This is a genomic window from Marinomonas sp. UCMA 3892 (assembly GCF_012726345.1).
Taxonomy (GTDB): domain Bacteria; phylum Pseudomonadota; class Gammaproteobacteria; order Pseudomonadales; family Marinomonadaceae; genus Marinomonas.
The window spans coordinates 170,937-228,607 of sequence record NZ_PTXN01000008.1; the positions used below are offsets into that span (position 1 = coordinate 170,937).

The 57,671-nt window shown below is 43.2% G+C and carries 54 protein-coding genes and 1 other RNA gene (2 of these 55 cut by a window edge); 17 read left to right on the forward strand and 38 right to left on the reverse strand.

Annotated elements, in window-relative coordinates; genetic code table 11:
* The 3 genes in view from B6N13_RS12945 to B6N13_RS12955 are tightly spaced (at most 1 nt apart) and all read left to right on the forward strand, a layout consistent with a single transcriptional unit that may run on beyond the window.
* Positions 1-44, forward strand: partial view of a TRAP transporter small permease gene (locus B6N13_RS12945; RefSeq protein ID WP_169459567.1) — the end only. It extends 442 nt beyond the left edge of the window; only the last 44 of its 486 coding nucleotides appear in the window; its start codon lies off the left edge, out of view; its stop codon occupies positions 42-44.
* Positions 38-1,315, forward strand: a complete 1,278-nt coding sequence (locus tag B6N13_RS12950; RefSeq protein ID WP_012070150.1) for a TRAP transporter large permease — start codon at positions 38-40, stop codon at positions 1,313-1,315. The genes B6N13_RS12945 and B6N13_RS12950 overlap by 7 nt, the downstream gene beginning before the upstream one ends.
* Position 1,316: 1 nt before the next feature.
* Complete coding sequence (locus B6N13_RS12955; RefSeq protein ID WP_012070149.1) at positions 1,317-2,072, forward strand: M15 family metallopeptidase; 756 nt, start codon at positions 1,317-1,319, stop codon at positions 2,070-2,072.
* Positions 2,073-2,220: 148 nt separating this feature from the next.
* Here the strand turns inward: B6N13_RS12955 and B6N13_RS12960 are convergent, their stop codons facing one another.
* The 3 genes from B6N13_RS12960 to B6N13_RS12970 all read right to left on the reverse strand — a co-directional run bounded on the left by B6N13_RS12960 (position 2,221) and on the right by B6N13_RS12970 (position 4,339).
* Entirely contained in the window at positions 2,221-2,700 is a 480-nt protein-coding gene (locus tag B6N13_RS12960) for an acyl-CoA thioesterase (RefSeq protein WP_012070148.1), read from the reverse strand.
* Between the two features lie 243 nt (positions 2,701-2,943).
* Positions 2,944-3,294, reverse strand: coding sequence for a hypothetical protein (locus B6N13_RS12965; RefSeq protein WP_169459568.1), 351 nt, complete (start codon positions 3,292-3,294; stop codon positions 2,944-2,946).
* 145 nt (positions 3,295-3,439) lie between these two features.
* Positions 3,440-4,339 carry a LysR family transcriptional regulator gene (locus B6N13_RS12970; RefSeq protein WP_072839798.1) on the reverse strand — a complete coding sequence of 300 codons (900 nt, stop codon included), beginning with the start codon at positions 4,337-4,339 and terminating at the stop codon, positions 3,440-3,442.
* 109 nt (positions 4,340-4,448) lie between these two features.
* On the opposite strand from B6N13_RS12970, the gene fahA reads away from it, so the two are divergent.
* From fahA to B6N13_RS13000, 6 genes are all read left to right on the forward strand, one after another.
* Complete coding sequence (gene fahA, locus B6N13_RS12975; protein ID WP_169459569.1) at positions 4,449-5,708, forward strand: fumarylacetoacetase; 1,260 nt, start codon at positions 4,449-4,451, stop codon at positions 5,706-5,708.
* Between the two features lie 10 nt (positions 5,709-5,718).
* Entirely contained in the window at positions 5,719-6,363 is a 645-nt protein-coding gene (gene maiA, locus B6N13_RS12980) for a maleylacetoacetate isomerase (RefSeq protein ID WP_198432173.1), read from the forward strand.
* A 17-nt stretch (positions 6,364-6,380) separates the two neighbouring features.
* The gene (locus B6N13_RS12985; RefSeq protein WP_169459570.1) at positions 6,381-6,941 is read left to right on the forward strand and encodes a VOC family protein; all 561 of its coding nucleotides are present in this window, start codon (positions 6,381-6,383) and stop codon (positions 6,939-6,941) included.
* Between the two features lie 170 nt (positions 6,942-7,111).
* Entirely contained in the window at positions 7,112-8,158 is a 1,047-nt protein-coding gene (locus B6N13_RS12990) for a TRAP transporter substrate-binding protein (protein WP_072839801.1), read from the forward strand.
* Positions 8,158-8,685, forward strand: coding sequence for a TRAP transporter small permease subunit (locus tag B6N13_RS12995; RefSeq protein ID WP_169459571.1), 528 nt, complete (start codon positions 8,158-8,160; stop codon positions 8,683-8,685). Before B6N13_RS12990 ends, B6N13_RS12995 begins: the two co-directional genes overlap by 1 nt.
* Positions 8,682-10,010: a TRAP transporter large permease gene (locus B6N13_RS13000; RefSeq protein WP_169459572.1), complete on the forward strand. Its 1,329-nt coding sequence runs from the start codon at positions 8,682-8,684 to the stop codon at positions 10,008-10,010. Before B6N13_RS12995 ends, B6N13_RS13000 begins: the two co-directional genes overlap by 4 nt.
* Positions 10,011-10,392: 382 nt before the next feature.
* Here B6N13_RS13000 and B6N13_RS13005 read toward each other — a convergent pair whose 3' ends face one another.
* The 3 genes from B6N13_RS13005 to B6N13_RS13015 all read right to left on the reverse strand — a co-directional run bounded on the left by B6N13_RS13005 (position 10,393) and on the right by B6N13_RS13015 (position 12,789).
* Positions 10,393-10,584 carry a hypothetical protein gene (locus B6N13_RS13005; RefSeq protein ID WP_169459573.1) on the reverse strand — a complete coding sequence of 64 codons (192 nt, stop codon included), beginning with the start codon at positions 10,582-10,584 and terminating at the stop codon, positions 10,393-10,395.
* Positions 10,585-10,756: 172 nt separating this feature from the next.
* Positions 10,757-11,974, reverse strand: a complete 1,218-nt coding sequence (locus B6N13_RS13010; protein WP_169459574.1) for a metallochaperone AztD — start codon at positions 11,972-11,974, stop codon at positions 10,757-10,759.
* Positions 11,975-12,171: 197 nt separating this feature from the next.
* On the reverse strand, positions 12,172-12,789 hold the full coding sequence (locus tag B6N13_RS13015; RefSeq protein WP_169459575.1) for a LysE family translocator: 618 nt from the start codon (positions 12,787-12,789) through the stop codon (positions 12,172-12,174).
* Between the two features lie 104 nt (positions 12,790-12,893).
* Between B6N13_RS13015 and B6N13_RS13020 the strand changes: the two genes are divergently transcribed.
* Positions 12,894-13,670 carry an AraC family transcriptional regulator gene (locus tag B6N13_RS13020; protein WP_169459576.1) on the forward strand — a complete coding sequence of 259 codons (777 nt, stop codon included), beginning with the start codon at positions 12,894-12,896 and terminating at the stop codon, positions 13,668-13,670.
* Between the two features lie 97 nt (positions 13,671-13,767).
* On the opposite strand, the gene B6N13_RS13025 is transcribed toward B6N13_RS13020, so the two are convergent.
* From B6N13_RS13025 to B6N13_RS13045, 5 genes are all read right to left on the reverse strand, one after another.
* Positions 13,768-16,143 (reverse strand): AAA family ATPase, encoded by a 2,376-nt coding sequence (locus B6N13_RS13025; RefSeq protein WP_169459577.1) that lies wholly within the window; start codon positions 16,141-16,143, stop codon positions 13,768-13,770.
* Positions 16,124-17,305 carry an AAA family ATPase gene (locus B6N13_RS13030; protein WP_169459578.1) on the reverse strand — a complete coding sequence of 394 codons (1,182 nt, stop codon included), beginning with the start codon at positions 17,303-17,305 and terminating at the stop codon, positions 16,124-16,126. The genes B6N13_RS13025 and B6N13_RS13030 overlap by 20 nt, the downstream gene beginning before the upstream one ends.
* Positions 17,306-17,469: 164 nt before the next feature.
* Positions 17,470-18,105 carry an ATP-binding cassette domain-containing protein gene (locus B6N13_RS13035; RefSeq protein ID WP_169459579.1) on the reverse strand — a complete coding sequence of 212 codons (636 nt, stop codon included), beginning with the start codon at positions 18,103-18,105 and terminating at the stop codon, positions 17,470-17,472.
* Positions 18,093-19,829, reverse strand: coding sequence for an ABC transporter permease (locus tag B6N13_RS13040; RefSeq protein WP_169459580.1), 1,737 nt, complete (start codon positions 19,827-19,829; stop codon positions 18,093-18,095). The genes B6N13_RS13035 and B6N13_RS13040 overlap by 13 nt, the downstream gene beginning before the upstream one ends.
* Positions 19,830-20,117: 288 nt before the next feature.
* Entirely contained in the window at positions 20,118-21,347 is a 1,230-nt protein-coding gene (locus B6N13_RS13045; protein WP_169459581.1) for an ABC transporter substrate-binding protein, read from the reverse strand.
* A 176-nt stretch (positions 21,348-21,523) separates the two neighbouring features.
* On the opposite strand from B6N13_RS13045, the gene B6N13_RS13050 reads away from it, so the two are divergent.
* The 3 genes from B6N13_RS13050 to B6N13_RS13060 all read left to right on the forward strand — a co-directional run bounded on the left by B6N13_RS13050 (position 21,524) and on the right by B6N13_RS13060 (position 26,012).
* The gene (locus B6N13_RS13050; RefSeq protein ID WP_048814325.1) at positions 21,524-22,666 is read left to right on the forward strand and encodes a succinylglutamate desuccinylase/aspartoacylase family protein; all 1,143 of its coding nucleotides are present in this window, start codon (positions 21,524-21,526) and stop codon (positions 22,664-22,666) included.
* Between the two features lie 72 nt (positions 22,667-22,738).
* Complete coding sequence (locus B6N13_RS13055; protein WP_248280327.1) at positions 22,739-25,045, forward strand: ATP-dependent helicase; 2,307 nt, start codon at positions 22,739-22,741, stop codon at positions 25,043-25,045.
* 10 nt (positions 25,046-25,055) lie between these two features.
* A complete protein-coding gene (locus tag B6N13_RS13060; protein ID WP_169459582.1) occupies positions 25,056-26,012 on the forward strand; it encodes a 2-oxoglutarate and iron-dependent oxygenase domain-containing protein in 957 nt (318 codons plus the stop codon).
* 113 nt (positions 26,013-26,125) lie between these two features.
* Here B6N13_RS13060 and B6N13_RS13065 read toward each other — a convergent pair whose 3' ends face one another.
* The 5 genes from B6N13_RS13065 to B6N13_RS13085 all read right to left on the reverse strand — a co-directional run bounded on the left by B6N13_RS13065 (position 26,126) and on the right by B6N13_RS13085 (position 31,186).
* Positions 26,126-26,884: an SDR family NAD(P)-dependent oxidoreductase gene (locus B6N13_RS13065; protein ID WP_169459583.1), complete on the reverse strand. Its 759-nt coding sequence runs from the start codon at positions 26,882-26,884 to the stop codon at positions 26,126-26,128.
* Positions 26,885-27,047: 163 nt separating this feature from the next.
* Positions 27,048-27,833 (reverse strand): class II glutamine amidotransferase, encoded by a 786-nt coding sequence (locus B6N13_RS13070; protein ID WP_072839818.1) that lies wholly within the window; start codon positions 27,831-27,833, stop codon positions 27,048-27,050.
* A gap of 73 nt (positions 27,834-27,906) precedes the next feature.
* Entirely contained in the window at positions 27,907-29,574 is a 1,668-nt protein-coding gene (locus B6N13_RS13075; protein ID WP_169459584.1) for a methyl-accepting chemotaxis protein, read from the reverse strand.
* 320 nt (positions 29,575-29,894) lie between these two features.
* Positions 29,895-30,308, reverse strand: coding sequence for a phosphoribosyl-AMP cyclohydrolase (gene hisI, locus B6N13_RS13080; RefSeq protein ID WP_100637173.1), 414 nt, complete (start codon positions 30,306-30,308; stop codon positions 29,895-29,897).
* Complete coding sequence (locus tag B6N13_RS13085; protein ID WP_169459585.1) at positions 30,305-31,186, reverse strand: 6-carboxytetrahydropterin synthase; 882 nt, start codon at positions 31,184-31,186, stop codon at positions 30,305-30,307. Before B6N13_RS13085 ends, hisI begins: the two co-directional genes overlap by 4 nt.
* Positions 31,187-31,407: 221 nt before the next feature.
* On the opposite strand from B6N13_RS13085, the gene ffs reads away from it, so the two are divergent.
* Both ffs and B6N13_RS13095 read left to right on the forward strand, forming a co-directional pair.
* An RNA gene (gene ffs, locus B6N13_RS13090) (signal recognition particle sRNA small type) lies at positions 31,408-31,504 on the forward strand.
* Positions 31,505-31,640: 136 nt separating this feature from the next.
* A complete protein-coding gene (locus B6N13_RS13095) occupies positions 31,641-31,922 on the forward strand; it encodes a TnsA endonuclease N-terminal domain-containing protein (protein WP_169459586.1) in 282 nt (93 codons plus the stop codon).
* A gap of 98 nt (positions 31,923-32,020) precedes the next feature.
* On the opposite strand, the gene B6N13_RS13100 is transcribed toward B6N13_RS13095, so the two are convergent.
* The 14 genes from B6N13_RS13100 to B6N13_RS13165 all read right to left on the reverse strand — a co-directional run bounded on the left by B6N13_RS13100 (position 32,021) and on the right by B6N13_RS13165 (position 50,067).
* Entirely contained in the window at positions 32,021-32,509 is a 489-nt protein-coding gene (locus B6N13_RS13100) for a ParB N-terminal domain-containing protein (RefSeq protein WP_100188433.1), read from the reverse strand.
* A gap of 2 nt (positions 32,510-32,511) precedes the next feature.
* A complete protein-coding gene (locus B6N13_RS13105; protein ID WP_100188432.1) occupies positions 32,512-33,732 on the reverse strand; it encodes a type III PLP-dependent enzyme in 1,221 nt (406 codons plus the stop codon).
* On the reverse strand, positions 33,729-34,496 hold the full coding sequence (locus B6N13_RS13110) for an aldolase/citrate lyase family protein (RefSeq protein ID WP_100188431.1): 768 nt from the start codon (positions 34,494-34,496) through the stop codon (positions 33,729-33,731). Before B6N13_RS13110 ends, B6N13_RS13105 begins: the two co-directional genes overlap by 4 nt.
* A gap of 1 nt (position 34,497) precedes the next feature.
* Positions 34,498-38,016: an IucA/IucC family protein gene (locus B6N13_RS13115; RefSeq protein ID WP_169459587.1), complete on the reverse strand. Its 3,519-nt coding sequence runs from the start codon at positions 38,014-38,016 to the stop codon at positions 34,498-34,500.
* Positions 38,013-39,221, reverse strand: a complete 1,209-nt coding sequence (locus B6N13_RS13120; RefSeq protein ID WP_100188429.1) for an MFS transporter — start codon at positions 39,219-39,221, stop codon at positions 38,013-38,015. The genes B6N13_RS13115 and B6N13_RS13120 overlap by 4 nt, the downstream gene beginning before the upstream one ends.
* Positions 39,211-40,824, reverse strand: coding sequence for an IucA/IucC family protein (locus B6N13_RS13125; RefSeq protein WP_169459588.1), 1,614 nt, complete (start codon positions 40,822-40,824; stop codon positions 39,211-39,213). The genes B6N13_RS13120 and B6N13_RS13125 overlap by 11 nt, the downstream gene beginning before the upstream one ends.
* 116 nt (positions 40,825-40,940) lie before the next feature.
* Positions 40,941-41,954, reverse strand: coding sequence for a 2,3-diaminopropionate biosynthesis protein SbnB (gene sbnB / locus B6N13_RS13130; RefSeq protein ID WP_100188427.1), 1,014 nt, complete (start codon positions 41,952-41,954; stop codon positions 40,941-40,943).
* A gap of 14 nt (positions 41,955-41,968) precedes the next feature.
* Positions 41,969-42,964 (reverse strand): 2,3-diaminopropionate biosynthesis protein SbnA, encoded by a 996-nt coding sequence (gene sbnA, locus B6N13_RS13135; RefSeq protein WP_100188426.1) that lies wholly within the window; start codon positions 42,962-42,964, stop codon positions 41,969-41,971.
* 205 nt (positions 42,965-43,169) lie between these two features.
* A complete protein-coding gene (locus tag B6N13_RS13140; RefSeq protein ID WP_169459589.1) occupies positions 43,170-43,997 on the reverse strand; it encodes an ABC transporter ATP-binding protein in 828 nt (275 codons plus the stop codon).
* 7 nt (positions 43,998-44,004) lie between these two features.
* Positions 44,005-44,973, reverse strand: a complete 969-nt coding sequence (locus tag B6N13_RS13145; RefSeq protein WP_169459590.1) for an iron ABC transporter permease — start codon at positions 44,971-44,973, stop codon at positions 44,005-44,007.
* Positions 44,970-45,974, reverse strand: a complete 1,005-nt coding sequence (locus tag B6N13_RS13150; RefSeq protein WP_157789928.1) for an iron ABC transporter permease — start codon at positions 45,972-45,974, stop codon at positions 44,970-44,972. Before B6N13_RS13150 ends, B6N13_RS13145 begins: the two co-directional genes overlap by 4 nt.
* Entirely contained in the window at positions 45,955-46,866 is a 912-nt protein-coding gene (locus B6N13_RS13155) for an iron-siderophore ABC transporter substrate-binding protein (RefSeq protein ID WP_100188422.1), read from the reverse strand. Before B6N13_RS13155 ends, B6N13_RS13150 begins: the two co-directional genes overlap by 20 nt.
* The gene (locus B6N13_RS13160; protein ID WP_169459592.1) at positions 46,860-49,001 is read right to left on the reverse strand and encodes a TonB-dependent receptor; all 2,142 of its coding nucleotides are present in this window, start codon (positions 48,999-49,001) and stop codon (positions 46,860-46,862) included. The genes B6N13_RS13155 and B6N13_RS13160 overlap by 7 nt, the downstream gene beginning before the upstream one ends.
* Positions 49,002-49,698: 697 nt before the next feature.
* Positions 49,699-50,067 (reverse strand): methionine-R-sulfoxide reductase, encoded by a 369-nt coding sequence (locus tag B6N13_RS13165; protein WP_072839848.1) that lies wholly within the window; start codon positions 50,065-50,067, stop codon positions 49,699-49,701.
* A gap of 204 nt (positions 50,068-50,271) precedes the next feature.
* Here B6N13_RS13165 and B6N13_RS13170 point away from each other — a divergent pair, with 204 nt between their 5' ends.
* Positions 50,272-50,772, forward strand: a complete 501-nt coding sequence (locus B6N13_RS13170; protein WP_169459593.1) for a helix-turn-helix domain-containing protein — start codon at positions 50,272-50,274, stop codon at positions 50,770-50,772.
* Positions 50,772-51,614: an IS3 family transposase gene (locus B6N13_RS13175; protein ID WP_348981548.1), complete on the forward strand. Its 843-nt coding sequence runs from the start codon at positions 50,772-50,774 to the stop codon at positions 51,612-51,614. The genes B6N13_RS13170 and B6N13_RS13175 overlap by 1 nt, the downstream gene beginning before the upstream one ends.
* A gap of 102 nt (positions 51,615-51,716) precedes the next feature.
* Here the strand turns inward: B6N13_RS13175 and yjgA are convergent, their stop codons facing one another.
* The 8 genes from yjgA to lptC form a co-directional block, all read right to left on the reverse strand.
* The gene (gene yjgA / locus B6N13_RS13180; RefSeq protein WP_072839849.1) at positions 51,717-52,256 is read right to left on the reverse strand and encodes a ribosome biogenesis factor YjgA; all 540 of its coding nucleotides are present in this window, start codon (positions 52,254-52,256) and stop codon (positions 51,717-51,719) included.
* Positions 52,257-52,262: 6 nt separating this feature from the next.
* Entirely contained in the window at positions 52,263-53,615 is a 1,353-nt protein-coding gene (gene mgtE / locus B6N13_RS13185) for a magnesium transporter (protein WP_072839850.1), read from the reverse strand.
* A gap of 7 nt (positions 53,616-53,622) precedes the next feature.
* A complete protein-coding gene (locus B6N13_RS13190) occupies positions 53,623-53,892 on the reverse strand; it encodes an HPr family phosphocarrier protein (protein WP_012070121.1) in 270 nt (89 codons plus the stop codon).
* Between the two features lie 9 nt (positions 53,893-53,901).
* Positions 53,902-54,351 carry a PTS IIA-like nitrogen regulatory protein PtsN gene (gene ptsN, locus B6N13_RS13195; protein WP_012070120.1) on the reverse strand — a complete coding sequence of 150 codons (450 nt, stop codon included), beginning with the start codon at positions 54,349-54,351 and terminating at the stop codon, positions 53,902-53,904.
* Positions 54,352-54,368: 17 nt separating this feature from the next.
* Positions 54,369-55,844 (reverse strand): RNA polymerase factor sigma-54, encoded by a 1,476-nt coding sequence (locus B6N13_RS13200; RefSeq protein WP_072839851.1) that lies wholly within the window; start codon positions 55,842-55,844, stop codon positions 54,369-54,371.
* Between the two features lie 78 nt (positions 55,845-55,922).
* The gene (gene lptB, locus B6N13_RS13205; RefSeq protein ID WP_012070118.1) at positions 55,923-56,648 is read right to left on the reverse strand and encodes an LPS export ABC transporter ATP-binding protein; all 726 of its coding nucleotides are present in this window, start codon (positions 56,646-56,648) and stop codon (positions 55,923-55,925) included.
* A complete protein-coding gene (lptA, locus tag B6N13_RS13210; protein WP_072839852.1) occupies positions 56,649-57,176 on the reverse strand; it encodes a lipopolysaccharide transport periplasmic protein LptA in 528 nt (175 codons plus the stop codon). It abuts the gene before it with no gap.
* Positions 57,160-57,671, reverse strand: the 3' portion of a protein-coding gene (lptC, locus tag B6N13_RS13215; RefSeq protein WP_169459594.1) for an LPS export ABC transporter periplasmic protein LptC. The gene runs 67 nt beyond the window's last position; the window shows 512 of its 579 coding nt (coding positions 68-579); its start codon lies beyond the right edge, outside the window; its stop codon occupies positions 57,160-57,162. The genes lptA and lptC overlap by 17 nt, the downstream gene beginning before the upstream one ends.

The window sequence follows — 57,671 nt, forward strand, 5'->3', positions numbered from 1 at the left end:
AAGGACCATTCCCGCAGAATCAAGAGAGGAATGAAGTATGTTGATTGCTATCGTTGTTACCTTTTTAGTGAACATATTATTAGGCGTGCCATTATTCATTTGTCTTTTATTGGCATCATTAATCGGCTTTTATTTTGTCGATTTTTCGTTAGCTTATCGCATGGTTCCACAACAGTTTTTTGGCGGTATTAATTCCTTTGCTTTAATGGCTATTCCGCTCTTTATTTTTGCCGGTAACCTGATGAACTCCTCAGGATTGACGTCACAGTTGATTCGTTTAGCGAACTCATTGGTCGGACATCTACGTGGTGGCTTGGGTTACGTTAATGTGGTCTCTAGCGTGTTTTTTGCCGGTGTGAATGGTTCAGCCGTGGCAGATACCTCTGCTCTTGGGTCGTTGCTGGTTCCCGCGATGAAAAAAGAAGGCTATTCAACTAGCTATGCAGCAGGTTTAACCGCAGCCAGTTCTTTGATTGGACCTATTATTCCACCCAGTATTTTCATGATTCTTTATGCGTCTTTGACTAATACATCAGTGGGTGATTTGTTTCTTGCAGGCGTCATTCCAGGTCTATTGCTTGGCGGTGCATTTATCGTTATGAATTATCTGTATGCCAGAAAAGCGGGTTTACAAAGTCAAACAGAAAGATCCAGCTTTAAAGGCGTTTTACAGGCTTTTTGGTATTCGGCTCCAGCCTTAATTGCGCCTTTTATCATTGTCTCTAGTATTGTTTTTGGTTTTGTTACGCCTACAGAGTCAGGTGCTTTAATTGTTGCTTACGCTTTGTTGCTGGGTTTGTTGAATCGTAGCTTATCCTTTACCAAGCTTCGTGAAGCTCTGGTTGATACTGCTATTCTGACTGGCACCATCTTTGTCATTATCGCAGCGTCGTCTGTGGTTAGTTGGTTATTGGCTTACGCTCAATTACCTTCACAGCTCGCTGTATATCTGGAGCCTTTTAAAAATAATCCGACGGTTGTGCTTTTGATTCTTAGCCTGATTACTTTTTTTATCGGTATGTTGATGGAAGAAGTATCTGCGCTGATGTTACTTACGCCGGTATTTTTTCCAGTGGCGATTGCCTCAGGTGTTGATCCTGTGCATCTTGGTGTGGTTATCACCATAAATATCACTATTGCATTGATAACACCGCCAATGGGAGCATGTGTTTTTGTGGCTGCTGCGGTGAGTAAAATTGAGATTACTGAGATGTTTAAAAGTATTTGGCCGTTTGTGATGGTGGCCGTTTTTGCTCAGATCTTTGTTATTTGCTTTCCAAGCTTAACCTTACTACTACCGAGTATTTTTAATTGATATGAGCAGTTACAGACTACAAAATCAGATTCCTCCGTCAAATGATTTTTCTTGGGATAATTACAGGCAAATTAGCATTGAAGATAACGGGGAAGTATTGATACCGTTGAGTACATCGAACCGGTTAGTGACTTATCCTTTTTACGCAAAAATGGGTATCGCCAATGCCATTCCCGAGTGTTTTGTGCGGGAAAGTGTGTTTGATAAATTACACCAAGTAACTAGGCTTATGCCTTCTGGCATCAGATTAGTGGTGCTAGATGGTTGGCGTCCTTTTTCGGTACAACAATATTTGTTTGATACTTTAATTAACATCTTGAAAAAGTCGTTTCCGAATCATGCTGAAAGTTATTTGCATGAAAAGGCAAAAAGTCTGGTTTCACCACCAAGTACCGATGTTAAAGCTCCCAGTCCACATCTTACTGGCGGATCGGTTGATGTGACCTTATGTGACGATATGGGGCGTTTTTTAGATATGGGTACTCACTTCGACGAAGCTAGTCAGTATTCATGGACCGACGCGCTTGAAGCGCCTAGTTGGAATAATAAAACGCCACAGGAAAATCGCCGAATTCTTTATAACGCAATGATCGAAGTAGGTTTTACTAACTTGCCTAGCGAGTGGTGGCACTATGATTTTGGAAATCAGCTGTGGGCGTATCGCACTGAAAGTAAGAAGGCGATCTATGGTGTTACTCGACCAAGAGACATCCTTAAGCAATGGGAAAGTGAAATCATAGACAATGGTTTTATATAGTTTTCTGTTGGCTATTCGGATACAGACTAAAAACTAAGTTGCCCTAGATAATATGGTTTATCTAGGGCAATCATTTTCATTAAACAGCTTCTGATCAATCTCCACTCTCACTAGGCGTGTCTGCTATCCAATACGATGTTTCTTATTGTTAGTTTAGTTGTTTTTTAGCCTCGAGCCTGGCCGTTACTGTCTTAATGACTTCATCAGGTGGAATGGTTCCAGTTTTACTAATGATACAGCCTTGGGATGTGCCTTCCGCCATGACTCTATCGCCCACCCAAAAAGTATGCACCATGAAGAATCGCTTATCATCCCATCCTGTAATTTCCATAGTGACCTGATATTTTTGGAATGGTTTTAGAGAGCGTTTGTATTTCATTGTGTGCTCGGCAATGACGGGAAACCAACCTTCTTTTTGCATGGTTCTCGCCAAGCCAGTACGAATAAACATATCGACTCTAGATAAGTCACAAATGGTCAAATAGCGACCATTATTCATATGCAAATTGATGTCTAAATCGTTAGGAAGCACACGTAATGTTAGGGTGTTTTTAGGATGCACAATTGGCAATCTTGGTTTGAATTTTGAGGCGATCAATAGCATGATCATGCGAAAAATTAAGCTCATCCTGAGTTCCTTTTTTGTATTTATTAGCAAACCGACTGGGTAAGTCTTTACCGTATGCTAATGGCTTTTTTTCTTAACACCAGTACAAAAAGAGCCAATAACAGTAACAAATTAGTTTTCTATCATGGGTGGTAGTACAGAGGTAAACCAAGAGAGGCAACACATTCAAGCGCCTTCACGCGAACATTGTCTTTTTTAATTAATTGAATGACTCTATTCATTTTTGTATTTCATCTTTCGGGTTTATCGAACCGCTGATTCATTAATATACCAAGTGTCATTTTTTCGGTGGATACCAATGACGATAAGAGCTTCGCGTTTCTCGTAAATACCTTTCCACACAAAGCGAAAGCAACCGTCATGATCGTCTTCACGATAGCCTTGTAAAGCGCCAAAATACTCGTAACCCACGTTTCGACCATTTCTGGCTTGCATGTGTTTGATGTCATGCTCAAAACGCTCTGGATAGAAATCGACAAGATCTTTTTCTTCGTAATGCTTAACAAACAACTCATAGTTACCCGTGTCATCTGCTTTCAGCATTTCCTTAAGGAATTGTTCCGCGATGGCTCTTTCATTTTTGAGTTCAGGCATAGTTGTTTGCTTATGAATTTGTCGTGAAGTTTTAACGAGTCTAACTGTTGTCGGGTCTATTTACGAAACTTGGCCAAATGACAGCTTGCTATACTTGTCTCCGAGTTGGCTAGATATTACATCTAGTGCTTTAAATAACTTATTTTTAAACTTTGTTAAACTGCATATTTTTTAAAAATACATCAATGAATTTTTGTACCGCGGGTAGTTTTTCCCGGTTTTTACAGCTGTATAGATAAAAATTTCGGTAAATAATAGGATCGCAAATAGGTATTATAACTAGTCCATTTTGTTTCACTGATTCGATTGCATAAGGCAGACAGATCGTAACTCCTAAACCATTTGCAACCATGCTCAAGGCCGTTGACATGAAGTTAACCAGGTATTTCGGACTAATTATATACTCAGAAGACTCACGTAATAAATTGTCAATGATAAGCTCTGTAAAGGATCCTCGTAGAGTTATTAGCTCTAGGTTGGCAAGGTCTTTCCATCTGATATTGGCCTCTTTCGCAATCGGATGATTTGGGGGGAGTGCCAAATGAAAAGGGTGTGAGAATATTAGCTGTTTGTTAAGGCTAGATAGTAATTTTCTTTCTGGTCCAATACCAATATCCGCCTCACCTAGGTTGACAATTTCTTGTACGTTTTCTACCCCACAATCAATTAGACTGACTTCAACCTGAGGAAACATTTTACTATATAGAGCGATTATCCTAGGTAGTTCAGCCGATGCTAGTTGCTGAACAACAGCGATTCTTACTTTGCCATAGTCAAGTTTTTTTAGGCCCATCACTTCATTTGTCAAAGCGTCCATTTCATCTAGCATACGGATAACTGCAGGAAGAATGTTTCTACCGGCTTCGGACGTTTCTAATTTTCTGGTCGATCGATCAAACAAGCCTAATTCTAAGTTGAGCTCTAATTCCTTGATGATACTACTAAGTGCTGATTGAGTGATGTGCAGATTTTCTGCCGCTTTAGTAAAGCTTCCCTCTTGGTGAACCGCCAGAAATGCTCGTAATTGCCTTAGTGTAACATTCATTAGATTATCCTATATATTTATCAATATAATCTGTTTGTCTAATAAATATATACCTTATAGTATTTTTTACATAAAGATAAATATCTTCAAAATAAAAATAGAAGGGCTTATGGACATCAAAAAGACATTTTTACCTGTTGACGAGCGTAGCGATTTCTCAATTCACAATCTACCTTACGGAGTTTTTAGTAGTGGCAAGTTGAGCCCTCGGATAGGTGTCGCTATAGGTCACCAAATTATAGATTTGAGTCAGCTTGAAGAAGCAGGCCTCCTTCCTACTTCAGATAATTCTGTTTTTAATTGTGACACGCTTAACCCTTTTATTTCTCTTGGAAAAGAAATCTGGCATGAAACACGGGCTCGCCTTCAAGACCTTTTGGATTTCAATAATCCAGAATTACGTGACAATAATGAACTGTGCGACAAAGCAATCATTAACCAAGCCGATGTACAAATGCATTTGCCTATTCATGTTTCTTCTTATACTGACTTTTATTCATCTCGTGAGCATGCCTTTAACGTGGGCTGTATGTTTAGAGATCCTAAACATGCCTTAATGCCTAATTGGAGTGAGCTGCCTGTTGGTTATAACGGTCGTGCTAGTTCTGTCGTAGTTAGTGGTACAGATATAGTTCGTCCAAGCGGACAGGTCAAAGTTCCTGATTCAGAACGCCCCATTTTTTCTAGCTCTCGAAAATTAGACTTTGAGTTAGAAACTGCTTTTATAATTGGGCGTCCAAACGCTATGGGTAAGCCTGTTTCTATTGAAAGCGCTCATGAGCATATATTTGGTATGGTACTCCTCAATGATTGGTCCGCACGTGATATCCAGCAATGGGAATACGTTCCACTCGGCCCGTTTAATTCTAAAACATTTGCTTCTTCTATTTCGCCTTGGGTAGTGACGCTTGAGGCTTTAGAGCCATTTCGTTGTTCCGGACCTAAGCAAGAACCTCTTCCGTTGCCTTATTTACGCGAGAAGCGTGATAACAATTTTGATATTAACCTTGAAGTATCTTTCGATGTTGCAGGTCATGAAACGGTTATTAGTAAAACAAACTTTAAATACATGTATTGGACAATGCCTCAGCAACTTGCACACCACACCATCAGTGGCTGCAATATGCAAGTTGGTGACTTGTTAGGCTCTGGCACCATTTCAGGGAAAGATAAAGGGAGTCGTGGCAGTTTGCTTGAGCTGACTTGGAATATGACAGAGTCCCTTACCTTAAATAATGGTGAATCACGATACTTTATTGAAGATGGGGATGGCATCGTCATACGAGGATATGCTCAAAAAGATGAGGTGCGTGTAGGGTTTGGTGAAGTACGTGGAAAAATTCTTCCTGCTAACGAGTTTAATTATTAAGGCGAATATCATGATTAAACTTTATAGCTATTTTAGAAGTTCAGCTGCATATAGGGTGCGTATCGCTTTAAACCTTAAAGCGCTGTCATATGAGTACATCCCCGTTCATCTGTTAAATAATGGAGGGGAGCAACATACCGCTGATTATGAATCTATAAACCCAATAAAGCTGGTACCTACTCTAGTTGATGGAGAACAAACTATTACTCAATCACTGGCCATAATTGAGTATCTTGAAGAAGCCTACCCTAATACAACATCGCTTATGCCTGACGATGTCAATTTGCGAGCTAATATTCGTGCTTTTAGCCAAATCATTGCATGTGATATTCATCCTGTAAATAATTTAAGAGTTATTCAATACTTAAATAATAAATTAGATGTCGATGAGACACATCGTAATGATTGGTATAAGCATTGGATTACAGTTGGTTTTGATGCATTGGAAAAGGTTTTAGCCAAACAACCTGGAAAATTCTGTTTTGGTGATGCTCCAACCATGGCGGATTGCTGTCTAGTTCCTCAAATTTATAATGCCAGACGTTTTGAGATTAGCCTTGATAATTACCCAAATATTCTTTCGGTTTATTCATCTTGTAAAGAACACCCAGCATTTATTCAGGCCGAACCAGAAAAACAACCCGATATGGCTTAATATTAGAGGAAACTATTATGACATTTAAAATAGAGCAAATTCACCATGTTGCATATCGTTGCAATGATGCAAAAGAAACGGTGGAGTGGTACACGAAAAATCTTAATATGGATTTCATTTTAGCCTTTGCTGAGAACCAAGTACCTTCAACCAAAGAGCCAGACCCTTATATGCATATTTTTTTGGATGCTGGTAACGACAATGTACTAGCATTTTTTGAACTTCCCACCCAGCCTAAAATGGGGCGCGATGAAAATACTCCAACATGGGTTCAGCATATCGCTCTTCGCGTCCATGATCGCGACACGCTTTTAGCTGCAAAAAAACAACTTGAAGAAAATGATGTTGATGTACTAGGTATTACAAATCATGGTGTATTTCATTCGATTTATTTCTTTGATCCAAATGGACATCGAATTGAACTGACATACGACGATATAACAGCTAAAGCTAAAATAGCTCAAATTACAGAAGAAATAAAATACGAAATGCTTGATGAGTGGACGAAAACCAAACGTGCTCCCAAGCATACGGCTTTTCTTCATTCAGAAGAGTTCGAGGCTAAAAAAGACAATTAAATTATTCTCATTAATTTTTCAATTAGTACGAAAAGTTAAACGTTATAAAAAGAGGTATTAAGGAACATTAGCGGCATTATCCAAGTATAAATTAGAAAAAATATTTCCTGCTATTGCTTAGTAGTAGAAATAATAAAAACAAAAATTAAAACTTAATTGAGGAAATAGATATGTTTAAAACTATGCGCTCTATATTATTAGCCGGTACTGTGGTAGCAGGAATTAATACACCTGTTTCAGCACAGACAGTACTAAATGTAAGCACTTGGTTACCCCCTACGCATGTACAAAATTCTGTAGTGTGGCCAACTTGGGGGAAGTGGGTTGAAGAAGCCACAGAAGGGCGAGTTACAGTTAATATTGAGAACAGCTCTAATAACCCAGCCCAACTATTTGAAGTTGTTGAAGACAGTGTTGCTGATGCGTCTTTTAGTTTTAATGGTTTTGTTCCTGGTCGCTTTGAGTTAGAGCAAATTGTCGAGCTTCCTGGGCTTGGAGCTAATGCAGAAGCGGCTTCTTTGGCTTACTGGCGCACTTATAAAAAATACCTACAAGCGGCAAATGAATTTGATGGACTTGAGGTTATTGGCTTATTTACTCATGGACCTGGCGTTATGCATACTCGCTTTCCTGTAAATAGCTTAGATGACCTAAAAGGCAAAAAAATCCGTATTGGAGGGGGAGTTCAAGCAGAAATTGGTAAACGACTTGGTGTAATTCCTGTCGCGGCGCCTGGAAATAAAGTCTACGAGCTTTTGCAAACAGGGGTAGTTGATGGTGCATTTATGCCTATGGTTGAACAACAAGGTATGCGTTTAGTTGAAGTTGCTCCTTATGTAACTGTGCTACCTACAGGTATGTACATGGGAGCGTTTTCTATGTTTATTAGTCCTGATTTTATGGACTCCATAGGTAAAAAGGATGCCGAAGCAATTCGCAGTGTATCAGGCGAACGCTTATCTTTAATGGCAGGAGCTGCTTGGGATAAAGCTGATATTGATGCGAAAAAGTTTTCTGAGGAAAATGGAGGTCAAGTTAACTTACTAAGTTATGGCAATCAAATGTCATTAGATTATCTAAAAATTACGGATGGTATTGATCAAAGTTGGTTAGATGCAGTAAAAGGCAAGAAAGTTGATGCGCAAGCTGCATTAGATTTCCTACGAATAGAAGCTCAAATGTACACAGCTAAACAAAAAGATACTGGAGCTAATTAATGTCTTTTATCCCATGGTTGAATGCAAACTATGAGGAGAGAGGGCCAATGAAATGGTTGGCCTTCTTCTTTGAGCTAATAGCGGCAGCCACTCTATTTGCTCTTATGATCCTCACATGTGTTGATGTTGTTGGTCGTTATTTTCTTAATCATCCTTTAATCGGAGCTACAGAATTAACTGAGATTGGCTTAGCTATTGTTATTTTCTCAGTGATGCCTGTTGTGACATGGCGTGGTTCGCATATTGTGGTCGATTTAATTGATGCATTTATAAAAAATACTTATTTACGGGTGTTGGCATTAGTTTCATCTATCGTTATTTCATCTTCATTATACTTTATATCTTTTAGAATATGGGATGTTGGATCCCGTATGTTAAGACGTAATATTACTACTGAGTTTTTACATATTGAAACTGGACTTGTTGTTCAATATATTGCGGTATTAAGTTTTTTTACTGGAATAAGTGCTCTCCTTTATTTTTTATTATCAGTCTTTACACAACCAAATTCAGGAGAAGAGAAATGACTTTGATCCTAACAAGTTTTGCAGTTCTTTTAATAATGATAATGTTATTAAGGATTCCAATTGCATTTGCAATGGGCGTAGTTGGTTTCTTTGGCTTTGCAATTTTGAGCGGTCTAACTTGGGGGGATATAGGAAATTTTAGGTGGAGTATCCCACTTTCAATGGCTTCCAATCGTATTGTTGATACAGCGCAAGATTATGGTCTTTCAATAATCCCCCTATTTATTCTAATGGGGAATTTGATAACAAGATCTGGCCTTTCAAAACAACTATACGCTGCTTCATATGCATTTCTTTGTCATAAAAAAGGTGGTTTAGCGATGGCGACTATCGCAGCCTGTGGTGGTTTTTCTGCAGTTAGCGGTTCTAGTCTTGCTACTGCGGCAACCATGGCAAAAGTAGCGATGCCACCAATGCGAAAATATGGCTATAGTGATGCTTTAGCAACAGCTTCTATTGCCTCTGGTGGCACATTAGGTATTTTAATACCGCCAAGTGTAATGTTGATTGTGTATGGGTTGTTAACTCAAACGAGTATTCGAGAATTATTTGCAGCTGGGCTTATACCAGGCATATTAGGAATTTTTCTATATCTTGGGGCCGTTAAATATGTTGTTTGGCGTGATCCAAGTGCAGGCCCTTCTGCTGAAGCAATGAGCTGGGCTGAAAGGCTGCATGCCCTAAAGGGAGTGCGGGATATCTTGGGGCTGTTTATTCTGGTGATGGGTGGTATCTATTTAGGTATATTTACGCCGACAGAAGCCGCAGGTATTGGTGCTGGAGGAGCATTGGTTATTGCATTATTACGTCGAAGCTTGAGTTTATCGTCCCTGTTCAAAACACTAGCGGATAGCGCTCGAACATCAGCGACATTATTCGTGATTATTATCGGTGCATTAATATTTTCTGATTTTATTAACCGTGCCGGGTTGCCTGGTATGATGGTAGATTTTGTTGTGTCACTAGATGTTGCTCCCATTTTGGTGATCTTCGTTATTCTAATGATTTACATCATTCTAGGTATGGTCTTAGAGAGTTTTTCCATGCTCCTCCTTACCATTCCTGTATTTTTTCCCATAGTTTCCGAGCTAGGTTATAGTTTAGTTTGGTTTGGTATTGTTGCTGTTATTGTCGTTGAGATTAGCTTAATAACGCCGCCTGTCGGAATGAATGTCTTTGTGTTAAGTAGTATTATTAGGGATGTCAAAACAGGGACTATTTTTAGAGGTGTATTACCTTTTTGGACTGCGGATATAATTCGCTTACTTCTCGTTGTTTTTATCGTTCAAATCTCAACGTGGTTGCCAGATATGATTTATAAATAATATGCATTTTTATCTTTTTTAAAAAATGTGTTTGGGTTTTCCTATAAAGCCAGTAAGTAAGGATTTATACTGGCTTTATATGGTGTAGATTGATTTTAATCAGATGTCTGGGGGGTAGGCTCTAGATTAGATAATTTAAGAAAAAAGTAGATCTTTGAATGTATTCCAAAGTGTCAGACGCGATTGAAATATGAATAGGAAGAGTTATTTTGAGGTAAACTTTACCTCCAATATTATGGGAATGTGCACATGTCGCTAAAAATACTCAGCCACTTATGGAAGTCACCGATACTTTAAAACTTAAATGTTTATCGCCAAATCTAAGTTACTTTCAGATTCAACAAAAACTAACTTTGTCTGCCACTTATAGGCTACCGATTAACTAGCCAAAATTCTTACGATTTCTAGCTTGCATGTGTTTGATGTCTTGTTCAAAACGTTCTGGAGAGAAGTCGACTAGATCGTCTTCTTCGTAATGTTTAACAAACAACTCATAGTTGCCTGTGTCATCGGCTTTCAGCATTTCCTTAAGGAATTGTTCCGCGATGGCTCTTTCATTTTTGAGTTCAGGCATAGTGGTTTGCTTGTTTGCTTGTTTGCTTGGTTATTGGTGGTCTGAACGAATGGAAATTCTAACTGCCTTAAAGTCTGCAATATTGTTGGTCAATTTAAAACAACAAAACCACTTTACATTGCATAAAGTGGTTTTGAATTAGAATCTGCGAAATCTAAAGGCTAAGGTTGAGTTAGTGGCTAATACCACTACCGCCAGCAACGGCAATATTATAAGGAATACCTTCAATGTTAATGGTCTTCGACTCAGAGAAGTCCTTTGCATTAATGAGGCGTATCAGGCCAGCATTTGGGTCAGTGATAACAATATTATCACCAGCCATGGCTAAGCGAGGTCTTGGATCATTCCAGTGCCCGTCCATACTGTATGGCGCTGTTACACGAGTGCTTTTTTCGATTTCACCACTCAATAAGTTAATACGGTGGATTTGACCATTTTCAGTTAGAACGTAGGCATTCTGAAGCCTAACTGGATCTAAAATGAAGTCCACACGGCGGAAGGGCAACTCCACAAGCTGAATGTAAGGTGTTTCTGTAGGATCTATGATGGCTAAGCTTTTTTTGCCATAGTTGCCAAGGAATATCTGAAAGGATTTAGAGCCTAATAAGGTGCCTGTTGTTTCCCCTTTTGGAAAGTCTGCAGGGTAAGGAAGCATTTTGTATTCTGTACCGTTTTTACCAGCTTTTGCGGCTAAGACTCCTTCTTTGCAACCGACAGTCAGATAAGCACCAGAAAAAGCTTCTCCATGTAATCCTGTGCAAGTTTGCAAATCACCTGCTGGTGTTCCGTCTGTCTTAATTGCTTGTAAACCAATTCGTGGCGGAGCATGACCTTCTTCAGCTTCGTTCGATGCGATACTAGAAAGCCAGTTATCTCCCCAAGGTGTCACAAAGCCATGATGTGCATGATTTTGTTGTACTCGTGTTACTTCAATATGTCCCTCCGTTAGTTCATGGCCATCTAAAACATCAGCGTACCCACCTTTATCAAAGTTGATGGACACTAGATCATCGTGCTCAACTAGATGGAATGGACGAGGGCCCTGAAGCACTTTTTTTAGAGCGACAGGATCATTTATTTCTATATCTGTATGGGCACCGTGATCATGGAAGTGAAAGCCGGATTGAATAAAGTTCACCTGATCATTATCAGACTGAACCGCAACGATTAGGCCATTGTTGGAAACAGAGTAAAGCTTGCTTTGCCCTGCAGTATTAAAGGTCCAACGCTTATCTGGATTATCTAAGTCAAAAGCAGTGACTTGTGGTGTAGCGTGATCACCAATAAATACACGATAACGAGTCATGCTGTCATCGTGTTTTTCACTTGCAATCGCAATAGTACTAATGCTCAGTGCGAGAAGGCTAACACTGCTAAGGCGTTTGATCATTCAGTTTTCTCCTTGGAAATTATAATTTTTACTCAATGCAGACCTGTTACTTGCACCTGCCTTGTCCATCTAAGTTAAAAAGAATAGTAATGTTATAATATAACAATATTTTGTGCAATTAATGTATAACCGATAGATTGGTAAAATTGATTACTTGAAAAGAGGAGAATGATGCAGCTTCAATAAAGTTTATTTCTTTAATCCTTATCAATATTCTTAAGACCAAGAAGGATAGCGGCAGCAATCAAAAGAGAGCCCGAGATTTTATTAAAATAGTGCCCAATACGGGATTGAAACTTTTTTGCGAAAGATGCCGCAGATTTGCCGTAAAAGCACAAGAACAAGCCATCAACAACAAGATAAGTGATGCTCAAGACGATAAATTGCGGCAACAAAGGCTGGGAAGTAGAAATAAACTGAGGGAACAGCGCAGCAAAGAAAATAATCGCCTTAGGGTTGGATGCTGAGGTGATAAAACCTTGCCAATATAAAGATCGAATGGAACGAGGTGAGGTGTTTTTTAAACTGGATTGATTCGAGAAAAATAGCCTCAAACCAGAGTAAACAAGATACGCGACACCAGCCCATTTAATCACTTCGAAAATCTGTTGCGAAGACTGAAGACTTGCGGCTAAACCAATGGAGGCCGCCGTCATTTGTAAAAAGTTAGCGGAAAGATCACCACAAGCGGTGGCAATGGATTTTTTAAACCCACTGCCAATACTGTTAGACAGCATCAGAATATGGCTTGCTCCCGGTGGAAACATGAACGCCAACACTGTCCCAAAATACACTGACCATACTTCAATACTCATAAACCTTACCTGCTGATAACTTACTGGGTGAAGGCATATGCTATTTCAAATTTCGATGGCTTAATTTATTCTATATGACATAAAACATTGATAAGTTGCCAACCATGAATGCAAACGAACTCATTCAACATTTTTCTGATCGTCAGGTTGTTTCGAAAATAATTAATCTGCCCGCGAATGGTGTAGAGGAATTACACACGCATTCATGGCACCAAGTGTTATTTCCTATTTCTGGTTTGCTGCAATCCACTATTGAGGGTAAGAGTATTATCGTTCCACATAATGGCATGCTCTTCATACCAGCCAATGCTATTCATAAGTCAGTATCTGTAACAAAAACGCAATTTTTAGCGGTGTATTTAAACCCAAAAAGCACTGTCGATTATGGAAATAATGCAAAGTCCTGTTTGGTAACAGCATTTTTAAAAGAGCTGATTGTATTGTTGGTTGAGCAAGGAGTAGAGGATTATTCAGAGCAAATGATGACGAACTTGCTGAACGTATTGCGAGATCAAATTGCCATTGCGGAGAGTTATGAAATTCCCTTATTGATCCCAAATGACAGAAGGTTGATGGCGATCTTCGTAGAATTGAATCAACAGCCAGACTTGGCCTTAACCCTTGCTGAGTGGGCGGTAAAAGTCGGCGCATCGCCGCGAACGCTGTCGAGACTATGCGCAAAAGAATTTAATCAATCGTTCGCCATGTGGCGACAAAACATCAGATTGGTTTTATCACTACAGTTACTTGAAAAGAACCTATCTATTCAGAACATCGCCTTGGAGTTAGGTTATCAATCTGACTCCGCCTACATCCATGCCTTTAAAGGGTTGTTTGCCCAAACGCCCAGCCAATATCGTAAGCAGAACTTATCGGTTTAAATTGTTCTTTTGTTTTAAGTTAATTACGAAAAAGCCAGTCATTAGACATGACTGGCTTTTTTAGGAATAGGACTTGATAGATTATTGATATAGTGGGTTATTGGTACTTTACAGCCAACTCATCAATCCTTGCTAACATTTCTGTGACCGTTTCTTCTAGCTCTGAGCCCATGCGCAAATACTCATTTGGATATTCGTCTTTCATTAGAAACATTAACACATAGTAAAGAGGTTTAAATTGCTCTGTTAAGTTATATTCTTTGAACCATTTATTTAATAAGTGAGTTTGTTTTTTGGCTAAAAACAACATTAGTAGATCAATGATAGCTTGAGAGTTTTCTTCTAAATCTTGAAGCCACGTATCACTAATAAATATTTTTTCCATAGCCGTAATAGCAATGTTAAATTCATTATTCCATAAAGCAATAGATGCTAGGGTGTATGAATTAAAAATGCCTTCTTTGTGACTAGCTCCTTGTTGTGCATAACTGAGGGCTTGGATTTTTTTATCTATTAATTTACGTGAAAAATACAACCATGCCAATTGTGTATAAGCATCAGTTTTCTCATGTTTGATAGCTTCAAAGAAAAACTGTTCTGCTTTATTTATGTTCTCAAATTTCTTTGCGTACAGGTTACCTAAGAAGATGTATCCATAGTAGTATTCGTACTCTACTGCTTTAATATATGACTGTTTTGCTTTGGGGAAGTTGTTAAGGTGTTTCTCATATATATTACCTAAGAGTATATAAGCACTGTGATTGCCATGTTCTATAGCTTTAATATATGCTTGCTCAGCTTTATGATAATTTTTCATGCCATCTTCGTATAAGACTCCTAATTGTAAGTAAAAAAGCATATCGTTTAATTTATGCTCTATAGCTTTAAGGTAATTTTTTTCAGCCAATTGAAAATTATTTAGTTCAAAGTGATATAAGTTGGCCATTATATGATAGCTGGGAAAAAAACCTTTCTCGGCTGCTATTTTTAAAAATTTAATTGAGAGTTCAAACTCATTATTATTTATATATGTTAATGCCTCTTTAGCGTATTCATTGCCTTCTATTTCTGGTAGCAAGCTTAGATAGCTGGTGTCACTTTGTTGTTTAAAGAAATCATGAGCATGCTGATATATCTGTTCTTTTTCATTCACAGAGATGTTTTTGCAGCCAAGTAGAGCAGATGTATAGGCCAAGGTGCCGGGCAGGTAGGCGTCGTTACTTAATCCAGAAGAATACTGTGTAACTCGATGAGTTAAGTCTTCTTGAGTGCACCACATTTCAATAAATCGGGTTAGCCAAAGCAGTTTGTTTTTATCTCGACGACGGCCATAGCGCATGAGATACCAAATATTAAAGAATCGTTCTTGGATGCGGTAAAGATGGTTTTTATTGTCGGTGTGGATTTTCTCTACTATCCATTGCTTTTGTAGTTGGGATAATTGAGCCGATATGGTTTTGCTGTCTATACGGGTTTTTTGGGCGATTTCTTTTACCGAGATGGCATCCCAGTGTTTGGCAATGGCGTGCACGATGGGTTTTTGTTGTTTACTTAGGTCGTCCATTCGATGTTTGTAAATGGGAGAGGCCATGTCGAGGGTGTCATCTAAATAGCCAAAAGTGGTGCCGTGTGGGCCTTCGGCCAAAATATCAAATAATAGCGCCATGGTTCTTGGCACACCGCCAGTGAGTCGACGGATGGATTCAATTTTTTCCGGCTGTTGTTCTATGGCGAGTTTTATTTGTTGAGCGGCATCTTCTCCGGCTGCTTCCCCCAGTGCTAAGAGCAGGTCCAGGGTTTCATCTTTCGTTAGCTTGCCTAAAGTGATGACGTTAAAGAACTGATAGAAAGGGTGTTTGTGATCATAGAAATTTTCTAGAGAAACCGCAGAGCCGCCAATGATTCTCAGGTTAGCGTTTTGACTTAATACTTCTCTGAGTATTGCTAAATCGACCTTAGAGAAGTGATCAAACAATTCGGCGATATTATCGATAAAGATAATGATTTTTTGCTGATGTTTATTTAGAGCATTATTAAGCAGTTTAAATGCTTCTTTTGCGTCTTCTCCATCTTCTGGCTCTATGTCTTCTATCGCTTCTGCTAAACCTTTAAAGTTTGTACCGTATAAAGGGTGCTCTTCTAAATCTTCTGCGATACGCAACCAAAAGCTAAACAAAGAACTAATGCCATACTCTTCTTCTTTTAGTTGTATCGGGATTAACCAAGCTGATAACGCATCACTTTCTTCAACTTCGATACTCAATCGAGTGAGTAGAGTGGTTTTCCCCGCACCTCTTACACCTTGAATAATGTAATGTTGCTCTGGAGATGTCATATCAGACTGCGAAATTTCTTTCCATAAGCGTTTGAACTCCTTCAACCTGATGGCAAAGGTTTTCTTTAATACCGCTGTTGACGTATTTTGCGGATTGTACTTTTTGGGTATTTCGTTTTTATATGGCACGGTTGGCATATCGATTCCACCAGTCTTTTAATAGGGGCGAGGTAAAACGGTAAGTATTTGGCTCTGATTCAAAAATGTAGCCATCATGCTCTAAGCAATTGATGACATAACCATGGTTTGTATCTTGATATTTTTCTTGTTGGCTAATATTAAAATAATCGTTGTATGAGGCTTGCTCAGTCTGAGCTAACAGGTGTAAAAATTCTTTTGCTAATGCTTTTTCTGACTTTTCAAGGCGATTGAGTCGTTCAACCCAATGATTAAAATTGGAGCGATAAGCTTGGTCAAATAAGGTGGTATAAGCGGTGTCAACGTCTCTGAATGTTGGGGTGAGGTTTTCAATTTCTAAGCAGTGGTCTTCAAGCCTTTCCCATAGAATTTCAATGTAGTAAGGCATCAACCATTGCACTTTTTCAAGCATGTACATAGCTACGTCCGGCGTAATGTTTAATTCGCTGCCATTTTTGTCATTTAGAAAATCAATAAACGCCAATCCATTAGGTTGGTTTAAAGTAGAGAGACTTAATTTTTCTTGATCGTTAATGAGGTTTGACACGCCGAGTCGATTGGCTAATGAATCTAAGCCAATGGAGCCAGTAAAGATAAACTGCACCATTTCGTTCAATGATGTGTCTTGGCACAAGGTGCGGGTGTTTTTCATGAAGTTTTTGACCGCGGTTAAACCACCATCTTCATGAATAGCTTCAATCACATCTGGATATTCATCAAAAACAATGACCAGCTTTTTATCCAATTGAAGTTTACGAATCACTGTTGCTAAGTCTTGATGGGTGATATGTCGAGTTTTGTCGGTTAACTTGATGCCTGAACCAGCGATACTGATGTTATCAATCTTACTTAATATAGAGCTAAGCCACTCTTTGCTTTTTTGACTATTTTTTTCTAGGTTTTTTATAAAATCCGTATCATACAATTGATCAAATATTTGCTTATAGAAAGCTTGTTCCGTGGTGCAGGACTGAACCATGGTGTATAAAAAAATGTAGTTTTCTTTAGGATTTTGCTCTAGATGCCTGAGCATTGACGTTTTGCCTGATCGCCTAGGGGCAAGCAGAATAATGTGGGCGCCTCTATCCAAGTATCGCCATACTTTTTGTTGATCTTTGTGACGTTCGAAATACTTCTTCCCGAATACAACCTGACCTGACATATAACCTCCGTGTTCTTTTAACAATGAATATTTTGTCAATATAGTTGGCAATAAAAATATTGTCAAATGTTTTGGCTATAAATTTATAGTCAAAATGGAGGTGGCGATGGTATTAAGAGAAGGTAACCATGTTTAAAGGTGTAGCGTTAGTTGAAGTAAAGTGCTTATTTCACTATTCCCAACTCCAAACATTCTCCTTCCATGGCTTTTGCATCCTCAGGATCGTGTGTGACAAGCAGCGCGGGTATGTTCGCTTGGCGTATCTCGTTTAGTACAAAAGCTCTTACGTCACGTCTTAGGGCTGGGTCGAGTTCACTGAAGGGTTCGTCAAGCAGTAGGTAGTCGGGTTTGGAAAGCAAGGTGCGGAGCAGGGCAACACGAGCCTGCTGACCGCCGGAAAGTTCTTTCGGTAGGGCGTTGGCTTTGTCGGGAATGCCGAGTTTTTCCAAGGCGTGTTGTGCCATGGTGATGCGTTCTGCTTTGTTGATGTCGGCAGGGATAGCAAAGAGTAGATTTTCTATGATGCTCATGTGTGGGAACAGCAAGGGCATTTGTTGTAATAAGCCGACTTTTCGATCTTGAGTGGCTTTTGTGTGCAAAGCTTCGTCGTTTAAAAAGGCTTCGCCAGTGGTAGTTAAATTCGGTGATAAAGATCCGCTTAAAAAATGTAGTAAGCTGGATTTGCCAATGCCGCTTGGCCCCATGATGGACAAAATCTGACCATCGGCGATTTCGAAGCTCAAATCTTTGATAAGTGTCTTATCGCCCAAAGACAAAGAAAACGCATTTACACTGAGCACGATTTATTCCTTCTGCTAAACAAATTTTTTAATACCAATCGCCACCGAGTCCAGTGTGGTGGGATAAATTGTGCGAGCCAAAATACCATGATGGGAAAGAAGGCTTGCAACATTGCCATGCTGCCGACTTGCTTTCTATCGCCCGATGCCGCTTGCGCTACCGCTTCGGTGGTTAACGTGCTGTAACGGCCTTCACCCGCAATGAGCGTAGGTAAATATTGGGCGATACTGACGGAAAAACCAATGGCAAAGGCGGTGAATATCGCCGGTTTAAGCATGGCGATTTTAACCAAAACATAATTGCGCCAAGGTTGATGATTGAGTCGATTGGCTTGCAGTAAGTATTCCTCTTCATACGCTAAATAGGGGCCTTTTAGCGTTAAGTAAACATAAGGCAAAACGTACATCAGATGCAGAGCAATAATGGCGCATAGATCGCCATTGAGGTTCAGATAAATCAGCAGCACATGCAAACCAAACAAAAAGCCAATTTGCGGTAACAGAATCGGCACGTAAATCAGCCAATCGAATAAATGCGGCTTGCTGATGTCGGTTGATCTTGCCATATCGTGTCGTTTTGTTTCCAACATCACCAGACTAATCGTGCAAGCCATGAGCGTGGTAATCAGCGCAATGGTCAGTGTGTTCGAGGTGAGTTCTATCAGCAGCGGCGTGGCGCGGTCGATATTGTCCCACGTCCATTGGCTTGGTAACGCATCAGGGAAACGCCAACGTCTGGCAAGCGACCAAATCGGTAGCAAAGCCAGAGCCACAAAGGCATTCAGTAAGGCGAGTAAACCTAAAACAACACCCAATCGAAGTAGGCTGTCGGTTAATCCAAAACGCTTACCATTGCTGCGTTCGGCTCGGGTTAGCTTGCTAAACAACAAATGCGCCAGCTCCCAGCCTGCTAAGACAACAACAATTACCAACATAAGAGAAATTGCGCCAGCGCTTGCCATTAAGCGCATGGATAAATCGGGATCATTGAACCAGCGCAATAAAGTCACCGCCAGTGTTGACGGTGTGTTGGGGCCAATCACCAAAGCCAAATCCACCACAGTTAAACTAAAGGCAACGACGATAAAAATGGGCAAACGAATAATCGGATACAGCTGAGGAATTAACACCTTGCGCCACAAGGTAAAACGGCTGTAACCGAGGGCTTGGCCGACTTGCAAGCTTTCTCGCGCCTTGATGCTTTTCATGGTGGCGAGCATAACAAACAACAGATAGGGCATTTCTTTTATCACAAGGGCGAGAATCAGTGAAACGCCATAAGGATCTTGTACGGTAATCCAATTGGGTGGTCGATCAAATCCCGTTAGCCAAGGACTGAACAAGCGTACTAACCAACCGGACGGACTCAATAAAAACAACAAGCCGATGGCCATCGCCGCGTGGGGAATCGCCAGAATCGGCGATAACGCCGCTTCGACTTTACGGAAAAACGGACGCTGATAACCCCAAGCCAACAGAGATAGCGCCAACCAAAGTGCCAGCAAAGGCGCGCCAATACCGGTTATTAAGGTGAGTTTTAAACTGGCGTAAAATTCCCCTTGGGAAAATAAATTACGCCAAGGTGCCAAGGAAATATGGTATTCGCCAAGCGGCGGGAAATACTGAAAAGCAGGAAGCAAGGTGCCGACCAAGCCAATGGCAATAGGAAAGATTAGCAACAGGGTGATAATCCCTGTGATCCATTTAGCGTGTTTTAACGGCATCTTGCTTCTTATTCAGATAATTATAGAGATTCGTATAAAATTTGTGTCGTCTACATAAGGTTATTTTTAACGACCATAAGAGATTGATTCCCGCCTTCGAGGTTGTCGCTAAAGGTAGTGAGCGAGTTTTGTAGAACTGTATTAAGTCCTAAAACCCCCCTAGCCCTCCCCTTCAAAGACACAAGGGGAGGGAATTAAACCAGCCTGCTCCTCCCCCTGCTAAGGGGGAGGCTGGGAGGGGGTTTTGCGATAGTCTCCTTCGCGAGAATGACAGTGTACCCTCAAACCTTATTGCGCGTAACGCTTACGCCACTCACTTTCCAACGCTCCCACCCAGCTGCTGTGTGGTTCTGGTAACGTTTGACCCAGCTCTTCAATGCTCAATGTGGCGATACCACGTGGTAAGGCGTCGAACTTGGCTTGCTCAGCAGCGGGTAGTTTTGCGTAAGATAAAACACTTAAATCGCCCCAAATAGTTGGCGTTTGTTTTTTGATTTGAGCTTCTGGCGACAGCATGAAGTTCGCGACGACTTGTGCACCCGCTTTCGCGCCACTGTTATATGGAATTGCTAGAAAGTGTGTATTTCCAATGGTTCCGCCAGTGAAGACGTAAGAACGAACAGTATCGGGTAAGTTGCCTTTATCGATTTGTACTGATGCAGAGGAAATATCAAAGTTCAGGGCAATGTCGATCTCTTGGTCATCAAGCAAACGCACCATTTCTTCAGAACTGGATGGGAACGTTTGGCCGTTGCGCCATGCGACTTGGTGCAGTTGATCGAGATACGCCCATAATGGCGCAGTGATTTTTTCGAAATCCACACTGTCAGCTGGCTGAGAAAGTGCTTTGCGGTAAGGCGTTAATTCGTATAAGGCTTGTTTCAAAAAGGTCGAACCAAGGAACTGCGGTGGCTCAGGGTAGGTGACTCGTCCCGGATGCGCTTTGGCATAAGTGAGTAAATCGGCAATGGATTTAGGTGGATTACTCAAAGTTGCTGTGTCATGCATAAAGATGACTTGTGCCATGCCCCAAGGGGACTCCATGCCATCGACAGGCGTGCCGAAATCTTGGGTTAAACTCTGGCGAGCATTCTCGTCCACGTAAGTCATGTAGTTTGGTAGTGATTGGCTGAAAGGGCCGAATAGTAGATTGTTGTCTTTCATGGCACGAAAGTTTTCGCCATTTAGCCAAATAAGATCGATTGAACCATTGCTGTTTTTACCTGCGGCTTTTTCGGCCAATACTCGGTTTACCGCGTCGGACGTGTCGGTCAGTTTCACTTGTTTAAGCGTCACATCGTATTCTGCTTTAATGCGATCTGCCGCCCACTGAATATAATCGTTAATGTTGTCGGCTCCGCCCCAAGCGTTGAAATACACGGTTTGGCCTTTGGCTTGTTGGAGCGTGTCTTGCCAGCTTTGCTGACTTGCGTTGGTTTGAGTTGAAGTGGCTAGTGTAGGCAAGCTTGATAAGGCTAGGGTGGCAGCGATGGAAGCCGCGACAAACGATTTTCTCATTCCTTTCTCCTGATGTTCTTTAGTTGTTTTAATCTTTACGAGTTCTTAGACGTAAATAGATCGTTGTTTCTTACAGCTTTTATTTAAGGAATTGGTTTTTATTAAAAATGGGTTTTAGCGTACCATGTTGCAGGCTCAATTTGGGCGAATGTTTCACGGCTTTTTTGCGAGGTGTTATGTCTTATCAAATCTACTCTCATGTATTACCGAGCGCGACACCGGGCACCCAGCGTATTTTAAAAGCGCATCATTTCGGCGAAGCGGGCGCGCGTCCTAAAGTCTATTTTCAGGCGGGATTGCATGCCGATGAATGGCCAGGTTTTTTGGTGCTTAACACCTTGCTAAGACAGCTAAAAAAAGCCGACGATGCAGGTTTGATTCAAGGTGAAATTGTCATTGTGCCTGTGGCGAACCCGATTGGTTTGGCGCAGAACTTTCATGGTTATATTCCGGGGCGTTTTGCGTTCTCTGATGGCGGCGGTAATTTTAATCGCAACTGGCCACAGTTGGGCGCGAAAGTTGAAAAACGTATCAAGGGTGATGTGACCGGCGACATTGAAAGTAATATTGATTTAGTTCGCCAAGCCATTCACGAAGAATTGGCCTTGTTACCTGAAACCACGGAACTGCAAGGCATGAAGAAAACCTTGTTGGCTTTGTCTATGGATGCGGATGAAATTATCGATCTGCATTGTTCTGGCGAAGCTAGTATGCACGCCTACGTGGCGCAAGAATTTGAAGGCCACTTTAAGCCATTATTGGCGCTATTGGGCGCGAAAGTTGGCTTGTCTGAATTAGAAACTGGCGCTGCTTCGTTTGATGAAACCAATGTCAGCGTGTGGCGTGATTTAAAAGCCCATTATGCCCATTTGATTCCTTGGGGAAGCCGCTCTTTAACGGTAGAATTACGCGGCGAAAATGACATCTCCAATGAGTTTGCCGAGCAAGATGCACAAGCTTTATTTGATTATCTTGTGCTGCGAGAAGTGATTGCTGGTAAGTCACCAGCGATTGATGACAGCGACGTTGAATATTATCCACTGGATGCCATGGATTTAGTAAAAGCGCCGTGTGCTGGCATTGTTTGTTACCACAAAGCCATTGGTGAAGAAGTGGAAGCGGGCGAGGTGATTGGCGAAGTGGTAAACCTGATGGACGATGATGTGGAAACCTCTAGTTATCCTCTGGTGGCGCGAACCAATGGCGTATTTTTCGCCCGCGTACAGCGTCGTTTGGTGGTATGTGGTGAATCCATCGCCAAGATCGCCGGCAGAGAACACCTCGCGTTTCGTGAGATCGGCAAGCTGTTTGAAGACTAGAAAAATTGACCACTTAAAAGTCGGCAATTAGTAATTGAAGATCCAATCGTATAAATACTAGGCAAAATTATTTTGACACAAGTACAGCCCAATACTGAGGTGACCACCTCGTTAACCGATGAGCAAATGCTTGTTGTAAATCATGATCTCATGTCGCCTGCGAAAGTTATCGCCGTGGCGGGTGCGGGCAAAACCACTACCTTAATTTCTCGTATCGAGCATTTATTGGCTCAGGGTGTGGACCCTTCCCACATTGGCGTGTTTATGTTCAATAAAAGCGCGCAGGAAGAATTCTCTGAGCGTTTGAGCAAGCGACTCATGACCGTTGGGCATTTCCGTTCCCCCAGTGTGATGACTTTTCATGCCTTTGGGATGAAGTTTTGTCGCCGCTTAGAGCAGCAAGGTTGGTTGTCTGCCGCTAAGTTAATTACCGATGATTTTAGCCTCGTGAAGATGTTACGCGAGGCTTTACAGCGTCTGGTTCGTAGTGGTGAGAAAATCGCTATTTTGGATGAGAAAGATTGGCTGGAAGACGTGCTGTTATTTGTCGATCAGGTCAAAGCGTCTGACCAGCCAGCACAGATCGTTTTTGAAGCCTTGGGCTGGTCTAACGAACGCAAATTTTTCCCCGCGTTATACGGTGAATTAGAAAAGCTTCGCAAACGTAATAACATTCGTTTTTTTGCCGATTTACTCAGCGATCCTTATGAATTAATCAGTGAATTAGACGAAGCTGAACGCGTGAGAGTGCGTGGCTTAGTGCCTGATTTCCGTTATTTGTTAATTGACGAATTTCAGGATATTAACCCCTGCCAATACGAGCTGCTAAAGCTGCTTTATCCTGCTCCTTGCCAATGGATGATTGTGGGTGATGTACAGCAGTGTATTTATGAATGGCGCGGTGCCAGTCCAGACATCATGGCGACGCAATTTGACCAAGACTTTGCCAATGTGGCGACTTACCCATTGAGCACCAGTTTTCGCTTCGGCCACGCGGTCGGTTTAATGGCGTCGAGCGTGATCAGCGAAAACGACCCTGATGCCTTGGTGATTGGCGCTGGCGAACGCACCAGAGTGTCTTTTGCACGAGCACCGAAGACAGGCAAAGCCTTGCTGGGCGAATTGAAAGCTTGGGTGGAAGAGGGCCGCGCGCTAAGCGATACCGCAGTGTTGGTGCGTTTGTACAGCGACATGGTGCCAGTGCAGCTAGCCTTGATGCACAAAGGTGTGCCGTATCAATTGCACGGTGATTCGCCGCTATTAGAAAATCGTCAGATTCGCATGCTGATGGCGTATTTGGCGGTGATTGCTGGTGGTTTGGAAACTAGCAGTACGTTTTTCCATCCCGACGATATCGAATACTTGCTGATGATTCCGAGCCTTGGTGCTTCGATGGCTCAGCGTAAAACCTTGATCCAACAAGCCAAACAATCGCCGCATTTGTTGCCTCAGATTATTGAGTCTGTTGCGGATGCGACGGATGGCTGGCGCGCGAAAAAACTCTATGAGCGTGCTGACTGGTTGCGCAGCTTAAGTATTTATCGCACCGATCCGGCGCAAGGCTTGGCGCATACTTTGGAGAAGTTAGGCATTTATCGCTACTTCGAAAGCACCAGCAGTAAAGATATTCAGACCCAAGAGAAAATAGCTACTTGTGATGCCTTTATGGCCTATGTACGTGGTGTTGGCGGTGATGCAAAATCGATTTTAGAACAACTCGCCACCTTGAATGAAAAACAAACTGACGATGTTCACGGAGTGCATCTGATGACGATTCACAAGTCGAAAGGCTTAGAGTTCGATCAGGTGTTATTGTCTGGCTTACAAGAAGGGCGCTTTCCTTATTATGATGAGGATCTAAGCGCCATTGATAAGCAAGCTGCCAGTGATTTGGCATCCGAACGCCGTTTGTTTTATGTGGCGATTACCCGCGCGAAACAGAAACTCGTGCTCTTGGAAACGCCGAGTGCAGACGAGCATAAACGCATGAAGCAGGGTGATATTCCCCGCGCAGCACTGAAAAGCTTGTCTTTGTCGCGTTTTGTCTTTGAAGCGCAGCCTTATGCAGTGAGTCGTATTTGCGAAGCCTGGTATGTCGAAAATGTTGGCACGCCAATTGATACGGAAAAAGGTTCGGTCTTTCAGCGTTATTTGAACGCGGTCGATCCTTCTCCGTCGCTGACCTTTCGTCATCGGGTTGAAGGTAAAAGTCTCTTACAGCCCGGCGACAAAGTACGCCACGATCAGTTCGGTCAGGGTGTTGTCGTGCGACAAGAACGAGACGAAAAACAAATGATTTTTGTGGATTTTGGCGAAGTGGGTCTAAAACGCTTTAATCCCAAGCACACACAACTTATAAAACTGTCTTCCCGAGCCTAAGGAACGCGTAATGTCCATTCCATTGATTGATTTATCTAAACTGATTCACGAGAGCGAGTCTGTCCGCCAAACTGAAATAAACGCCCTAGACAAGGCGTGCCGAGAGATTGGATTCTTCTACCTAACCAACACAGGTATTCCGAAAGAATTGATGGCAGCACTGATGCGTGAAGCTAAACGATTCTTTAATCAGCCGCAAGATGTGAAAAATGCCATTGATATTAAAGACAGTATCAATCACCGTGGTTACGGCAATATTGGTGAAGAACAGTTGGACGAAATTGGCCATGCGGATTGGAAAGAAACCTTCGATATGGCATTGGATTTTCCTAAGGACCATCCGTTGGCGCTTAAGTATCCGACGGCTTATGGCCCTAACCAGAATCCAAGCGATCCGACTACGCTGGAAGTGTTGCAAGAATACTATGTGCAAGCTTTTCAAGTAGCACAAAAACTTCTAACTGCCATGGCGCAAGCGCTGTCTTTGGAAGACGATTTCTTTATTCGCGGCTTTAAAGATCACGTTACCGTGTTGCGTATGATTCATTATCCGCCACGTCCAGCTAACGACCATGATAATGGCGCGGGTGCGCACACGGATTACGGCTGTGTCACCTTGTTGTTGCAAGATCAGATTGGTGGTTTGCAAGTGAAAAATCGCAAAGGCGAATGGGTCGATGCAACGCCAATCGATGACGCGTTAGTGGTAAATATTGGTGACTTGATGCAGCGTTGGACCAACGACGAATATGTTTCTACTGCACACCGTGTGCGTGCTTCGTTGCCAGACGTGCATCGCTATTCTTTCCCATTCTTTGTGGAGCCAGATTACGAAACCAATGTTGAGTGCGTGCCGAGTTGTGCTACAGCTGACAAACCTGCGAAATACGATGCTATTTTAAGCGGCGACTGGATTCAGTCGCGATTTGATGCGACTTACGCGTATCGAGAAAAAGAGAGCGCATAAAAGAAGGGTGCATAAATAGTATCGCAACAAAAAACCTCATATTGATCCAAGGTGAGGTTTTTTATTGCTAAGTAAAAAGCTTTATCGCTAAGTAAAAATCTATCTAGGTCGATTTACTGAGCGAGGTAACCACCGTCTACAGGATAATACGATGCAGTAACAAAAGACGCCGCATCACTGGCTAACCAAGCCACAAGGTGAGCGACTTCTTCTGGTTTGCCAAGGCGCTTCAGTGCGTGTTTTTGAGCAAGCATATCTAGTGTCTCGGCATCTAAATGTTCATCGACCAAAGGCGTATGAATAAAGCCAGGGCCTACGGCATTTACACGAATATTGTCCTCTGCATGCTCGACTGCAGCGGCTTTGGACATACCTACAACGCCGTGTTTTGCGCTGACGTAAGCGGGGGAGCTCGGGAATGCAACTTGGCCAAGGATGGATGCCATGTTGATAATGCTACCAGAACCATTTTTACGCATGGCAGCAATGGCTTCGCGTTGGCAATAAAAAACACCGTTGAAGTTAACATCAATCACTTTTAACCAATCTTCTGTGGTGTAATCGCCAGATTTGCAAGCGGGGCCGCCAATGCCTGCGTTGTTGACCGCTATGTCTAGACTGCCAAGTTGCTTCACGGTTTCAGCCATAGCGGCTTTGACCGATTCTGGATCGCTTACATCGACTTTAATGGTGATGCATTTCACATTGTATTTACTGATAGATTGTTTAGCTTTTTCTAATGCTTCTTCATGAAGATCCCAAATGGCGACATCGGCACCTGAATAGGCCAGTAGCTCTACACAGGCTAAACCAATCCCTGATGCGCCGCCTGTTACCATGGCCTTTTTGTTGTCTAATTGGTAGTTGATCATGTTAGCTCCTTTTAATTGAATCAATGCAATTGAATAACTCACCCCTGAAGGGTAACAGTCAAACGGTTAAGTTGCATGATGTAGGTCAAAGGAAGTGGGAAGATAAAGTAGCAATAATATAAAAGATAAATTATTTATCAAAAAAGAAGGGCGAAAATGACCGCTAGGCGGTCATTTTTAATAATTCAGACAAAGGTTGGATTTGGTAATTTTGACCTTTGATTCTGGCAATGTGCCCTGCTGGCACTTGAGTCCAGCTGTCGCTGCAATGGTCGAGAGGTTCTGAGCCAATCACAATGTGCTTGGCGAATTGCTTGCAGTATAGGCTTGGTGCCAGTTCATCACTGGAAAAGCGAATCGCGGTGATTTCTTCTCCGTCTGAAAAAACCGCCGTGAAGCGCAATGGATCTTTGATGTTCTTCTGTTTCATCATGTCGAGAATTTGCGATAAAGTTATCTCAATCGCGTATTCTGGATTCGTTTCTAAACCATTGGCGATCATCAATAGGAAAATAACTTCTGAATCAGTTGCGCCATGACGGTGGCTATAAAGATGCTCTGGAATCAAGCGATCTAACTGCCAGCGTAAAGACTCATAACCGCCAATTTGTCCGTTGTGCATGAATAACCAATTCTTGTAACTGAATGGGTGGCAGTTCGAACGGTTGGTTTCTGTGCCCGTAGAGGAGCGAACATGGGCGAAGAATAGCCCACTTTTAATGTGTCTCGCTAAACTCTTTAAATTGCTGTCACTCCAAGCTGGCAAGACTTCATGATAAAGCCCTGGTTCTTCGCGTTCATCGTACCAGCCAAGACCAAAACCATCGGCATTCACGGTGACTTCGGATTTTCTGGCGCTTAAGCTTTGATGAATTAAAGAATGCTCTTGTTTAAAAAGCAATGACTCAAGGTAAACAGGATCGCCTTGGTACGCCATCCAACGACACATGATTTTCTCCTAGGAATGAAAATAAAGGGAAGTAACTTCGTTACTTCCCTAGAGATCTTAATTTGCTGTAGTTCTATACTTTGAAGTAGCTGATTTTTGCCGACAATTGTGTGGCTAATGAAGCCAGCTGTCCAGCTGAGTTACTAATAGAATGTATAGATTTAGTGGTGCGTGATGCAATCTCGGTAATATTTTCGACATTGCGGCTTACTTCGGCCGTTACTGATGCTTGCTCTTCTGCTGTCGCTGAAATTCTATCGTTCATATCGCGAATTTTAGACACGGATTGATTAATATGTCGAAGCGAATCTTCCTCGTGTTTAACTTGATTTACGGCATCAGTGGAGCGCTGATGGCTCGATGTCATGGCTTTTACTGCAGAGCTTGTACCACTTTGCAATAGGGCAATCATTTTCTCAATTTCTTGTGTGGCATTTTGCGTGTTTTGTGCAAGATGACGCACTTCATCCGCTACCACCGCAAAGCCACGACCTTGTTCACCCGCCCGTGCGGCTTCAATCGCCGCATTTAGGGCGAGGAGATTGGTTTGTTCGGCAATGCCAAGGATAGTATTTAGAATGCCGCTGATTTCCTTGGTGTTAGATTCTAACTCATTAATAGTAGCTGCTGAGCTAGCAATTTCTTCGGCCAATTGTTGAATGCTGTTTATGGTAGACACAACAATCGCGGCGCCTTCGTTGGCTGCTGTTTCAGCATTATGCGCCGCTTGGCTTGCATCTGTTGTGGATTCAGAAACATGCACTGCCGTGGCTTGAATTTCTTGTATCGCTTGAGATATGAAGTTGGTTTCTTGTTGTTGGCGATCGACCATTTCAGAGGATTCGTCGGTAATACGGTTAAGGTCATTAGCTGCATTGGTCAACATGGAGCTGGACTCAGCCACATCATGCAAAATGCTACTAAGCTGAATGACTAGTTTGTCCATTGCTGTTTCCAGCATGCCGATTTCGTCTTTGCGTGTGCTGGCAATTTTAGATTGAACCAAATCACCTGAGGCAATTTCTTCTGCGCGTCGAACAGCTTTAATAAGCGGTCTACAAATGCCGTTAACAATGATGATACTGACAGTGATACCAATCACAATGAGTACTGCAGCAAATAAACCACTGGCATAAATGGTTTGATCAAGTTTGCTGTTTTGGTTGTCTGCAACGGCGCTACTGTATTCATTAATGGAGGTTATAATTTCCTCCATTTGTTTGTTCACCGTAATCAAGCTTTCGTCAGCAGCACGTCGAGATTTATTCGCTTTCATGGTGTTGAGCTTGACCCACCAGCTGTAGGTTTCTGTGCTGGCTTCTAAGAAGATAGCTTGTTGCTCTTCTAGTGCTTTAATCTGTTCTAGTAAGCCGTCTAATCCATCGTGTACTGGCATGGTTGCAAGAATGCTTTTTACATTTTCGATACTGGTTACCAACTCACCAGTGTAAGTTTTGAATTTTTCTGCTGATTCTGCAATTTGCTCAGTGCCATACCCACCAATTGTTTTAGCAATAGATACTTGGAAGTAACCGCGTTCAAATTCAACAGATTGTTGTAGTAAAAGCTGACGACTTTTTTCTAAGTTCTTAACTAGTTGGAGGCTTTGCGTGGAAAGACTTTGTAATTCTGAAGACACGGATTTACTGGTAAGTGCAGAACTAACGCTCATACCAACAATAACCAGCGAAAAGAGTGCAATAAGTGAAAGTATTTTAGTGCGTACGGACAGATTTAACATAGTTAACCCAATGAATTAAGAGTGTTGGTCGATATCTCTTATCCAGCAATACTTATGCCAATCAAGTTTCATTCCCTCGCACGAAGGGCGTTGACTTGTTATCCTTCCTGAACTTGTACTTTATTTGATCTAAAGTTTGGCAAAATATTTGCTAGCTTCGAGAGTGAATAAAAAATTTGCTTTTTTACCGTTCAGATTCAATTGCATAATTCTTGTGGAATGTGCAAAAAAAACTGACAAGACCTAAGGTAACTCGAAAGGGAGAGAGAAGCATAGTGGTTTTTTGCCAAAATGCTCCATTTTTGTGCGTTTTTTGTAACTTACTTGGTTGTAGATGGTGCAGAGCTGATAACAACGTCGTTTCCGTCAACCGTAAAAAAGAAGCAGTCGCGTCGATTGGTATGGCAAGCAGGGCCTTGTTGATTCACTTTGACCAGAATCGCGTCGCCATCACAGTCGAATGACATAGATACCAATGTTTGGCGGTGACCAGAACTTTCGCCTTTACGCCAGTAGGTTTGGCGTGAGCGAGACCAATAACATACTTGACCTGTTTCTAGGGTTTCACGAATGGATTTTTCATTCATGTACGCCAACATTAATACTTCACCAGTATCATGTTGTTGCGCGATGGCCGCGACTAAGCCATGCTCGTCTGTTTTCAGATTCGCTAATACTGTGTCTAGCGATAGCTTTTCGCCTTTGGCGAGGTTTTCGTATTCTTTTAAGCTCATATTCTTGCCTTTATTTTTTCTGAGATTGCGCCTTTACCAATGCCTTCAAAGCCGTGTGCTTCAATGTGCACACCTAGATTCTCTTCTGCTAATACATCAGCAATGTGGGCAGAAAGGGACTCAACCGTGGTATCGCAATCCAGCATGTAGACTTGATTGCTGTCGATTTTTAGCTCAAACAAACCTTGCTGGCTGGTGTAGCTAAAGCAGTGATAATTTACACCGTTTTCAGTCACTTGGCTTATCAAGTCTTCTTGGGTACCTAAATAGATGTCTTCCCAACGCTTTGCCCAATCGTGTTCCAATGCGGCATTTCGTGCGCCATCTGTGTAAATCTCAACCGTAGAGCGATGACCATGAGCAATTCGTTGGCAATTACCTGCATGCTTCTTTAAGCCATGGCTGTATTGGTATTGCGCGCCAGTAATTTGCTCTGGTGAAAAACGCACGCTAACGGCTTCTAATTCCGCTGGCAGCAGATTAAGAATTTGCGACTCAACCCATTTAGCAACCGCTTCTGGCGTGACTTCTGTCATTGGCAATACGCAAATGGCTTGGGTCGGCGCGTCGCACTGAAATACACGTTTGTCGTCAGCTGTGGCTTTACTGTGATCAAAGTGAAAAGACACGCGATCATCAGCTAATGGAGTCATAGTTGATCCGCTGTGCTCAGCAGGAATCGCCAGCATGTGATCGATATTTTCATCCAGCCATTTCTTGATTTGTTTTTTAACGATACTGAAATCACAAATCATGCTTTCATCGTTTAACTTGCCTGTCAGCACAATGTCTGTCTGCCAGCTTTCACCCAACAAACCACGTGTGGCATCAAAGTAGGAAAAATCCACGTGGGTCAGGTTTTTTACAAATAGCTTCAACTCGCTACTCCTATGATTCTTAATGGCGCGTATCTTACCGTAAATAGAAGCAGCGTTATAGCTTGATACTAAGAAGCAATAGAGTAGATATGGAGTAGAAAAGGGGGATGATTAGCGGCAATTTATAAGTATTTGAAAATACATAAGAAAGGCGGTTGATATTTCGATTTGGCTGCGTATAATTGCGCCCCAAGGTCAACAGGCCTCCTTTATGGTGTCTCTGCTGGTCCCCTCGCAACGATAAACCGTTAATCTGGTCAGGTCCGGAAGGAAGCAGCCACAGCGGTGGACTTGTGTGCCGAGGTGCGGCTGGTAGAGATGCCACCTTAATCTCCCCCAATATTGATTGAATCATAAGTTGACAAATTTGCAGTTTGCTGTGACAAATTTGCACTTTACCTTGACATAGCCTATTTTTAAGTTGTTATTTTGTTACAACTTACAGGATTGAGCTATGTATAATCGTAACCTTCGTAAGCCAAGCCCCAATAAAAATATCTTTAAGTTTGCTAGCAAAAAAAATCATCACATTATTTTGTGTGAAAGTGCATTAGAATTTGACGCATGCTTTCATTTAGAGTTTTCCCCATTAATAGTTACGTTTGAATCTCAGCCTATCGGCATAGAGTATCAAGCAGATAATAAAGTTCGCCGTTATACACCGGACTTCAAGATCGTGAAGGATACAGGTGAGGTTGAATACATTGAGATAAAACCTATGAATAAGAGTCATTAATAAATTTCATAAATAAGTAAAGTGCTGGGAGCTACTTGAAAAAATACCTTAATCCAAGCGCTCCCTAGTAAATTTTGAAACTTGCCAGGGTTTAGTTTTCACTTCAGAAGTTCAAGAGAAATATTACATGTAGGCAATGGGCTTTTGAAAATATGCTTGGTGCTTTTTGGGGGGAAAAATTTTCTATTTTTTGCGAAATCCTTAATTACTTTAGGTGTGACCAGCATTGATGAATGGGTACTGATCAACTCAACTTCACTGTAATCTAGCAAGATGCAAGGAATACGTTTTAGGTTTAGTCTTTGAGCTGCTGCTCTTCGGTGATGGCCGTCCATAATCGCAAAACTGTCTCTATCTATCGTTACTGGTACCCGCCATAGCTTTTCCATTTCTATTTTATTGGCCAGCCAGTCTACACGATAATCATAAACTTCCTCGTTAGGTAGTATTAGATTTAAATCAACAAAAGTAACAGGTTTTGCACCCAGCATGGTCGACGTTCGCTCGGAAATGTCTGATAAAAAACTCTTATCCAGCATTGTTAATGTGTCGTGGAAAATGTCTGAGAATTGTTTTGCGTGCAACATTGTTAATACTCCTTAGGAAATGTTAATTGATTATTTTGAATATAAATCCGTTCTGGGTGCGGATGGCTTAAAAAATCATGATGAGATATGTGCCAACCGTAGGCGCCAGCATGCTCAAATAGGACTAGATCACCAACCCTTACTTGCTCAACATGAACTTGTTTGCCTAATACATCTTTTGGAGTACATAACTCTCCACATAATGTGATGTTTTCTTGATTGAAACCTGGGCGAGAGCAGGGCCAGTTCCATTGCTCTTTCGGCACAATTTTGAAGGGGTGATTATGCTGCCAAGAAGAAGGTAGTCTAAAATGATGGCTGCCCCCCCTAAGAATGGCAAAGTTCTCGCCATGATTAGTTTTAAGATCAGTCACCTCGGCGACATAACAACCAATGGGGGCTGTAACGAATCGCCCACACTCCATCGCCAGCTTGAACTCGATGCCAGATTGCTCAAAAATCAGCGTTAGTCCATCGCAGTAGAGCTCCCAATCAAACTGAGAGCCATGAGGTTCATAATTAAATCCAATTCCACCACCGACATTAATAAGTTCTATTTCGAAGCCAAATGCTCGCTGCCACATTTGAGCGAGCTCAATGTAGTTTTGAATCAGGAGAAGATGGCTTTTAGCATCTAAGTTGTTGGATAGGGCATGGAAGTGAAAGCCGACACAGCTGATGTTCGAATAATTCCCTAGAGACTTAAGAATACTTTCGATCTGATGTTGGTCAACTCCGAACTGGGTCGGTTTGCCAGCCATCTGTAACGTCGCATTTGGCAAGCTGAAATAAGGGTTTATGCGAAGCAAAACCTTTACAGGTTTTCCAGCGTCTTTTGCCAGTGTATTTAAGCGGATGAGTTGAAGCTCACTTTCAATGTGATAGAGCTCCACGTTTGACTCTAGCGCTCCCTGTAACTCAACTGAAGTTTTTCCTGGTCCACCGAATGCAATCGGCTTATCAGGTGTTGCCTGTCTGACCTTATTTATCTCCCCTAAGGAAGCTACTTCAAAACCATAGACATAGGGCGCTAAGGTTCTAAGTACGGGCTTGTCAGAGTTGGCTTTGATCGCATAGTAGAAATTTACCTGTTCAGGCAATTCTCGCGTAATCCATTGAATTCGCTCTGATAAGTAGTCTAAATCGTAATAGTAAGCACATATCGGCTCATTCTGATCATCAATGTACTGTTTCAGGGGCGTTAGAGAAAATGGGGTTGTCATACTATCTCCTTATGGGCCAAAAGGTGAGCTTGATGCGCGCGTCGCATAATGCCTCTGTCATCACCAATGACGAATAGTGAAACCGATTGTTTACGCCAGCGTTGCATATCGTCGATATGACGGGGCAAAGCGCAAAAGGCTTTACCAGCAGAGTGAGCCGCTGCACAAATCTGCTCAAGAGCCTGTTGAACTTTAACGTGGCTTGTCTGCCACGATAAGCCCATGGATTGAGATAGATCGGCAGCCCCTTCGAGAATTACGTCTATACCATCGACCTTTGCAATGGACTCCACATTGCTAAGTCCTTCCAAGCTTTCGATCATGACGACAACTAGAGTGTTTTCCATAGCTTTGTGGATGGCATCATTTAAGCCATCCATGCCATAGCGGCTGGTCCGAGTAGAATTGAGTCCTCTATGTCCTAGTGGGGCATAGTGGCATAACCCAACGGCATTTCGAGCCTGATTAGTGTGGTCAACTCTGGCAAATACCATACCCGCCACCCCAGCATCTAATAAAGGTACGACTAAGTGGGAGGTGTTAGGTGGAACTCGTACCAGTACTTCTAGCTGGCTAGCTCGGGCAGCCAGTACCATTGTTTCAATCTGCTCGCAGCTGATGAGCGTATGCTCCAAGTCAATTATTACAAAGTCATATCCAGCGGCAGCCATCTGCTCAAGAGCAACTGCAGATGGAATGGAGCAAAACACACCGAAGCATTCTTCCCTATTTAGAATTCGAGATTTGAGTGATGTCTTGAGCATTTTAGCGCGCTCCACTCAATGGGTTAGCCACTGACATCACACGTAGCCTAATTTCCGGCAGAAAGCGGCGGCTCGCTAGCTGTTCAACATCAATTTGAGCTGCAAAGAAGTCAAACAGCTTGAAGCGGTCGGCAATATTAGGATTGTTAGACTGGTACTGCTCGATCACAGTTCGTGTCAGCTGCCAAAATTTCTCCTCATCGAAGCCGTAATGTAGATGAATGAACCAAGAAAGCTCAGCCAAGTTAACGAAGCATAGGGCGTCTTGGGTGAAATCCCGTAACTCACTAGCACTATTTGTTTCTAAAAACGAGTTGGGGTTTACTGCTGCATGCGCGGTTGGAGCATCAGTGAGCTCTGGCAGGGTAACGGAATTCCCCATAAGCTCCCGGCTATAGCGGACACCGTCATGGAAATCTTTTAGCGCAACCTTGATTGGCATGCCATCTTGGTGGATTAAAAGCATATTTTGAGCATGAGATTCTAGGGCTGTCCCGTACTGCCATAGTAAATGCATTACCGGTAAGTAGACTCGTTCAATGAGCTTTTGAATCCAGTTTTCTATTCCGTGCTGATTGATCCATGGATCGATTACGGGTCGTTTATCTAAATCAAGTTGCATGAGTATTGTCACAGGGCACGCTGATTGGTCCTCTTTTAGGTACGGATAGACACTTTCACGCCAGATGCATGCCAGTGCGCCATATTGAGCAGGGATTTGAAGAGAGGGGGAAACCGACAGGCCGGCGATTTCACGTAAGATAATAGGTTTGTGCGCTTCGGGTAGAACTACATCATCTTGTACCAACTGCCATAGCCAGTCGCTTATCGGAGCTGCATTTTGCACAGTATGTGGCGCGAGAACGCGTGATGTTGAAGTATTTATAAGACTCATCGCCAATTTAACTGATGGTGCCCATAGGTTACTTACATTGGATAAAGTTCGAATCGACTGTTGTGGTAAATAATCAGGCCCCTTTACATTAAGCTTAATCATTTGGGCTTTTACGATCTGGTCTTGGTAAAAAACGCGGATGACTTTTTCCCATTGCCATGGATGAACAGGAAGCAAGGCCACTTTATGGAATGTTTTACCCGCTTCGGCAATCTGTGTCTTAATTGACTTAATTTCTGAGCTGGAAAACTGCTGACGATAAATAGTTTCCCAATTGTATGACTCACTGGTTTTTGTCTGAATCAGTGATTGGTCAACTGCGATCCAGACAACCGGATACCCTGATGAAAGTTCAGGTCCAAAGCGTTCATTCTCTATTAAGTCAAAGCCGATCCGAGATTTAAAACTTGGATGATACAAATGGCCGTTATTGGCGCGTGCTTCTTGCTCAAAATAAGTCATCTCTCGTAAAGGGATAGCAGGAAGAGATTGCAATGCCTGAGCGTGCTTTACTAGGGTTTGAATAAGCTCTTGCTGAAATTGGGTCCAGTGTTCTGGCTCCACCTCAATTACTTGAGCAAGATCTAGCATAACTTGATTAAGAGAAGGGGCATTAGATTGATCTGATTCCTGTCTTCTCAGCGTTCCAGGTTGTAAGCGGATTCGACCAAAGCTGAAGCTAATACGAGCGTTACACTGGTAGCTTAATTCCTTAGTGACAGGAATATGTAGGCTATCGTTTACCTGTTGGTAGGAGAGGGCACGTTCAAATAGCAATGCCTCAAACAGCTGATCAATGACTCTTTGTTCTGCTTGCTGATACGGTACAGTCATCTCTGTTTTATTTAGTGGAGTAAGACCGCAGTAGTGATAGCGACAAAGTGGGTTCAAGATTCCAACCCATACAGGTTTTTCACCGCTCTTCTGGAAGGTACTGAGCATGTTGGCTTTCGCTGGCAACTCGCGTGTCTGCAGAAGTTGCTGCACATAGCTTTTCCCTTGTTCAGACTTATTGGCATCGAACAGGGTTTGTCCTGTTATGCGCCATAAGTCGTCTTCGGTTGTCGGACAAAACCTAGCAATCGCACCGATTAGATGAGCAAGATGATTTACTACCAGATAGTATTTAAAACGGAACCAAGCTTCGTCAGTAGAATACCAAACGGAGCTATCATGTTTGACTTCAGGACAACGCGTTCCTAACACAGAGTCTTTGACGACGCTGACACCTTCCATGTCACGTACTACCAGTTGGATGGGGATACCATTCTCAAATCTCATCAAACTATTTTGAAGATGAGCTTCAAGACTGATCCCCGTTTTAGCAAAGAGCTCCAGCGCAGGCAGGAGTGATACCTTGATATACTGCGCCCACCAATCGCAGATAAAGTCTTTTGTCACGGATGTATTTGCAACCTGAGCAGCCTGATTAATGTAATGCAGCAAAGGCAATTCACCTGTTTCAAGATTTTCTTCAACAAGACTGCCCAAAATCCGTGTTTTTGCCAGAGCGCTAGCTTCCAAGCCCGCTCGATAAACGATGCCAAATGATGCCTCTAACTCAGGAATCTTAAGTGTCTGAGCGGCCAATTCTGGTAATAAACGAAGGTTTTCCTGAGATTCATCAGGGCCGATTTTGTTGAGTAATCGACTGGCATCAATAGCCCTAATTATCTGCTCAGTTGGATTGTTGCGGATAAAGTTGGTGATTCGAACATCTAGGGACAGTTTTAGAAACAGTCCGGTTTCGGGCATCCATACAGTGCGTACGGATGACGTAGGCCAAACCACTTGGCCTATTGGTCCAAGTGAAATAATAGCTTGACCGTCAAGCTTCCTACGAATCTCGTCGTTATCGAACAGGAAGTTTGCCTGCCAAGGGTGGCAGGGCAGAAGTTCATATTGATTAGATTTCGTCCCCAATAGTTGCTCTGCTTCATATTGTGCCTTTGGATCAATTAACTTGGATACGTCATGACCACTGGCATATGTCTGAAGTAATTCTGGCGCTACGGCGAAGTAGTGTAGTTTGAATGACGCCCCTAATTCAGGGCTATAACGTCGAATATCGTCTTCGCTAAAACCGATGTTGGCTTTTGATGTGACATGAAATGGATGGCCTAGCAGCATACCTTGTTCAGAGGTGATGAAATTTTTGACGAGATGTAACGAATCTATTGGGCCACTTCGTTCATTCATGAAGAAACGGGATCGCTCTACGCTATTGCACATGTGTTCATAGAGTGTGGCTGCGGCCTCATGTTGTGCATCAAGTGGCTCCGCTTCAAAAGCCAACTGCTGACTAATCAATTTCAGCAACGGCTGTATCTCGGTTAAACGCTCTACATGGAATCCTTTTGCAGACTCTAGTACGAACTGCTCACCATACTGGTGGTAGCCAGTTAGGGATAAATGTATGATGCTGCCGTATAAGATGGTATCCGATGAAGTAAAAGGATAAGCAAAGCAAATCGAAGCTTCTGTAGGATCCAGCATGTCGAAAAGTGGATTGTTGGTATGTGGAATCTCAAGCTTACTTATCTCCACACCAGTCTCACGAAAATAGGTATTGAGATATTGTTCGTAAAGCTTGTTTAGCCAACGTGAGTTTTGGGTTGACGTCATAGTCTGATTGCCTTTTGGTTGGTGGTGTTTTTGTTAGGAATGAGAAAGAGTGCAGCCGCAGCAAAAAAAGCAGCACTGATGGCTATGGCCCCCGAAGCTTGAAAAAACGAATAGCCTCCCGCTGCGGCTAGTGGACCAATTAACTGCCCGAGAACCAGTGCGCTTTTAGCGGTGCCTATTGCTTGTCCTTGCTGACTTGAGCCTGCTTGTTTGCCAATGCTGTACATGACCGCGGGGATCAATGCGGCAAAAAAGAATCCTTGAATGATTCGTAGTAGTGCGATAAGCCATAGGCTATTTACCCAGAGCAGCGCCAGAACCGTTGCGCCACATCCCGCAGCTGCGGTGATAAAGCTTCCGACAGCATCACCTTGATCATTGCGTTTTCCCCAGTAGGCTCCGGCTACAAAAGTGGCTGCCCAAGCGATAGCGTGCAGAACTCCTGTCGCGGTTGCGGGGGGAGCTAAGGTTTGCTCAAGGTCATTGATATAAAGGGCAAAGCAGGTCACTAGTGCAAAGGCTCCGCCTTGGGCGAAGGCGCCAGCACCAAGCCAAGAGAGTGTTGGCCAATTTAAATACCATCCCTTAGCGAGAGCGGTGCCGCTTTGCTCTATGAGTGAAGAGGAGGAAGCCCCTTGAAGTAATAACGTTGCGGTAATTAGAGCGATACATGTCATACCCGCTGTTAAATTCAATAGGAGTTTCATTCCCCATTGGTCCATAAACAGCCCTCCAACAAGGGGACCGCTTAGGCAGGCTGCGGCAATTGCGCTCTGGAGTTTTGCTAATGTGACCCCTCTGGATATACCATCGACAGGAGAGGCTGACTCCACGATATGACTGGTGTATGCCGTTATTGCAACGGATACGCCACATAAACCAAGCAATATTCGGGAAAAAAGAAATAGCGCGATCGTTTCGGAAATAGACATCAGAACCAGTGAAAGACAGAAGCCTGAAAGTGCTATCGTTAAGAGGTTCTTGTATCCCCAGCGATCTGCTAGTCGTCCAATAAATGGCGCGGTTAGCATACTGCCTACTGCTGGGGCGGCTAACGCGATGCTTGCCCAAATTGCCAAGTTGCCTGCATGTGCCGTCAGCTTTTCCAAGTACAACGGCATGACGGGAATCAGAACCATCAAGCCAAACGTGGCTAGAAACTGACAGCACAGAAGAAGATGAAGAGCTCTGGCATTAGCTTTCATTGGAAAATGTACTTTCGGATAGTTCGGTTACTTCAACATAGTGTAATGGATTAAGGATCTCTCCCATTGCACTAGGCATTCCTGAAGTGGCCTGCTGTTGATGTAATAGTGGGGTAAGCAGTTGTTTGAATGGCCAAACCTTTGAGTCAAGTAAGGTTTCACAAAGGGTAGCGGCTAATTGCATATCACGTAGGCTATTCGCAAAGTCTTCAAGACAAATCCGGATCCAACGCCAAAAGTCAGCTTCATTGTGATCGCAGTGTCGAAGTGCTGCTAAAGCGATAGGATATAAGTTCACTTGTATACCGAGCGTTACGAAGTACCCTAAAAGCTGCTGATCGGACTCTAGTACTAGCGAGTTTGACGTCGACCAGTCGATCTTGTAGTCAGGTATAGGCAAGCCGCTTTTCTTGAGACGATCTGTGCAGATTCTAAGGGTGTCGTGGTCTCGGAGAATAAAGCCGCTTAGTTCGCCATCTTGATACTGTGCGATAACGTTTTGTCCATGGCATTCAGGCATTACCCCGTAGCTCCATAATGTCAGGAATGTATCAATAAATAGTGACGACAATTTTTTAACGGCTTGCCAGGGATCAGTCTGTTCGCCCAACAGTTTCTGAAATACAGAAATTTGTGAGAAGGCCAGCGACGATAAAGTGATTTGCTGGCTTGACTGGTCATTTGCCTGGGTGGGTAAATAGCGCAGTTGGCAGCCGAATAATCCTTTGTTTTTAATTAGATCTTGACCAGATACTTCATGGGTGTCTTTGACTACCCACCAACGATTTTCATCGCACAGGGTTAATACCTCTGCGAGATCGGGTTGCTGGACTAAAATCATTTCTAGCAACCGGCAGGCTTCATCACCATTGATCAAGTAGCGAGGTGGCATTGATCGGACAGCACCCAATGTTCGAGCATTAGTGGAGAGCTTTAAGTGGAGATTTCTGTCTTGTAAGCTGATGAGTGTGCGTAACGAAGATGTAGGCACACCAGCTAGAGACGTGAATGAAAGATTAATGCCTTCAACACCACTGTCATCAGATAAAAGCTCACGATGCTGGGTAGGTAACATCGGCAGAGTGATATAATTTGGAGCTAACTTCGCCATTTTGTTTTTAAGCTGGGCGAGTTCCTTGTCTTTAAGGAGAAGGTCAGCAGGCTGTGAAGCTTGCTTAGTTATTAGTTGACTAGGATGGAAAGCCCACCAATGTAGGTTGAATGAAGTTGAAACTAACGAAGCTAGTGCACCCTTTGCATGTGCAAAAGGATGGAATGGGCGATCCGCAGCTAAAGCTATCCTTTCGCTGGTAATCAAAGTGTCACGTCCCTGATCCTCAAGGGATTGCAGCAGTGTTGGTAGAGAGTCGATCAAATCGAAACTCTCATGCCACCATTGAATGACTTCAGCATGGTTCGACTTTGGCCACCATGATGCTTGAACCAAGTAAAGGATGACTTGCCTAAGGTCTATCAATTTACGGGAATGGTTAGCTTTATCGGACAGGTGAACTATGTTGTCCAGCACTCGATATGGCCTTAGTCCTTGCTGTCGATCACAGGTTAGTTCTAGTGAGATTGAATCGTTCAGTGCAATAGACATTAAGGGCTCAGAAAATCTTAGTTGACTATGAAAATCGTTGAAATTTTCCATATAGAGAGCATCAATCAGTTTTTGAAGTTGATCGGCGTAAAGCTGGTGCAACATAGTTATTTCTCCTAGAACAGCGCTAATTCAGTACCGGCATTCTTGCTCTCAGCAGCTTGGTAAAACCAGCGAGCGCAAACGATGTCGTCGATCGCCATCCCCATCGGGTTGAGGAGGATTATTTCATCGTCAGTTTCGCGGCCCCTGATGTTACCTAAGATGATTTCACCTAGCTCAGCATGTAGTTGTTCTCGGCTAAATAACCCATCTTCAACTAGCAGATTGATCACTTTTTTTTCTCGATTCGATTGGTCCCAATCGTCGACCACTACTTTGTCAGCTTTCAGAAAGACATCACGCTCAATATCCATGATCGAGATGTTGGAAACGAAACAACCTTTCTTAAGCCACTCGAATGGGATGTATGGTTTTTCTGAGACAGTACATGTCACCAATACATCGGCCTGCTCAATGGCAGACTGTGCCGATTCGTGGATTGAAAACTTGGTAGCTGGGAAGTCTGTAGCGAACTGGGAAATTAACTTGTCTGCAGCGGACATATTTACATCAAAAAGATGTATCGTTTTGATTTGAGAGAACTGCTCAAGAAGGGTTTTAACTTGCATCTGTCCAATAGGGCCACAGCCAATGATTGAGATATCAGCGAAGTTTTTCTTGGCGAGATATTTTGTTGCTACCCCAGTGATTGCCGCTGTACGCATGGAACTGATTAAGCTTGCTTCCATTACTGCTACTGGATAATTGGTTTGAGCATCATTCAGAATGATAAGAGCGCTGGCACGAGGAAGGTTGAATTTAGTAGGATTGTGTTGACGCGATCCGATCCATTTAATACCTGCAATAGGATTATCGCCACCTAGATAGCAAGGCATTGCAATAATGCGATCGGCAATATGATCAGCGCTTTGCCAACGTAGATAAGGCTTAAGCGGTTGAACGAAATTTCCATCCGCATGCAGTTTCAATCCTTCTTCGATCGCTTCAATAAAAGCATTACTATGATTGGCGCCTAGTTCTCGAAGGTCTGACTGACTGAGATAACGAAGTGTAGCTGCTTGAGTCATGATGAATCTCCTTATTATTCAATTGGGTCTTTTTGCTGGATGTTTTCTTGTTTATTGAAATGGCGTTCACGTACCATCTTGAACCATGAGTCGTCATATACGAGATCTAGATAGCGGTCTCCGCGATCGGGTAGTAGTGTTAAAACACATTTACCAGCTGGAATATTAGGAAGAATTTTTTCGATTGCAGAAATTACTGAACCGCTTGAGCCACCAGCAAAAATTCCTTCTTCAGCGATCAAACGACGGCAGCCTAATGCTGATTCAAAATCGTCGACATAAACCACTTGATCTACTTCATTTATTGAGAGAAGTTCAGGAACGCGGCTAGCGCCGATACCTGGAATTTCTCGAGGCTCAGACTTACCTCCAAATAAGACTGAACCAATAATATCGACCGCAATTACCTTCATATCAGGGAATGCTTCTTTAAGGCGTCGGGATACCCCCATTAGCGTCCCTGACGTGCTTGCTCCGATAACCAGATAATCAATTTTTTGATCGATTTGATTTAGAATTTCGCTGCCTTCCCCATAGTAATGACTGCGCCAGTTATCTGGGTTTGCGTATTGGTTGATCCAAACCGCTTTCCTGATTGATTTGAGGAGTTGTTTAACTGTATTAATTCGAGTCAATAGGTAGCCATCATTCTCATCTTTTTCAGAAACGATCACGATGTTTGCATCAAAAAGTTTTAGAATTTTGAGGTTGGTTGGCGAAATTTTAGGATCGACAACCGCAGTGAAGTTGAGGCCTTTCATCTTGCATATCATTGCAAGCGCTATAGCTAGGTTGCCTGATGAGCTTTCAATGATATGACTGTCATGTTTGATGGTGCCTGTTTGAACTCCTGCGTCTAGCATATACATTGCAGGTCGATCCTTGATGCTCCCACCAGGGTTCATTAGCTCCAATTTAGCTAAGACAGTCACATCACTATCTGAAAATACCTTTGAAAGTCGAACTAATGGAGTGTTTCCGATGCAGCTTGCCATATTTTCTTTGATCATTTTTTCTCACCTTATCCATGTTGTGATCATTGAATATTAATGAAGATGATAATGATTATCAATAGTTTTTAGTTGTAAGGTTATAAGTTTTATATGTTTGCCTAGGGCTAGAGAGGTTTGGCACTGACGCCTAGGTGCGAAGTTACAGCGACTTTAATGGGCTGTAACAACGCAGCAGCGGAAGGTTTGGAGGAAGTTATCTGAGTTAGACTGTTTCTAATTTTGTAACGGATCTTAGCATACCATGGCGGTTTGCTAAGGGAATTAACAGCGGACAGGAAGCCTGCGGGTGTGGCAGGATGTCACAGCTTAAATCAAATATATCTTCGATCAGCGCTGGTGTTACCGTTTCAGTTGGTGAGCCTTGCGCCATGATTTTACCTTTTTTCATATAAATCAGGTGATCGGCAAACTCAAAGGCTTGGTTTAGGTCATGGAGAACCAGTACGAGCGTTTTCCCATGGTCTAGATTGAGCTGCCGAATGAGATTGAGTAGGTCATACTGATGGCTCAAATCTAGATAGCTCGTGGGTTCATCTAGCATGAGAATATCGGTTTCTTGGGCCAAAACCATGGCCAACCAAGCTCGTTGTCTCTGTCCTCCTGACAATGCCCCGATAGAACGCTTTGCTAGATCTTGAATCTTGGTTTGTTTAAGAGCTTCTGCCACGGCAGTTCGATCTTTGGTAGAAGGGGGGAGTAATGCTCGTCGGTGAGGATAGCGCCCCATCATAACTAATTCTTCAACCGTAAGCGTGTCCGGTGCTGTTGGGTGTTGAGGCAAAAAGGCAAGCCGTCTAGCCATTTGCCGAGCGGAAGTTGCAGATTGTTGCCAGTCTCCTATCCAAACTTGCCCTCCCTGCAAGGGGTGTAAACCTGCTAAGGATTTCAGTAAGGTCGACTTCCCGCAGCCGTTAGCTCCCAATAAAACGGTAATGCACCCAGCAGGAATGGTAAACAGGGCTTCTTCTATCAGCGGAGTCCCGCGATATCCTACTTTTAAGTCTGTAGCTCGAATCGTATGATTATTCATGAAGTCATTATCCGCGAATACGTTGCTGCCAAAGTAGCAGTAGAATAAATACCGGTACGCCTAACATCGCCAGCATTAACCCTGCAGGTAACTGTACTGGAGCGAATAGGCTGCGCCCCAATAGGTCAGCTAGCATCGTTAAGAGCGCACCGTATATCAGAACCGGGAGGGCCAGCCTTTCTGGATGAGGAGGATGCAGTAATCGGGCGAGATGTGGAGCTAGTAAGCCGACGAAGCCAAGTGTGCCGGACGCAGCCACTGCCACAGCACCAAGAGCACAGGCCATCAACAAGCACAGGCCTTCTATCGCCCCTGTTCGCGCCCCAAGCATTCTAGAACTGAGTGGATCAAGTAGTAAAGGACCAAGCCTTTGACAGAGTAGCCAAGAGGCAGGAAGCAGAACTGACGACCAAACAAGTGTGCTAACCAAGGTGCTGTGATTGGTAGAAGCAAAGCTTCCTGAGAGCCAAGTCATAACCATCGCCAATTGTTGTGTTTCTGACAGAATCAATAGGCAACCGATGAGTGCACCTAGTAAACTACTGAGGCCGACCCCCATCAGGATTAACGCAATAGGGGGGGTCCCACGACACAATCGCCATAGCGCAATCACACTTGTTAGGCCGCCAGCGACTCCCAGTAGCGGCAGCCATTGAGGTGGCATTTCTGGCATGATGAGGATACCCAGTACGACCGCGAGCGCTGCGCCCTGATTCACGCCAATAATACTGGGATCTGCGAGCCGATTGCCGGAAAGTGTTTGCAGTAACAGGCCAGCCATACCTAATCCTGCTCCGACTAGAGCTGCCACGATCACTCTTGGTAGTCGTAATTCGGTGATAATCTGCATCATCAGTTGTCGCTGCTGTTGCTCCATAAAGAGCGGCAATGTATCGATGCTACCGTTTAGCATACAGAGTGCGAGTATTGGTAGTAATAAGCCTAGGCAGAATGTCGGTGTGAGTCGTATGCTCATTGGTTTCGATATCTCCTTTTTACTAACCACATAAACCAAGGCACTCCGAGTATCGCAAGTGCTACGCCTGGCGGGATTCGGTCATCACTGTCTAACAGAAATACGGCGAAATCCGCTAACGGTAGTAGCAAAGCGCCCAGAAGTGTACTTCCCAGAAGCTGATCAAGTATCCGTTCGCCAATCCAAAGGCGTGCAAGATGCGGCACGATTAGACCAATAAACAGAATAGGGCCACTAACGGCTACTGACGTCGCGGTTAATATCAGAATAATGGCGCTGACCATGATTAAGATCGTGCGTGGATTGGCACCTAGACCACGTGCGGTATCGTGACCGGATTCCAGTAGCTGTAATGATCGAGTTGAAAATACAGCAAGTATCAGTCCGGTTAATACAAGAGCCGCTAAAGGGCCAATCTGGCTTCTTTCAATCAAGGATAAAGAGCCTGCTAGCCAAAAACGGATGGCATCGAGTGCGTGTTGATCGAGTATGAGGGCAACGGTGGTCAAAGCGCCAAACAGTGTGCTGAGTAAAGCGCCAAACAATAATAGGTTTTCCGCTGCAATCGCTCCGGTTGTAATCCTTACCACGCCGAATACTAAGACCATTGCCAAGAATGCCCCACTTAATGCCGCGATAAAGGCATACAGAGGTAGGAATGGCAAAGGGGAAATGATTAGGCAGACTAACCCTAACGCTGCCCCCTGATTAAGGCCAAGTAACCCAGGGCTTGCTAGCGGATTGGCCGTCATTCGCTGTAGTAGACAGCCAGCACAGCCAAGTGCTGCGCCCACCAGCAACCCAGCGAATAGCCTAGGAAGGCGTAGCTCGGTCAGCACCAAATAATCCATATCGCTTATGCTCGTTGTATCACCACGCAGCAAACTTAATAGGGACATAGCGCTGTAACCGTGTTCCCCAGCGAGCAATATAGCGGGAGGTAACGTAAGAAGAGCGATCAGCAGGAAGAATAGGCTGCGCTCAGTTGATAGGATAGTCATGAATAATCTGCTCCAAATCATCTAGAATATGCTCAACAGCAAGAGGGCCTATGCCTAGCATCCAGTAGCTGTCATCTATCTTGTAGAGATGCCCTTCTAGTCGCGACCAGAAGGGCGTTCGCTGCCATCGACGCGCCAATGATCCCTGCTTAGGGGAATATTCACTTAGCAGCACTATATCACCGTCTAGTAAATCGATCTGTTCCGGCGAGCGTAGTCGTCGAGCGAAGCCGGGACCAGACTGCGAGCTAGGGCGCTGTAAGCCACAGCGCGCCATAACCGAACCGATGAACGAGTCGGGCAGGTAGAGCCTAATGTGGGTTTGTAGTGATCGTACGATCGATAATTCGGGACGCCCCTTTATTTCGTATTCCGCTAGTATTTGTTGGCAGTGGTGGTCGATTTTATTGAGTAACGCCTCGGCAGTATTTTCTCGGTTTAATGCTTTAGCAAAGAGGCGCACATTATCGGCCCATGTCGCCCCCACTTTATCGGTAAATACCGTAGGCGCGATGGATGATAGCAACGGGTAGAGTCTGCCATGGCGCAGCCGACTGCCAAGAATAAGGTCTGGCTTTAATGTCATGAGTCGTTCTAGATCTGGCTCTTGTACCACGCCTAGGGAAATAAGCTCGATGCCTTCTAGAGGTAGATAGTCTGGAAAATTGCCAACTTGATAAGGGGTGGTCGCAGCGATTGGCGTCACCCCCAGGGCCAGGGCAATATCGAGCTCTCCAGTGTCTAATACCACCACTCGCATGGGGTTTGGGCTAACGCAACTGCTTCCCAGTGAATGACTCACTGGGAAGCAGTTGCTAAGTACTGTGTCAGCCGAATACAGGCAAGTCGACAGCATTAGAGAGAGGGCTAAGATGATGGTTGTTCTTACCATTGGTATTGATAACTGGCTTTTACAGTAGTACCTGATGCAGAGACATGGCTTTGGTTGTTGCCATTGCGAAGCAACTGGCCATATACCGTGTAGTAATCTTCGTTGAACAGATTCTCAATACCTAAACTAAGCGTGTGTGCTGCCACATGATAGCGAGCGCTGTAATCAACTGTCGTGTAAGCATCAACTTTATTGCTGCCAAAGCCAATTTTATCTTCAAAGGCGTCATCACGAGCACCGCTGTAGTTCACCTGCAGGCGATGGAACCATTGATTGTTCGGTGAGTACTCTGTGTAGGCGTGCACTTGGAGTGGCGCAATACGGTAGCCGTTCAGAGCTTTCCAACGACCAGCGCTTTCGTCATAACGCTTACCTTCCGTCCACGTTAACAAGCCTCCCAATTTCCAGTTGTCATCAAGCTGATGGTCCATTGTCAGCTCAAGTCCATAGATACGCTCTTCAGAGCGAGGCAGTGCCAGCGAAAGATTCTGAATCGTGGTCTGCCCTAAATCTGATGTGCTGTAGAATACGGCAATGCTAGTCTGCGTATCCCCCCAATCATTGCGCATCCCAATTTCGAAATTGTCCGTTTTAATGGGCTTTAACTCGGAGTTTGTGATGTCGAAACCATTAGCTGCATAACGGAGTTGCAGGCCTATGTCTGGGAGTTCAAAACCTTGGGAAAAATTTCCGTATAATTCTGTGGAGTCATTTATAAAGTAAATCAGGCCAGTGTTAAACAAGAAATCATCGTAACTAACATCACCACCATGAATAGTGTTGCCCTGACCAAGGGTCGTGAAATCATTAAATGAAGCTGAGACATACTCATAGCGAGCCCCTGTTTCCCAGCGTAAGTCATTTGTCAAATTGCTTTCAAACTGTGCGAACGCGCCGATATTGTCTTGTGTAATGGGCGGTACAAAGACTCGGTCCCCAGTGTCGATAAAGACCGTTCCGTTGCTATTATCATAAGCTGTGCCATCAAAAGTCGTCACAGGCATTTCTGATTTTTCCCGATTCATATCTAGACCCCAGCGCAAACGGCTCGCCTTAGTAAGGTCTGTATTAAATGTTAAACGGCTCCCCATACTTTCACTGTTTAGGTAGCTCTGGGCTAAGGAATTCCATGTACTGATAGTCCGTCCATCAAAAGGTGTGAAACGAGCGTGATAATCCCGGTAATAAACTTGAGCATCAAGGCTACCTAGCTGAGTCTTATCCATTTCCCATGCTAAATTTAATAAGGTGTTGCGGGTGCGGTTTTGCTTGTCTAGCTGTAAGCCTGGAATCGCCTGAGCTTTAACACTCCCTGCAGGTAGGGCTGCGACCGAAGGGGCGGAAGCATAATCTGAATCTTGCTCCGCGTCAAAGTGATTCGCTGACAGAGTAAAGGTGCCTTTTTTTGTAAACCAGCGTGCTTTACCGGCTAAACTCAAGCTATTCGTATCGGACATGTCACCTTGGCTAGGTTCAGGAGCGATGCGGTCTCCGTCAGCATCAAAGAAGGAGTTAGTGCTTTCCCATGCTAGGTTGAAGTTGTAGTCGAAATTTTCATCTCCATTGGCAACATACTGCTCTCCTCGATAACTGAGACCGTCACTATCTAGTTCGGAAAGGGCGCTTTTTAGTCCAATAGTGCTGGTGGCTTTATGCTCATTCTGACGTGTTACTATGTTGACTACTCCGCCTGCCGCGCCGCTGCCGTAAACAGCGCTACCGCCGCGTAAGACTTCGATTCGTTCGATATTAGCAACATCGATGTTCATCAAATCACGACTGACGTTTCGATTGGTATTTTGAGGAATGCCGTCGATCAGCACTAGAAGATTTCGACCACGAATGCTTTGATTATAGTTAGTTAAAGTCTTGCTAGCAGGCGCCATTCCAGGAACTGTTTTGGCAAGAATCTCGCCTAGGTTACTGGCGGTCTGATACTGATTTTCTATCTGCTGGCGGTCAATCACTGTAACAGAGTGGGCGAGTTCTTTGACTTCCATGCCCTGGCGAGTGGCAGTAACTTTTACTGCCTCCAGCTCTACAGAGGTACTGATATCTTGTGCAATTGAAGCGATCGAGAATGGGGTGGTGGTCGCCAAAAGAAGTAGGGATGTCAGATTTATATTCGGTTTCATGGGTGCTCAACTTCCATATAAAATATTAAAGTTAATGATAATAATCGTTATCGTTTGCTTTTTCAATAATTTTCCTAAATTTACACAGATTACTGAAAGAGAATTTGATATATAGATAGATTCCCATTTTTAATAGGTACAGGTTTGGCGGACACTAAATGTTATTATTTGTTCGGCCAAGGAGAAAGTTATAAGACATCTCGTTTACAAGAAAGCGCACATGTCGTTGCACGAGTGCCAAAAGATATTTAAGAGATTATTATGATATCTGGTGCTTCAATATCTCGTTTTTATTTACGTCGCCTTAGATAAGATAAAGCAAGAAGTAGAGCGCACATCATCGTGTAAAAATGGCAGATGTACTGCTATTCAAGGAGAAGCTTTCTAGTGCCAAGGGATCAAGAGAAGAGACTCTTAGTTTAATTACTAACTTTGAACAAGAGTCAGATTCGATGTAAGGGAACTATAAAGATCCGGAGATCACAGTCGAAGATTTGCTAATAAAGCTTGATCGTTCAGTGCCAAGTTTTACACATTTAGTAAGAGGGTCATGACTTAAGAGCTTGCTTGTCTTGTTTTTAAAGTACCAGCTTCAGGTGATTTTTTTTGTGTTTCAGACGCCACCAATAAAACAGTTGTAGAAACAATAAAACCGCCAGTTGGACGGTTTTATTGTTTTAGCGCTTGGGCTAAGTGATCAGCCTTGGCTTACGAACTTCATTGAGATGGAGTTAACGCAATGGCGGATGTTGTTTTCTGTGAGTCTTTCTCCTTCAAATACGTGGCCTAGGTGGCCTTCGCAGTTTGCGCAGACGATTTCTATGCGGCGGCCATCGGCATCTGGTACGCGTTTTACAGCATTGGGGATTTCGTCGTCAAAACTTGGCCAGCCGCAGTGAGAAATGAATTTGTGTTCTGAGGTGTAAAGCGGCGCTTCGCATTGGCGACAAACATACAGGCCGCCTTCCATTGTGTCGGTGTATTCGCCAGTAAATGGACGTTCGGTGCCTTTATCAAGGATTACACTAGCTTCTACAGGTGTAAGCTTGTTGTATGGTTTACTCATAAGACTTGTTCTCCTGTCACTATGATGGACGTTATTGGTATAAATTATGGCATGCCTTATCGCTGTAGACTAAGACAATAAATTGCACGGCGAGTTCGAGTTTTTGTGGGCGTTAGTTTTTAGTAGGGAGTGGGCATAAAAAAGCCCATCTTAAAGTGAACTGACCCCCAATAGTTGGACATTCCAATTACTGGGGGTCTTTTTATGTCCAAATATCACAGAGCATTCAAACTCTATTTAGCAAAGTTATCTCAGCACCAAAGCTCAAGAATGATTGCGCGTCAATTCGGTGTTGACTCGAGACAAGTTCGTTACTGGTCTCAAGTGTATCGTATTCATGGTGAAAGCAGTTTTTTACACAAACAAATGTCATATACCCAATCCTTTAAGCTTAAAGCACTTAAAACGATGCATATGAATGAGTGGTCTTTAACCTATACAAGTGCCTACTTCGATTTATCATCTTCAGGCATATTATTTCAATGGCAAAAACTCTATGCTTGCGAAGGTATATCTCGACTCAAACCACAGAAAAAAGGTAGACCTCGTATGGCCACTCACTCTTCTAAAACTAAGCCTGCTGAACAGATGACAGAAAAAGAGCTAAGAGAAGAGCTTGAATATCTTCGTGCTGAGAATGCTGTACTAAAAAAGTTGAAAGCCTTGGCTCAGGCCAAACAGGAACAAGCAAAGAAAAAGCGTTAATCGTTACTGAGCTCAAGGCAAAGCACCCGTTACAATGGCTCCTGAAAGCGACTGGGCTGGCTCGAAGTGTCTATTATTATCATCGAGCTTCTGTGACGCTACTGGATCCGGACCAGGACCTGAAACAAAAGATTTACGATATATTCCATGCTCATAAGGGGCGATATGGATATCGTAGGATTACCTATGCTCTAAGAAATGATGGAATCCAAGTGAACCACAAGCGTGTTCAACGACTGATGATTGAGCAAGGGCTGAAATCTAAGGTGCGACCTAAGCGCTATAAATCCTATCGTGGCCTTGTTGGGAAAGTGGCTCCAGACCTACTTGAAAGAAAGTTCCATGCAGAGAAGCCCAACCAAAAGTGGGTGACAGACGTGACCGAGTTTAAAGTCGACAACCAGAAAGTTTATCTCTCGCCAGTGATCGACTTATTCAATCAGGAAGTAGTGAGTTATGAAGTGAGGAAGTCAGTCGCGTTACCATTGGTCACAGACATGTTGAAGAGCGCGATTAGCAAGCTGAGTAAGAACGAGAGGCCGATTATCCACTCAGATCAAGGTTGGCAATATCAGAACCAAGCGTATCAGGCACAGATTAGGGCTCAAGGGCTATCTCAAAGTATGTCTAGAAAAGGAAACTGCTTAGACAATGCTGTCGCTGAGAACTTCTTCGGTATTTTAAAGACAGAGATGTACCACAATGAAAAGTTTAGAAATGCAGATGAACTGATTGAAGCAATCAGAGAATACATCGAGTATTACAACAACGATCGAATTAAGCAGAAACTAAAAGGCCTGAGTCCGATAGCGTATCGAAATCAGGCCTTGAAAGCCGCTTAGAATAGAGTCCAACTTTATGGGGTCAGTTCAAAGACGGGCTTTTTTGTGTACGGATACGCCATTATCAATGTATAGCGTCGAACTTTGGACTTGAGTTTAAGGTTATTCCATTAAACCAAGGCGCTTTTCTTCGGCTTCACGTAAGAAACGGAAAAGCTTTTTACGGTTTGTGGTATTTCCTTCTTGTGACACTTCTTTCTGAGATTGGCGAATAAGCTGTCTAAGTAGTTGAATGTCTTCAATCTGTGGGTTTTCTGCTAAGTATTCAGACAGTACTTCTTTGCTGTTCTCGCCAATTAGCATGTCGCGTTTAATCTCAAGCTGATGAAATAGCTTGTTGTAAGCAGCAGAAGTGGAATCGAAAAGCGCTACACGGTGCGCTATGGCTTCATGGTCTTCTGTGCGCATTACCTTGCCGATGTATTGCAAGTGTCTTCTCATGGCTTCATGTTGCTTTATGCGGCCAGCTTCAACGAATGCTTCGCGTAGAGTGTCAGACATTTCCACTTTTTTAAGCTGATTTTTGCTTAAGCCTAGTAGTTTTTTTCCAAGATCTTGCAGGGCTTCCATTTCACGCTTGATCTGGGTTTTGCTCTTAGGGATTTCTTCGTCGTTGTTTTCAAATTGATCAAAGTCTGTCATGGGAACCTATATTAGAAAAATAGTAGCGAGACCAAGGAAGGATAGAAATCCAACCACGTCGGTCACGGTAGTCAAAATTACGCTGCCTGCTAGGGCAGGGTCGATGCCAATTTTTTTTAGTAGAATTGGCAGAAGTGTACCAGTGGCTGCTGCAAATAGCAGATTTATTATGATGGCGCCCGCAATGATATAGGCAATCTTGATGTTGTCAAACCAAAGTGCGGTGAGTGCAGCGATAACCGTTGCCCAAAGGAGGCCATTTATGAGTCCAACAATGAGCTCTCTATTAAGTAGCCAGCGAGTATTGGTAGAGCCTATCTGATTTAGTGCGATACCACGAATGACCAGTGTGAGCACTTGAGAGCCTGCAATGCCGCCCATGCTAGCAACAATCGGCATGAGTATGGCTAATGCAACAACCTGGTCTAGTGTCTCTTGGAATAAGCCAATAACGTAAGACGCTGTAAAGGCGGTTATTAGGTTTATGCCAAGCCAAACTGCACGTCGCTTGGTGGTTTTCATGATAGGCGCGAAGGTATCTTCGTCATCATCAAGACCCGCCATGCTTAACATGGAGTGTTCGGCTTCGTCACGGATAACGTCTACAACGTCATCGATGGTGATGCGGCCAAGTAGTTTTTTAGTTTTGCTGTCAATAACGGGAGCGGATACTAGGTCCATTTTTTCAAAAAGCTGCGCGACTTCGCTGGCAGGCGTTTCTGCGTCAATGACGGTGAATTCTGTTTCCATGATATCGCGCACTGTTGCGCTAATATCTGATACCAGTAGTTTGGTAAGTGGAAGTATTCCTAAAAGGCGATCTGAACGGCTGACAACAAGTAAGTTGTCTGTCATGTCTGGTAGTGTTGAGTGCCTGCGTAAATAGCGAAACACCAGATCGACGGTAATATTTGGACGTATGGTGATGGTGTCCGTATTCATCAAGCCGCCGGCAGAATCTTCCGAGTAGCTTAATAGTGCTTCAACTCTTGTTCTGTCTTGCGTGGACATTGACGCAAGAACTTCTTTTACGACCTTTTCTGGTAGGTGTTGTAGTAAGTCGGCTAGGTCATCGCTTTCAAAATGTTCGGATACGGCGATAAGTCGCTCTGTATCCATGTTTTTCATGAATTGTACGCCAATATCTTCGCTTAGATATTGAAGTACTTCGCCTTCATTCTTGGCTTCTATTAACTCCCAAAGAAGCTTACGCTCTTTGGGAGGAGAAGACTCTAATAGACGAGCAACATCCTGTGCGGGCAAAGCGCCGTTAAGTAAATAACGGATTTGCATGGTGGTACCGGATTCGAGCGATTCGGTGACCGTTTGGAGGTGATTTAGAGTGTTTTGCTCTGACATATAAGTCTTACTCGTCTTCACCAAAACGATTATTTATTAATTCTATTACCGCTTTTATTGCATCTAACTCGTCTTCACCATTGGTTTTGATGCGAATTTCTGTGCCTTTGCCGGCAGCAAGCATCATCATCGCCATGATGCTTTTTCCGTCAACATTTCGGCTATCTTTTTCTATGGTGATATCGCAAGAAAAGCGAGTGGTTGTTTCAACCAATTTGCCAGCAGCGCGAGCATGCAAGCCAAGTTTATTTATGATCGTGACGGACTCTTCCTGCATGCTTTTTTCCTATATTAGTGATTCAAATATATTGAATAGTTCTTCATTGGTCTGTGCTGTGCGCAATTTGTCCAGTGCTTCTGGAGATTGAGCAAGTTCTGCTATTTGAGCTAGTGTTGCAAGGTGTTGATCGCACTCATGAGGTGGAACAATTAATGCAAATATTAAGTCTACCGCTCTTTTATCGATGGAATCGAAATCAATCGGAGTTTGCAATGACATAACGACAATAGCGGTATGGTTTGCAGATTCTAGGCGACAGTGTGGAATAGCTATGCCGTTGCCTATGCCTGTACTTCCTAGCTTTTCACGACCTAGTAGTGCGTCATAGACAGCTTCGTTGTCACAATGTAGTCGATTGGAAGCAACTTCAGCAATGCTTTCAAGTACTCGTTTTTTACTAACAATATCTTGTTTTGCGAGAACGAGTTCCGCTTTTAATAATGATTTCAAGGACATGATAAAATGGTTTCCGTTTAGATCAGTCGTTTTCGTTCATTGGAAGGAGGGATGTTCATCGCCTCTCGATATTTGGCTACAGTGCGTCGAGCAACCTGTATGCCTTGGTCTGCTAAAATAGCAGCTAGCTTGTTATCGCTTAACGGTTTTTTCGCCGGTTCATCCGATACAAGCTTTTTAATCATAGCTCGTATTGCGGTAGAAGAACATTCTCCGCCAGAGGCGGTGTTTACATGGCTGGAGAAAAAGTATTTCAGCTCAAAGATGCCTTTTGGTGTGTGCATGTATTTCTGAGTTGTTACCCTGGAAATAGTTGACTCATGCATGCCTACTTCTTCAGCAACGTCGTGAAGAACCATGGGTTTCATGGCTTCTTCGCCTAGTTCGAAGAAATCAATTTGTCGACTTACAATGCAGCTTGCCACTTTTAATAAAGTTTCGTTGCGGCTCTGTAGGCTCTTCATGAACCATTTTGCTTCTTGAAGAGATGTTTTTATGTAAGTCACATCTTCTGCTGTTGCTGCTGCAGTGCTAGCCATCGCTGAGTAAGTCTCATTGATTTTGATGGGTGGCAAAGCGTCATTATTTAGTTCCACTTGCCATACGTCATGGCGTTTTTTCACTGTGACATCAGGAATAACGTAGTCCGTGTCGTCAGCGTCAATAACTGAGCCTGGGCGTGGGTTGAGCTGTTGAATCAAATTGACGACTTCTTTTAGCGCTTCGTCTTTGAGTTTTGTCTTACGGCTCAACTGAGCAAAATCTCGATTACCTAGTAATGGTAGGTAATGATCAATAAGATTGTATGTGCTCTTATACAGCGGGTGGCTTTGGAATGCTTCTAGTTGCACAAGAAGGCAGTCGCGTAGGTCAATTGAGCATACGCCTACCGGGTCAAAGCGCTGCAATCTATGCTGCACTGCAATGACTTCTTCAATATCTAGATCTTCTAATTCAGTGCCGAGAGATTCCCAGATGTCATCGGGAGAAATGCTTAAATAGCCATCAGGTTGAACGCATTCAATGATGGCGTAAGCGATTTCAATGTCGCGATCTGACATGTGGGTTAAATTTAATTGCCATATAAGATGGTCTTGGATGCTTTCTGCTGGTGCGTTACGGCTTTCGAAGTCGCTATCGCCTTCGTAGCTGTTGTGATCGCTGACAGCTGCAGAACTTTGATAGGTATCATCCCAGTTACTATCTATGGATAGTTCTTCAGGGATGCTTTCTGTCCACTCAGATTCTACGCGTGGTTCTTCGCTATTATTGTCGACTGTTGTATCGGCAGCGCTTTTTGATTCTATGCTTGCAGGGATGTCGTGATGAATTTGTTCGTCGTCGTCGAGCTCAAGCAATGGGTTCGATTCAAGAAACTCATGAATTTCTTGTTTTAAATCCAACGTAGAAAGCTGCAGCAAGCGAATAGCCTGTTGCAGTTGTGGCGTCATCGTCAGCTGTTGACCAAGCTTTAATTGTAAAGACTGCTTCATAGAGCAACTCTTTCTTCTATTTGAATGAATTGGAACGAGTTATGCATACTACTCCCTTTCTACAGCAATGATAAGGGGTTACAGACGGAAGTCGTCGCCTAAATAGACCTTTTTTACTTGTTCATTGTTGATGACGGTACTGGCATCGCCAGATGCAATGATGTAGCCATTACCAACAATGTAAGCTTTATCACAAATGTCTAGTGTTTCTCTGACATTGTGATCGGTAATTAAGACACCGATTCCACTTTCTTGGAGATGTTTGATTATGTGTTTTATGTCACCAACTGAGATAGGGTCTACGCCAGCAAAGGGTTCATCAAGTAGGATGAATTTTGGGTTCATGGCAACCGCTCTCGCTATTTCAACCCGGCGCCTTTCTCCTCCTGATAGTGCCATTCCTAGGTTGGTGCGAATATGGGTGATATGAAACTCTTCTAAGAGTTCTTCTAGCCTTTCTTGTTGCTGTGCTTTTGTTAGCTTTTTGCGGGTTTCTAAAATGGCTAGGATATTATCTTCTACAGACATTTTCCTAAAAATAGATGCCTCTTGAGGGAGGTAGCCAATGCCTTTTTGAGCACGAGTATGCATGGCGTCATGAGTGATGTCTTGGCCGTCAATAAATATGCCGCCAGCGTCGTTTGCTACCATGCCAACTATCATATAAAAACAGGTGGTCTTACCCGCGCCATTAGGGCCAAGCAGGCCAACGGCTTGGCCAGACTCAACGGAAATAGATACATCCTTTACGACTTGGCGTTTTTTGTAGCTCTTCGCAAGGTGTTTTGCTTCTAGTAGTGCCATCTATTTTTTATTCTCAGGTGCTTGTTTATCTTTTGGCGCTTGTGGTTGTAAGGTCATTGATACGCGCCCTGAATCTTTTTTCTCAGCACTGAATGTGCCGTCATCAATCATATAGAGGATGTAGTCTGCGGTGATGGAGTTCTGCATTCTACTTAGGTAGCCATCACCAATGATTTCTAATTTTGATTCACTGGTTAAATAATGTATTTCATTGCCTTTACTGATAACAATGTTGCCGCTCCAATCTATTTGCTGACTGAATTTCGCAGGTTTTCCTGTGGCTTCTAGGCTGCTAAATTTTCGGGTCTTAGCGTCTGTTGTTACTTTTAGGTATTGGGCCTGAATTTCAATGGTGCCTTGCTTAACAAATACATTGCCCTTGTATATTGCTTCGCCTGAATTTTGGTCGAATGATGCCTCATCAGCTTGTATTTCTAATGGTTTGGTTGTGTCTTCAGGCAGTGCGTATGCGTATTGGCCGATTAAGGCTGAAGTAAGCAACACGCTGACGTTAATGAATCGTTTCATATTTTCCTCGTACAGATCCTGTCATCACGACTTCTTCTGAATTTATATATGTTGTAATAGTTCCAGCAGAAGTCTCTCCTTGAGTGGAGATAAGTGTTGCATTTCCATAGCTGGTTAGTGATTGATCTTTATCTAAATAATGTATGTTATCTGCACTTAGCTTTATATCTTCTGATTGAAGGTATTTTTTAGTCGCTCTGGCATTTTCGGTTAATAGAATATCATTACTTCCGTCTTCAATAACCCCTTTATCTGCTTTTGCGCTCCAATGACCTGATTTTGAATAGCGCTCGACGTGAGGGGTTTCTAAGAGTGTTCTTGATTTTGCTATGTAGTGCAGTGTTTGTTCTGCATCCAGTGTTTCGATCAGAAGCCCGTCAGCATCAAACTCTTTAACTTTTACCTTGGTGATAAAGTAGTCTGGAGAGCTGCTTAATGAGTCTGTTTGAACAAGGTTTTGTATAGGTGTTGCCCCATACCACCCTAAAGAGGCTA

Bases quoted from the DNA above. Each gene is read 5' to 3' on its own strand.
- B6N13_RS13160 (WP_169459592.1), bottom strand. From the start codon at position 49,001: ATGAAACCGAATATAAATCTGACATCCCTACTTCTTTTGGCGACCACC.
- B6N13_RS13150 (WP_157789928.1), bottom strand. From the start codon at position 45,974: ATGACTATCCTATCAACTGAGCGCAGCCTATTCTTCCTGCTGATCGCT.
- yjgA (WP_072839849.1), bottom strand. From the start codon at position 52,256: ATGACAGACTTTGATCAATTTGAAAACAACGACGAAGAAATCCCTAAG.
- B6N13_RS13095 (WP_169459586.1), top strand. From the start codon at position 31,641: ATGTATAATCGTAACCTTCGTAAGCCAAGCCCCAATAAAAATATCTTT.
- mgtE (WP_072839850.1), bottom strand. From the start codon at position 53,615: ATGTCAGAGCAAAACACTCTAAATCACCTCCAAACGGTCACCGAATCG.
- B6N13_RS13045 (WP_169459581.1), bottom strand. From the start codon at position 21,347: ATGAGAAAATCGTTTGTCGCGGCTTCCATCGCTGCCACCCTAGCCTTA.
- B6N13_RS13110 (WP_100188431.1), bottom strand. From the start codon at position 34,496: ATGCTCAAGACATCACTCAAATCTCGAATTCTAAATAGGGAAGAATGC.
- B6N13_RS13190 (WP_012070121.1), bottom strand. From the start codon at position 53,892: ATGCAGGAAGAGTCCGTCACGATCATAAATAAACTTGGCTTGCATGCT.
- B6N13_RS13170 (WP_169459593.1), top strand. From the start codon at position 50,272: ATGTCCAAATATCACAGAGCATTCAAACTCTATTTAGCAAAGTTATCT.
- B6N13_RS13005 (WP_169459573.1), bottom strand. From the start codon at position 10,584: ATGCCTGAACTCAAAAATGAAAGAGCCATCGCGGAACAATTCCTTAAG.
- B6N13_RS13100 (WP_100188433.1), bottom strand. From the start codon at position 32,509: ATGTTGCACGCAAAACAATTCTCAGACATTTTCCACGACACATTAACA.
- B6N13_RS12995 (WP_169459571.1), top strand. From the start codon at position 8,158: ATGTCTTTTATCCCATGGTTGAATGCAAACTATGAGGAGAGAGGGCCA.
- B6N13_RS13125 (WP_169459588.1), bottom strand. From the start codon at position 40,824: ATGTCTATTGCACTGAACGATTCAATCTCACTAGAACTAACCTGTGAT.
- B6N13_RS13050 (WP_048814325.1), top strand. From the start codon at position 21,524: ATGTCTTATCAAATCTACTCTCATGTATTACCGAGCGCGACACCGGGC.
- B6N13_RS13200 (WP_072839851.1), bottom strand. From the start codon at position 55,844: ATGAAGCAGTCTTTACAATTAAAGCTTGGTCAACAGCTGACGATGACG.
- sbnA (WP_100188426.1), bottom strand. From the start codon at position 42,964: ATGATCAAAGAAAATATGGCAAGCTGCATCGGAAACACTCCATTAGTT.
- B6N13_RS13025 (WP_169459577.1), bottom strand. From the start codon at position 16,143: ATGCCAACCGTGCCATATAAAAACGAAATACCCAAAAAGTACAATCCG.
- ptsN (WP_012070120.1), bottom strand. From the start codon at position 54,351: ATGTCCTTGAAATCATTATTAAAAGCGGAACTCGTTCTCGCAAAACAA.
- B6N13_RS13115 (WP_169459587.1), bottom strand. From the start codon at position 38,016: ATGACGTCAACCCAAAACTCACGTTGGCTAAACAAGCTTTACGAACAA.
- B6N13_RS13030 (WP_169459578.1), bottom strand. From the start codon at position 17,305: ATGTCAGGTCAGGTTGTATTCGGGAAGAAGTATTTCGAACGTCACAAA.
- fahA (WP_169459569.1), top strand. From the start codon at position 4,449: ATGGACATCAAAAAGACATTTTTACCTGTTGACGAGCGTAGCGATTTC.
- B6N13_RS13105 (WP_100188432.1), bottom strand. From the start codon at position 33,732: ATGACAACCCCATTTTCTCTAACGCCCCTGAAACAGTACATTGATGAT.
- B6N13_RS13020 (WP_169459576.1), top strand. From the start codon at position 12,894: ATGAATGCAAACGAACTCATTCAACATTTTTCTGATCGTCAGGTTGTT.
- B6N13_RS13000 (WP_169459572.1), top strand. From the start codon at position 8,682: ATGACTTTGATCCTAACAAGTTTTGCAGTTCTTTTAATAATGATAATG.
- sbnB (WP_100188427.1), bottom strand. From the start codon at position 41,954: ATGACTCAAGCAGCTACACTTCGTTATCTCAGTCAGTCAGACCTTCGA.
- B6N13_RS12985 (WP_169459570.1), top strand. From the start codon at position 6,381: ATGACATTTAAAATAGAGCAAATTCACCATGTTGCATATCGTTGCAAT.
- lptA (WP_072839852.1), bottom strand. From the start codon at position 57,176: ATGAAACGATTCATTAACGTCAGCGTGTTGCTTACTTCAGCCTTAATC.
- B6N13_RS13165 (WP_072839848.1), bottom strand. From the start codon at position 50,067: ATGAGTAAACCATACAACAAGCTTACACCTGTAGAAGCTAGTGTAATC.
- lptB (WP_012070118.1), bottom strand. From the start codon at position 56,648: ATGGCACTACTAGAAGCAAAACACCTTGCGAAGAGCTACAAAAAACGC.
- B6N13_RS13060 (WP_169459582.1), top strand. From the start codon at position 25,056: ATGTCCATTCCATTGATTGATTTATCTAAACTGATTCACGAGAGCGAG.
- B6N13_RS12950 (WP_012070150.1), top strand. From the start codon at position 38: ATGTTGATTGCTATCGTTGTTACCTTTTTAGTGAACATATTATTAGGC.
- B6N13_RS13075 (WP_169459584.1), bottom strand. From the start codon at position 29,574: ATGTTAAATCTGTCCGTACGCACTAAAATACTTTCACTTATTGCACTC.
- B6N13_RS13140 (WP_169459589.1), bottom strand. From the start codon at position 43,997: ATGAATAATCATACGATTCGAGCTACAGACTTAAAAGTAGGATATCGC.
- B6N13_RS13155 (WP_100188422.1), bottom strand. From the start codon at position 46,866: ATGGTAAGAACAACCATCATCTTAGCCCTCTCTCTAATGCTGTCGACT.
- hisI (WP_100637173.1), bottom strand. From the start codon at position 30,308: ATGAGCTTAAAAGAATACGAAAACCTCGCCAAAGGCGAAAAGCTATCG.
- B6N13_RS12965 (WP_169459568.1), bottom strand. From the start codon at position 3,294: ATGCCTGAACTCAAAAATGAAAGAGCCATCGCGGAACAATTCCTTAAG.
- B6N13_RS13070 (WP_072839818.1), bottom strand. From the start codon at position 27,833: ATGTGTCGTTGGATGGCGTACCAAGGCGATCCTGTTTACCTTGAGTCA.
- B6N13_RS13145 (WP_169459590.1), bottom strand. From the start codon at position 44,973: ATGAGCATACGACTCACACCGACATTCTGCCTAGGCTTATTACTACCA.
- B6N13_RS12955 (WP_012070149.1), top strand. From the start codon at position 1,317: ATGAGCAGTTACAGACTACAAAATCAGATTCCTCCGTCAAATGATTTT.
- B6N13_RS13015 (WP_169459575.1), bottom strand. From the start codon at position 12,789: ATGAGTATTGAAGTATGGTCAGTGTATTTTGGGACAGTGTTGGCGTTC.
- B6N13_RS13010 (WP_169459574.1), bottom strand. From the start codon at position 11,974: ATGATCAAACGCCTTAGCAGTGTTAGCCTTCTCGCACTGAGCATTAGT.
- B6N13_RS12970 (WP_072839798.1), bottom strand. From the start codon at position 4,339: ATGAATGTTACACTAAGGCAATTACGAGCATTTCTGGCGGTTCACCAA.
- B6N13_RS12990 (WP_072839801.1), top strand. From the start codon at position 7,112: ATGTTTAAAACTATGCGCTCTATATTATTAGCCGGTACTGTGGTAGCA.
- B6N13_RS12960 (WP_012070148.1), bottom strand. From the start codon at position 2,700: ATGAGCTTAATTTTTCGCATGATCATGCTATTGATCGCCTCAAAATTC.
- B6N13_RS13040 (WP_169459580.1), bottom strand. From the start codon at position 19,829: ATGCCGTTAAAACACGCTAAATGGATCACAGGGATTATCACCCTGTTG.
- B6N13_RS13120 (WP_100188429.1), bottom strand. From the start codon at position 39,221: ATGAAAGCTAATGCCAGAGCTCTTCATCTTCTTCTGTGCTGTCAGTTT.
- B6N13_RS13065 (WP_169459583.1), bottom strand. From the start codon at position 26,884: ATGATCAACTACCAATTAGACAACAAAAAGGCCATGGTAACAGGCGGC.
- maiA (WP_198432173.1), top strand. From the start codon at position 5,719: ATGATTAAACTTTATAGCTATTTTAGAAGTTCAGCTGCATATAGGGTG.